This is a genomic window from Pseudomonas sp. BCA17, assembly GCF_004519405.1.
Lineage (GTDB): Bacteria > Pseudomonadota > Gammaproteobacteria > Pseudomonadales > Pseudomonadaceae > Aquipseudomonas.
The window spans coordinates 230,687-287,765 of the sequence record NZ_SGWI01000007.1; the positions used below are offsets into that span (position 1 = coordinate 230,687).

Annotated in this window: 49 protein-coding genes and 1 tRNA gene (1 of these 50 only partly in view); 32 read left to right on the forward strand and 18 right to left on the reverse strand. The window is 60.6% G+C overall.

The window, feature by feature from the left end:
• Positions 1–53 precede the first annotated feature (53 nt).
• Positions 54–974 carry an alpha/beta fold hydrolase gene (locus EXW71_RS23765; RefSeq protein ID WP_134660403.1) on the reverse strand — a complete coding sequence of 307 codons (921 nt, stop codon included), beginning with the start codon at positions 972–974 and terminating at the stop codon, positions 54–56.
• A gap of 173 nt (positions 975–1,147) precedes the next feature.
• Here EXW71_RS23765 and EXW71_RS23770 point away from each other — a divergent pair, with 173 nt between their 5' ends.
• Together EXW71_RS23770 and EXW71_RS23775 are read left to right on the forward strand one after the other, a co-directional pair.
• Positions 1,148–2,113, forward strand: coding sequence for an arsenic resistance protein (locus tag EXW71_RS23770; RefSeq protein WP_134660404.1), 966 nt, complete (start codon positions 1,148–1,150; stop codon positions 2,111–2,113).
• An 87-nt stretch (positions 2,114–2,200) separates the two neighbouring features.
• Positions 2,201–3,808 (forward strand): glycosyltransferase family 39 protein, encoded by a 1,608-nt coding sequence (locus tag EXW71_RS23775; RefSeq protein WP_134660405.1) that lies wholly within the window; start codon positions 2,201–2,203, stop codon positions 3,806–3,808.
• A gap of 19 nt (positions 3,809–3,827) precedes the next feature.
• Here EXW71_RS23775 and EXW71_RS23780 read toward each other — a convergent pair whose 3' ends face one another.
• The 5 genes from EXW71_RS23780 to EXW71_RS23800 form a co-directional block, all read right to left on the reverse strand.
• The gene (locus tag EXW71_RS23780) at positions 3,828–4,502 is read right to left on the reverse strand and encodes a hypothetical protein (RefSeq protein ID WP_134660406.1); all 675 of its coding nucleotides are present in this window, start codon (positions 4,500–4,502) and stop codon (positions 3,828–3,830) included.
• A gap of 218 nt (positions 4,503–4,720) precedes the next feature.
• Positions 4,721–4,796, reverse strand: a tRNA-Phe gene (locus EXW71_RS23785).
• Positions 4,797–4,899: 103 nt separating this feature from the next.
• On the reverse strand, positions 4,900–5,172 hold the full coding sequence (locus EXW71_RS23790) for an oxidative damage protection protein (protein ID WP_123716287.1): 273 nt from the start codon (positions 5,170–5,172) through the stop codon (positions 4,900–4,902).
• The gene (mutY, locus tag EXW71_RS23795) at positions 5,169–6,236 is read right to left on the reverse strand and encodes an A/G-specific adenine glycosylase (protein WP_134660407.1); all 1,068 of its coding nucleotides are present in this window, start codon (positions 6,234–6,236) and stop codon (positions 5,169–5,171) included. Before mutY ends, EXW71_RS23790 begins: the two co-directional genes overlap by 4 nt.
• The gene (locus EXW71_RS23800) at positions 6,233–8,449 is read right to left on the reverse strand and encodes an AsmA family protein (RefSeq protein ID WP_134660408.1); all 2,217 of its coding nucleotides are present in this window, start codon (positions 8,447–8,449) and stop codon (positions 6,233–6,235) included. The genes mutY and EXW71_RS23800 overlap by 4 nt, the downstream gene beginning before the upstream one ends.
• Positions 8,450–8,777: 328 nt before the next feature.
• Here EXW71_RS23800 and EXW71_RS23805 point away from each other — a divergent pair, with 328 nt between their 5' ends.
• From EXW71_RS23805 to EXW71_RS23835, 7 genes are all read left to right on the forward strand, one after another.
• Positions 8,778–10,439, forward strand: coding sequence for an OFA family MFS transporter (locus tag EXW71_RS23805; RefSeq protein WP_134660409.1), 1,662 nt, complete (start codon positions 8,778–8,780; stop codon positions 10,437–10,439).
• A gap of 169 nt (positions 10,440–10,608) precedes the next feature.
• Positions 10,609–11,202, forward strand: coding sequence for an imidazoleglycerol-phosphate dehydratase HisB (gene hisB, locus EXW71_RS23810; protein ID WP_017849940.1), 594 nt, complete (start codon positions 10,609–10,611; stop codon positions 11,200–11,202).
• Positions 11,202–11,840 carry an imidazole glycerol phosphate synthase subunit HisH gene (gene hisH, locus EXW71_RS23815; protein WP_134660410.1) on the forward strand — a complete coding sequence of 213 codons (639 nt, stop codon included), beginning with the start codon at positions 11,202–11,204 and terminating at the stop codon, positions 11,838–11,840. The genes hisB and hisH overlap by 1 nt, the downstream gene beginning before the upstream one ends.
• Complete coding sequence (locus tag EXW71_RS23820) at positions 11,841–12,101, forward strand: DUF2164 domain-containing protein (RefSeq protein ID WP_134660411.1); 261 nt, start codon at positions 11,841–11,843, stop codon at positions 12,099–12,101.
• A 90-nt stretch (positions 12,102–12,191) separates the two neighbouring features.
• The gene (hisA, locus tag EXW71_RS23825) at positions 12,192–12,941 is read left to right on the forward strand and encodes a 1-(5-phosphoribosyl)-5-[(5-phosphoribosylamino)methylideneamino]imidazole-4-carboxamide isomerase (protein WP_123716281.1); all 750 of its coding nucleotides are present in this window, start codon (positions 12,192–12,194) and stop codon (positions 12,939–12,941) included.
• A gap of 83 nt (positions 12,942–13,024) precedes the next feature.
• A complete protein-coding gene (gene hisF / locus EXW71_RS23830; protein WP_123716280.1) occupies positions 13,025–13,795 on the forward strand; it encodes an imidazole glycerol phosphate synthase subunit HisF in 771 nt (256 codons plus the stop codon).
• 66 nt (positions 13,796–13,861) lie between these two features.
• Positions 13,862–14,617, forward strand: a complete 756-nt coding sequence (locus EXW71_RS23835; protein ID WP_123716279.1) for an ABC transporter substrate-binding protein — start codon at positions 13,862–13,864, stop codon at positions 14,615–14,617.
• Here the strand turns inward: EXW71_RS23835 and EXW71_RS23840 are convergent.
• The 5 genes from EXW71_RS23840 to gpmI form a co-directional block, all read right to left on the reverse strand.
• The gene (locus EXW71_RS23840; RefSeq protein WP_134660412.1) at positions 14,570–15,904 is read right to left on the reverse strand and encodes a Vps62-related protein; all 1,335 of its coding nucleotides are present in this window, start codon (positions 15,902–15,904) and stop codon (positions 14,570–14,572) included. The genes EXW71_RS23835 and EXW71_RS23840 overlap by 48 nt on opposite strands.
• A gap of 64 nt (positions 15,905–15,968) precedes the next feature.
• Complete coding sequence (locus EXW71_RS23845) at positions 15,969–16,754, reverse strand: divergent polysaccharide deacetylase family protein (protein ID WP_123716277.1); 786 nt, start codon at positions 16,752–16,754, stop codon at positions 15,969–15,971.
• Between the two features lies 1 nt (position 16,755).
• A complete protein-coding gene (locus tag EXW71_RS23850) occupies positions 16,756–18,072 on the reverse strand; it encodes a S41 family peptidase (RefSeq protein WP_123716276.1) in 1,317 nt (438 codons plus the stop codon).
• A gap of 30 nt (positions 18,073–18,102) precedes the next feature.
• The gene (locus EXW71_RS23855; RefSeq protein WP_123716275.1) at positions 18,103–19,398 is read right to left on the reverse strand and encodes a murein hydrolase activator EnvC; all 1,296 of its coding nucleotides are present in this window, start codon (positions 19,396–19,398) and stop codon (positions 18,103–18,105) included.
• Positions 19,399–19,595: 197 nt separating this feature from the next.
• Positions 19,596–21,122: a 2,3-bisphosphoglycerate-independent phosphoglycerate mutase gene (gene gpmI / locus EXW71_RS23860; RefSeq protein ID WP_134660413.1), complete on the reverse strand. Its 1,527-nt coding sequence runs from the start codon at positions 21,120–21,122 to the stop codon at positions 19,596–19,598.
• A gap of 151 nt (positions 21,123–21,273) precedes the next feature.
• On the opposite strand from gpmI, the gene EXW71_RS23865 reads away from it, so the two are divergent.
• The 3 genes from EXW71_RS23865 to secB are packed head-to-tail and all read left to right on the forward strand — an operon-like array spanning position 21,274 to position 22,462.
• Positions 21,274–21,687: a rhodanese-like domain-containing protein gene (locus EXW71_RS23865; protein WP_123716273.1), complete on the forward strand. Its 414-nt coding sequence runs from the start codon at positions 21,274–21,276 to the stop codon at positions 21,685–21,687.
• A 1-nt stretch (position 21,688) separates the two neighbouring features.
• Complete coding sequence (gene grxC, locus EXW71_RS23870; RefSeq protein ID WP_134660414.1) at positions 21,689–21,940, forward strand: glutaredoxin 3; 252 nt, start codon at positions 21,689–21,691, stop codon at positions 21,938–21,940.
• A gap of 42 nt (positions 21,941–21,982) precedes the next feature.
• A complete protein-coding gene (gene secB, locus EXW71_RS23875; protein WP_123716271.1) occupies positions 21,983–22,462 on the forward strand; it encodes a protein-export chaperone SecB in 480 nt (159 codons plus the stop codon).
• A 114-nt stretch (positions 22,463–22,576) separates the two neighbouring features.
• Here the strand turns inward: secB and EXW71_RS23880 are convergent, their stop codons facing one another.
• Positions 22,577–23,032, reverse strand: a complete 456-nt coding sequence (locus EXW71_RS23880; protein ID WP_034095446.1) for a tRNA (cytidine(34)-2'-O)-methyltransferase — start codon at positions 23,030–23,032, stop codon at positions 22,577–22,579.
• Between EXW71_RS23880 and EXW71_RS23885 the strand changes: the two genes are divergently transcribed.
• Positions 23,031–23,471, forward strand: coding sequence for a hypothetical protein (locus tag EXW71_RS23885; RefSeq protein WP_123716270.1), 441 nt, complete (start codon positions 23,031–23,033; stop codon positions 23,469–23,471). The two genes, EXW71_RS23880 and EXW71_RS23885, sit on opposite strands and share 2 nt — an antisense overlap.
• A gap of 410 nt (positions 23,472–23,881) precedes the next feature.
• Here EXW71_RS23885 and ntrC read toward each other — a convergent pair whose 3' ends face one another.
• The 4 genes from ntrC to glnA all read right to left on the reverse strand — a co-directional run bounded on the left by ntrC (position 23,882) and on the right by glnA (position 28,871).
• Entirely contained in the window at positions 23,882–25,318 is a 1,437-nt protein-coding gene (gene ntrC / locus EXW71_RS23890) for a nitrogen regulation protein NR(I) (RefSeq protein WP_123716269.1), read from the reverse strand.
• Positions 25,315–26,400: a nitrogen regulation protein NR(II) gene (gene glnL, locus EXW71_RS23895; protein WP_024072896.1), complete on the reverse strand. Its 1,086-nt coding sequence runs from the start codon at positions 26,398–26,400 to the stop codon at positions 25,315–25,317. The genes ntrC and glnL overlap by 4 nt, the downstream gene beginning before the upstream one ends.
• A 310-nt stretch (positions 26,401–26,710) precedes the next feature.
• Entirely contained in the window at positions 26,711–27,247 is a 537-nt protein-coding gene (locus EXW71_RS23900; protein WP_134660415.1) for a chorismate mutase, read from the reverse strand.
• A gap of 217 nt (positions 27,248–27,464) precedes the next feature.
• Positions 27,465–28,871, reverse strand: coding sequence for a glutamate--ammonia ligase (gene glnA, locus EXW71_RS23905; protein ID WP_024072899.1), 1,407 nt, complete (start codon positions 28,869–28,871; stop codon positions 27,465–27,467).
• A gap of 333 nt (positions 28,872–29,204) precedes the next feature.
• On the opposite strand from glnA, the gene thiI reads away from it, so the two are divergent.
• Together thiI and typA are read left to right on the forward strand one after the other, a co-directional pair.
• Positions 29,205–30,659, forward strand: coding sequence for a tRNA uracil 4-sulfurtransferase ThiI (thiI, locus tag EXW71_RS23915; RefSeq protein ID WP_134660416.1), 1,455 nt, complete (start codon positions 29,205–29,207; stop codon positions 30,657–30,659).
• A 139-nt stretch (positions 30,660–30,798) separates the two neighbouring features.
• A complete protein-coding gene (typA, locus tag EXW71_RS23920) occupies positions 30,799–32,619 on the forward strand; it encodes a translational GTPase TypA (protein ID WP_034108771.1) in 1,821 nt (606 codons plus the stop codon).
• A 195-nt stretch (positions 32,620–32,814) separates the two neighbouring features.
• Here the strand turns inward: typA and EXW71_RS23925 are convergent, their stop codons facing one another.
• Entirely contained in the window at positions 32,815–33,249 is a 435-nt protein-coding gene (locus EXW71_RS23925; RefSeq protein WP_017529542.1) for a YkgJ family cysteine cluster protein, read from the reverse strand.
• A gap of 227 nt (positions 33,250–33,476) precedes the next feature.
• Between EXW71_RS23925 and EXW71_RS23930 the strand changes: the two genes are divergently transcribed.
• The 6 genes from EXW71_RS23930 (at position 33,477) to EXW71_RS23955 (ending at position 43,064) form a co-directional block, all read left to right on the forward strand.
• Positions 33,477–35,927 carry a glycogen/starch/alpha-glucan phosphorylase gene (locus tag EXW71_RS23930; RefSeq protein ID WP_134660417.1) on the forward strand — a complete coding sequence of 817 codons (2,451 nt, stop codon included), beginning with the start codon at positions 33,477–33,479 and terminating at the stop codon, positions 35,925–35,927.
• Positions 35,928–36,094: 167 nt separating this feature from the next.
• Positions 36,095–39,613 carry a DUF2339 domain-containing protein gene (locus EXW71_RS23935; RefSeq protein ID WP_134660418.1) on the forward strand — a complete coding sequence of 1,173 codons (3,519 nt, stop codon included), beginning with the start codon at positions 36,095–36,097 and terminating at the stop codon, positions 39,611–39,613.
• Entirely contained in the window at positions 39,613–40,962 is a 1,350-nt protein-coding gene (locus tag EXW71_RS23940; RefSeq protein WP_134660419.1) for a DUF3999 domain-containing protein, read from the forward strand. The genes EXW71_RS23935 and EXW71_RS23940 overlap by 1 nt, the downstream gene beginning before the upstream one ends.
• A gap of 96 nt (positions 40,963–41,058) precedes the next feature.
• Positions 41,059–42,069: a class 1 fructose-bisphosphatase gene (locus tag EXW71_RS23945; protein WP_065899834.1), complete on the forward strand. Its 1,011-nt coding sequence runs from the start codon at positions 41,059–41,061 to the stop codon at positions 42,067–42,069.
• Positions 42,070–42,209: 140 nt separating this feature from the next.
• Positions 42,210–42,464 (forward strand): hypothetical protein, encoded by a 255-nt coding sequence (locus tag EXW71_RS23950; RefSeq protein ID WP_060754591.1) that lies wholly within the window; start codon positions 42,210–42,212, stop codon positions 42,462–42,464.
• Positions 42,465–42,494: 30 nt separating this feature from the next.
• Positions 42,495–43,064 (forward strand): lipocalin family protein, encoded by a 570-nt coding sequence (locus tag EXW71_RS23955; protein ID WP_134660420.1) that lies wholly within the window; start codon positions 42,495–42,497, stop codon positions 43,062–43,064.
• Between the two features lie 113 nt (positions 43,065–43,177).
• Here the strand turns inward: EXW71_RS23955 and EXW71_RS23960 are convergent, their stop codons facing one another.
• Positions 43,178–44,542 (reverse strand): formimidoylglutamate deiminase, encoded by a 1,365-nt coding sequence (locus EXW71_RS23960; protein WP_134660421.1) that lies wholly within the window; start codon positions 44,540–44,542, stop codon positions 43,178–43,180.
• 146 nt (positions 44,543–44,688) lie between these two features.
• Here EXW71_RS23960 and hutC point away from each other — a divergent pair, with 146 nt between their 5' ends.
• From hutC to hutI, 11 genes are all read left to right on the forward strand, one after another.
• The gene (gene hutC / locus EXW71_RS23965; RefSeq protein ID WP_177421604.1) at positions 44,689–45,399 is read left to right on the forward strand and encodes a histidine utilization repressor; all 711 of its coding nucleotides are present in this window, start codon (positions 44,689–44,691) and stop codon (positions 45,397–45,399) included.
• Complete coding sequence (locus EXW71_RS23970) at positions 45,396–45,956, forward strand: HutD family protein (RefSeq protein ID WP_123716259.1); 561 nt, start codon at positions 45,396–45,398, stop codon at positions 45,954–45,956. The genes hutC and EXW71_RS23970 overlap by 4 nt, the downstream gene beginning before the upstream one ends.
• Positions 45,957–46,278: 322 nt before the next feature.
• Entirely contained in the window at positions 46,279–47,982 is a 1,704-nt protein-coding gene (hutU, locus tag EXW71_RS23975) for a urocanate hydratase (protein ID WP_123716258.1), read from the forward strand.
• 80 nt (positions 47,983–48,062) lie between these two features.
• Complete coding sequence (locus EXW71_RS23980) at positions 48,063–49,511, forward strand: cytosine permease (RefSeq protein ID WP_134660422.1); 1,449 nt, start codon at positions 48,063–48,065, stop codon at positions 49,509–49,511.
• Between the two features lie 69 nt (positions 49,512–49,580).
• The gene (locus EXW71_RS23985; RefSeq protein WP_123716256.1) at positions 49,581–50,546 is read left to right on the forward strand and encodes an ABC transporter substrate-binding protein; all 966 of its coding nucleotides are present in this window, start codon (positions 49,581–49,583) and stop codon (positions 50,544–50,546) included.
• A gap of 72 nt (positions 50,547–50,618) precedes the next feature.
• Positions 50,619–51,470: a proline/glycine betaine ABC transporter permease gene (locus tag EXW71_RS23990; RefSeq protein ID WP_123716255.1), complete on the forward strand. Its 852-nt coding sequence runs from the start codon at positions 50,619–50,621 to the stop codon at positions 51,468–51,470.
• Positions 51,467–52,291, forward strand: coding sequence for a glycine betaine/L-proline ABC transporter ATP-binding protein (locus EXW71_RS23995; RefSeq protein WP_123716254.1), 825 nt, complete (start codon positions 51,467–51,469; stop codon positions 52,289–52,291). Before EXW71_RS23990 ends, EXW71_RS23995 begins: the two co-directional genes overlap by 4 nt.
• 77 nt (positions 52,292–52,368) lie before the next feature.
• Positions 52,369–53,877, forward strand: coding sequence for a histidine ammonia-lyase (hutH, locus tag EXW71_RS24000; protein ID WP_134660423.1), 1,509 nt, complete (start codon positions 52,369–52,371; stop codon positions 53,875–53,877).
• 32 nt (positions 53,878–53,909) lie between these two features.
• Entirely contained in the window at positions 53,910–55,448 is a 1,539-nt protein-coding gene (gene hutH, locus EXW71_RS24005; protein ID WP_134660424.1) for a histidine ammonia-lyase, read from the forward strand.
• 163 nt (positions 55,449–55,611) lie between these two features.
• Positions 55,612–57,021 carry an amino acid permease gene (locus tag EXW71_RS24010; RefSeq protein WP_134660425.1) on the forward strand — a complete coding sequence of 470 codons (1,410 nt, stop codon included), beginning with the start codon at positions 55,612–55,614 and terminating at the stop codon, positions 57,019–57,021.
• 15 nt (positions 57,022–57,036) lie between these two features.
• Positions 57,037–57,079: the 5' portion of an imidazolonepropionase gene (gene hutI / locus EXW71_RS24015; RefSeq protein ID WP_134660426.1), read on the forward strand. The gene runs 1,163 nt beyond the window's last position; the window shows 43 of its 1,206 coding nt (coding positions 1–43); it begins with the start codon at positions 57,037–57,039; its stop codon lies off the right edge, out of view.

The window sequence follows — 57,079 nt, forward strand, 5'->3', positions numbered from 1 at the left end:
TCAGGATCTGGGCCGGGTATTGAAGCGCAGGTTGGGGGAAATCCCAAGGGAATCTACGTGCGTTCCGTCACTCGGTACCCGGGCGTGTCGTTTGCCAGCACGCCTTGCCGTAGCCACGCCAGCGCGATGGGCCACAGTCGGTGCTGATATTCACTGCGAAAGAACGCGAAATGCCCGACGGTTTTCTCGCCGATATCTTCGGGTGCGATACGCAAATGAGTGCGCTCGCTGCTGTCGAAATAACCCAGCAACCGCTCGATGGCCGCCACTGTGCCAAACGGGTCGTCAGTAATGCTGATGGCCAGTAGCTGAGCTTTCACGCGACGGAATGGCAACTCACCCAGGGTGCGTCCGCTGGGGCGCTGTTCGTACTTCGATGCCGGCGTGGCCCAGTCTCTCACCACGCCTTTGGGCGTGTCCTCCAGCCAGCCCAGCCGTTTGCCTGGGAAGTACCCACACAGGGCCGTTATCAATGGCATCGCCACATGCCATTTGGCAAGCATCCGCCAGCGTTCGCTCGCGTGATAATCGCGCCAGTAGGCGAACTGTGCGCCCACCGTGACGATCCGCCGAATCACCGCGCCCGATGCCCCCAGTCCGGCTGCGCAACCGCCAAAACTGTGGGCAACCACATCAATCGGTTGTCCGGGAAATTCTCGCTGAGCGCGCTGCAGCATCGCCTCGAAATCCAGCACGCCCCAATCTGACCAGGAGGCATTGAAGCCTCGCAAAGAGCCTTTTCTGGATTCGCCGATGCCGCGATAGTCATAAGTGATGACGTCGAAGCCATTGGCAAACAGATAGTCGGCGAAGCGTGAGTAATGGCGGCAACGCACAGAGGTGGCGGCGTTGATGATCACCACCGGGCGCGTGGTGTCGGTGCGGATATGGCGCCAGGTGAAGCCGCCGATAAGGTAGCCGTCGGCGGCAGGCTGTCGAAATGCTTCTGGGGCAGGTCGGGTCGGCAGGTTCATCGGTTGGTTCAATCCATGCGCTTGTTGGGTGGGCTCGGAGACACACGCGCTTTTTATAAGAAGCCGAAATTATCAAATTTAACCGGCCATGCGTGCAGAAAGTGCCGGTATGCTCGACGTATCGCATTGGCTGCCCAGGCTTGCGATCTTTTTTGATTGACCAGAGTTGGCCCATGACCCGCGACACCCTTGAACACCACCAGATCCCGATCTACTTCGCTGCTGTCATCCTGGCGACCTCTTTCGGCCTGCTTGCGCCCATGGCGGCCCAAGGATTTGGCACGTTGGTCATGCCCGCCATTGCGGTACTGATGTATGCGATGTTCCTGCAAATCCCGTTTCTGGACCTGCGCCAAGGCTTGATCAACAAGCGCTTCCTCGCGGCGTTGCTGCTGGCCAATTTTGTTCTGGTGCCGTTGCTGGTGTGGGCGTTGACCCGTGGCCTGGTGGGGCACCCGGCTTTGCTGGTGGGGGCGCTATTGGTGCTGCTCACGCCATGCATCGACTACGTGGTGGTGTTTACCCATATCGGCAAGGGCGATTCGCAGTCGATGCTGGCGGCGACGCCGCTGCTGTTGTTGCTGCAGTTGGTGTTTCTGCCGGTATACCTGAGTTTCATGTTGGGCGCGCAGTTCGAAGGGGTGGTGGCTGTGGGGCCGTTTGTCGAGGCGTTCCTGTGGTTGATCGTGGCACCGATGCTCCTCGCGGTCTTGACCATGCCCCTGGCGCGCCGCTCCAGCGTTGCACGCCTGTGGAGCAATGCCTGGGCCTGGCTGCCGGTGCCGGCGATGGCGCTGGTGCTGTTTGTGGTGATCGGCTCGCAGATCACCGCGGTGGTGCGCGATATCGGCCTGTTGATGCCGGTGATTCCGGTCTACTTGGGGTTCCTGCTGTTGGCGCCGCTGATGGGGGCGTTGGCATCCAAGCTGTTCGCGTTGCCTGCCATGACGGCGCGTGCGGTGACCTTCAGCGCATCGACGCGCAATTCGCTGGTGGTGCTGCCCCTGGCACTGGCTCTGCCCGAAGATGTGCGTGGCATTGCCGCAACGGCGGTCATTCTGCAAACACTGGTCGAGTTGGTGGGTGAGCTGATCTACGTTCGCCTGGTACCACTGTGGGTATGGCCCGCCAATCGGTAAAGCGTGAATGTTGGGGTTTGTTCAGGCGTTATTCAGGATGCGCTGCGGCACCATATAGCCGGCGCACCCTATCTGAAAGGACAACCAATGGATCACCGCAGTCGTTTTCGCCTGGAGTCCCTGGGCATTTTCCTGATCGCCCTGCTGCTATTCACCTTGGGCATCTGGGATCAGCAACCGCAAGGTTTTGACGGGCGTTGGGCGCTGTTCATGCAGGAAATGTTTCGCCATGGTGCGAGCCTTTTCCCCACTACCTACGGCCAGCCGTATGCGGATTACCCCGGCACTGCGACTTTCTTCAGTTTTGTCTTTGCCCGGTTGTTTGGTGCGCCGAATCACTTGGCCAATGTGCTGCCGACGGCGCTCGCCTCGGCAGGGGTGGTTGCCCTGATCTATCGCCTGCTGGCGCCTGCCAGTCGTCCTTGGGCGCTGCTCACGGTGTTGCTGACGCTGCTCACAACCCAGTTATTGGAAAAATCCCGCTCGGTGTGCCTGGACCAGATGGTGGCGTTGTTGTGTGTCGGCAGTTTCTATCTGCTGCACAGCGGCGAGCGCCTGGGGTCGCGGGTGCGGCAGTTGGCGGTTTTTCCGCTGTTCGTCCTGGGCTTCGCGATCCGCGGGCCGTTGGGGTTGATCGAGGTGTGTGGGGTGGTGTGCGTGTACTGGGCGCTGGGTCGGCCAGGTGAAAGGGTCAAGCGGGTGCTGGTCCACGGCGTTGTCGGGTTAGGGCTGCTTGCGGCGTGCTGGTGGGCGCTGATGAAGCTTGCGCGGGTCAGTGGTGGCGATGCCTTTGCCGATGAAGTGTTCAAGATGCAGGTTGGCGGCCGTCTCGATGAATCGGGCGAGCCGTTTTATTTCTACTTCCAGCTGAGCCTGTATCGCTACTTCCCTGTGGTGCCATTGGCGCTGGCGACCATGATTGCGCTGCGCCATCGTTGGGCTGAGCGGTGGGCGAATGAAGACGTGCAACTATTGGCGCGTCTCGGCGCTTGTGGCTTGATGATTCTGCTCGGCCTGTCGGTGCCACACTTCAAGCGTGCCTACTACATTCTGCCGATGGTGCCGATGTTTGCTGCTGTGGCCGCCTATGGGCTGCTTCACGCGCAAGGTTGGTTTGCGGGCGTGCGTCGCAGCTATGAAGGGCTTGTCGCAGCGCTACCGGCTTTGGGCGTGGTTGTACTCTTTGTTTGTCGGCATGCGTGGCAAAAGCACGGTTACTGGCCTGATGTTTCGTTACCGCTGCTGATCGGTGTGCTGGTCATTCTCCAAGCGGTGGCGTTGGTGGCCTGGCGGCGGGAGCTGAGGTTGGTGTGGCTCAGCGTCATCGCATTGGCGGCGCAATGGCTGCTGCTGGTGGTGGTGATCGAGCCCGCCAAGGACCTGCAATTCGACACGCGGCGGTTTGTCAGCCAGGTGGAAACGCTTCGGGTATCGCAGCCCGGCCCGCTGGTGTTTGTCAATCTGGCGCGCGACACCTGGGCGGTGCGCTACATGATGAACCTGGACCACGATGAGCAGCCGCTGTTTGTGGGGCGTAATGAGCTTGAGAAGTTGAACGCGTTGCCCCGCCCATCCTGGGTGATTGTCTCGCGCAAAGAGACTGCCCTGTTGAAAGGTACCCCGGTGGAGCAACTGGCACCCAGCTATGAAGGGCGTTTGAATGACAATCCGTTGATGGTGTTTTTGCTCAAGTAGATGGCTGATCCAGTGCAGGCTAATTGCACTGGTAACCCTCGGGCATCTTGACGGTGTAGTTGCGTTGCATGCGGTCCTGGAAGTTCAGGTTCTGCAGACCCTGTTCAACCAGGAACGCCTCGACTTTGGCGGCCTGGCAATCTTCGTTGTAGGACGTCGCCCGAAGTACATACACCGCGCGCCTGCTCGCTTCATCCCGGGCAGTAGCCGTGAACGTGGTAAGCGTGGTGTAGCCGGTTCGCTCCGAGGTACCCACTGGGCCATAGGTGGTGTTGGGTTTGCTGGTGCAGGTCAGTTGGTCGTCTTTTTTCTTGTTCTTCTTGCACTCGGTGGTGGTGCTGGTCGGTACCTGGCCGTACTCGGTGGCGGTATAGCGGTAAGTGACCTGCCGACTGTCGACATCGAGCGTGACGGTCATTCTGATCGGTGCATGGTTCTGAGGCAGGGTGGTGTCAGTGAACACCTCTCGAAAGCCCTGGTCCTTCAGAGCTCTGACCATGTCTCGAAGGTAGTAGCGGGCATTGAGCGTGTTCTGCGCATTGCCCCCGACGGACGTGGTTACCAGCACGGTTGCCTGTCGATCAAAGTGATAGTCCGGATCAGGTGTCGCGTTGATCGAGACATCCATTTGCGTGGCGCACCCACTGAGCAATGCAGTCAGCAGTAACAGCGCGCAGAACACATACCGGGTCATCAAATCACTACCTTGCAGCAAGAAATATAAAAGCTAAACGGTTGAGCCGCGCGATAAACAAGCTGCAGGCGGGGAGACGGTTCGGCGTGATCATTTGAATCAGGCTGTTCCGTTCTTTCTTGAGTAGAGCCAGGCCTTGAGCTTGCCCGGGCGCCGTTAAATCGCGGGCAATAAAAAACCCCAAGGAATTATCTTCGCTTGGGGTTTTTCGGTATTAGTGGTGCCCAGAGACGGAATCGAACCGCCGACACGGGGATTTTCAATCCCCTGCTCTACCGACTGAGCTATCTGGGCAACGGGGCGCATTAAACGGGTTTTTCAGGGGGTCGTCAAGCAAGTTTTCAAAAAATATTTAATTATTACCGTCGCTTACGTTCCGACCCCGATTTTTGATCAGTTATTGAGCAGGTGGCACGTAGCCGTCGGCCTTGGCGTAATCTTCGCCGGAAAAGAACTTGTCCATTTCGCCCTGCAAGTATTTGCGGTCTTCGGCGTTCATCATGTTCAGACGTTTTTCGTTGATCAGCAGGGTCTGGTGTTTCTGCCAGTCGGCCCATGCCTGGGCGGAGACGTGATCGAACACATCCTGGCCCTTGGCGCCCGGATAGGGAGGGCGCTCCAGGCCCGGCAGTTCTTCTTTGTACTTGCGGCACATTACGGTGCGGGTCATGACAACTCTCCTGCGTTCAATGCATCGGCCGCGCGCTTCAGCAGTTTTTTTACCGGGGCGGCAAGGCCCAGGCGCGGCGGGGTGGCGAGGTTATACCAGAGCCAGTCGGCCTCGGCCACGTGATGGGCGGTTTCCTCAACCTGCACCAGCCAGGGTTGGATGGCCAGCTGGAAGTGGCTGAAAGTGTGGATCAGTTCCGGCAGTGCCTGTTGCTTGCCCAGTGCGAGTGCGTGCTGGTTGGCGAGGTGGTCCAGGTCTTCCAGGTCATCCAGCTCGGGCAGGCTCCACAAACCGCCCCACAGGCCCGTGGAAGGGCGACGATAAAGCAGGATCGCGCCTTCAGCGTTGGCCAGCAGCGGCATCAGCGTGCGCTTTTGCGGGATGGTCTTGCGCGGCTTGGGCACCGGGTAACGCGTCTCCAGGCCGAGCAGGTGGGCTTCGCAGCCTTTTTTCAGCGGGCACAGCAGGCAGCTGGGTTTGCTGCGGGTGCAGAGCGTGGCGCCCATGTCCATCATTGCCTGGGTGTAGGCGTTGACCCGGTCATGGGGTGTAAAGCGCTCTGCGGTCGCCCACAGTTGCCTGGCGACCTTGGGTTCGCCTGGGTAGCCCTCCTGCGCGGTAAAACGCGCGAGCACGCGTTTGACGTTGCCGTCGAGGATCGGCGCACGCAGGCCCATGCTCAGGCTGGCGATCGCGCCGGCGGTGGACAGGCCGATACCGGGCAGCTCGGTGAGTTTTTCGACGTCACGGGGAAATTCGCCGCCGTATTCGGCGACGACAATCCTGGCGGTTTTCTGCAGGTTGCGGGCGCGGGTGTAGTAACCCAGGCCTGTCCACAGGTGCAGCACTTCGTCTTCCGGCGCGGCGGCCAGGGCCTCGACCGTTGGCAGCGAGGCCATGAAGCGATCGAAGTAGTTCAGCACCGTACTGACCTGGGTCTGCTGCAGCATGATCTCCGAGACCCATACCCGGTACGGCGTGATGCCCTGTTGCCAGGGCAGGTCATGGCGACCGTGGCGGTCGTACCAATCGAGCACCGCCTGTGAAAATTGCTCGTCTCTCATCGCTTGAACAGGCCTTTCAGGGCGTCTTTCAGTTGTGGGTTGACCTTGTCGAGCTTCTCTTCAAGCTTGTCGCTGAGCTTGTTGCCGGCCGCCTTGATCGCCACCTGGGTCAAGCCATCCTTGTCCAGTCGGCACGCCTTGGCGCCCAGCTCCAGCGGACCACGGCAGCGTAGCGGTACTTCGATGCCCTGGAAGTTGCTGCCGACCTGGCAGGCCGGGTCCGGAACGTCGCGCTTGTCGCCTTCGACGATGATGCCGACGCGGTAGTCCATGCCCAGTACGCGCAGGTCGACGTCGCCATTACCATTGACCGTCAGCCCCGGGATGCGCACTTTCAGGTCCGGGTTGCTGGCCACGCCGTTATGGAAGGTCAGGTTGCCGCGCAGTTCCTGGAATGGCGTGTCCTTGCCCTGTGGCGTGCTGCTCAAGGTCTTGCGGTTGAGCAGGGCAATGCCGGTGCACAGTTGCTGTTCAAGGTTGGCATTGAGCAGCACGCCGTTATTGATCACGAAGCTGGCAGTGCCGTTGAGGCTGTCGATCAGCGCTTTTTGGCTGTTACCGCGGCCTGTGAGGTTGCTGTCCAGGGTGACCTGGCCTTTGACCGGAGGGTTTTGCCCCTGGGCCTGCAGGATGCGTTCAACCGGCACTTGCCTGATATGGGTTTGCACCGCCACGACCGGGATGTCCTGGCGCACATCAAGCGTACCGTTGGCTTGGAATGTACCGTTGTAGAGACCGCCGCTCAGGCTGTCGAGCTTGAGCTGGCCGTCGAGGCCGGACGCTTTCAGCGCAGCATTCTGGATCGGCAGCTTGCTCAGGGTCAGTTGGCCGAAGGCCAGGTCGGCGTCCACGTCCAGGGTGCGCAGGCGGATCAGCGGCAGCAGCTTGTCGGTGCTCCAGGCGCCTTTGGTCGGGGCGTCCGGCAGCGGAGTGGTGCCGCCGGCAGCCATGGCGCCCATTTCGCTGTTCTGGACTTCGGCCTGGCGTGCGGCGGCTGCACCTTTGGCGGATTCGGATTTGGCCGGTAAGTAGTTGTCGGCGTTGAAGGTGTCGCCCTTGAGCTGAACGCGCAGGGATTGTTTGGCGAAGTCATCCACGGCGACGCGACCGGTGAAGGTGCTGCCATCAAGCTTCAGGTTCAGGTCTTCCAGGGCCACGCTGGTGGGCGTGCCTTTGAGGCGGCTGACCAGTTCGACCTTGCTCAGGCTGCCCTCGGCCATGGCTGGCAACGGGTGGCCGATGCTTTCGAGGAACTTGGCCAGGTCAAATTGGGCGACGGACAGGGCGCCATTGAGTTGCGGGGTTTTGTTCAGGTCGTTGACCTTCAGTTCACCCAACGCCCGCAACTGGTTGGCGGACAGCTTCAGGTTGGTCCATTCGGCGATATTGGCGGCGAGGTCCACCAGTACCTGGCCCTGGGTGGAGAAGGTCACGGTCTTGCCTTGCAGCGGCTCGCCGGTGGCTTCGCCGCTCAAGCGCATGTCTTCGAACTGATAGCGTTTGAGGGCGTTCTGGATGCGCAGGTTGCCGTTGAGCTCGGTCTTGACGCGCATCAGGGGTTGGTTGGTGCCCAGGAAGGCGGTGAGTTTCAGCGGGATGCTGGCGCCTTCGTGCACGGCACCGGCACTCAGTTGGATGCTCTCGGCGCTGAACTGCTTGCCGGTCTGCTCGTCGTTGTATTCAACGCGGGCGTTGTTGATGGTCAGGCTGTCGATATCCAGGCGGATCGGCTTTGACGGTTTCTCAGGTTCCGGTTGGGCAGGCTTTTCCACAGGCACGGCGGCTGGAGCTTCGGTGCCTGCCACCGGTACGTTCTTGCCGATGTCTTCCCAGTCACCATGGCCTTGCTTGTCGCGGTTCAGGCGAAGGTTGAGGCCCTCCACGCGCACGTCGCTCATCTGCACTTCGCGGCGCAGCAGCGGCAACACGCGTACCGACAGGCCGAGCATCTGCAGGTCGGCGAACGGTTTGGTCGGATTGGTCAGGGTGGCGACGCTGGCTTCGTGCAGTTCCAGGCCCAGCCAGGGGAACAGGCTCCAGCCGATGTCGCCATTGAGCGTCAGCTCGATGTGGGCCTTGTCGCGGGCAATCTGGCGAATCTCGTCTTTGTAGTCGTTGGGATCGAAGAGGTGGGTCAAGGCGAAGCCGAGGGCCACAATGATCAGCAACAGCCCGAGAAGTACCAGACCCAGGATTTTGCCGAACGCTTTCATGGGCGAGTCCTTGTATGTCGAATTCAAAAATTTAGCCGGAGAGTATAACGCCCGCAGGCCCCCGTCAGTTCACGGATGGTTACATTGTATCGAGCCCGTGTGAAACGGGATTTTGGCGCCAAAAAATACAGTTATCGCAAAAAAGGTGATGTCATTTTGGTTTTTCTGTCATTCGCAGGTGCTAATCTGCGCGGGTTCGTCTGCCTTCTGCGACACAGCGTCGCGCCCATAGGAGCTTCTACTCAACAAAAAACGGCCATCGCTTTGCGTGTAAGGCTGAGTGAGAGAGCGCCCGACGATCAAAAATCAATAACTGGGGGAAACATCAATGAGCACTAGCACTGCGGCGGGTAGTACTGCCGCGCAGCCTGCGTTCCTGTCCAAGGAACGCATCATCGCCAAGCCCGGGTTCAACCGCTGGCTGGTTCCGCCGGCCGCTCTGGCCATCCACTTGTGCATCGGCATGGCCTACGGTTTCTCCGTGTTCTGGCTGCCACTGTCCAAGGCGCTGGGGATCACTGCGCCCGTCGCTTGCGCGCCGGACATGAGCTTTATCGCCCAGGTCTTCTCGTCTCAATGCGACTGGCCCATCTCCATGCTGGGCTGGATCTACACCCTGTTCTTCATCTTCCTGGGCTGCTCGGCAGCGATCTGGGGTGGTTGGCTGGAACACGCCGGGCCACGTAAAGCGGGCGTTGTATCGGCGTTGTGCTGGTGCGGCGGGCTGTTGATCTCGGCGTTGGGTATCTACACCCACCAGATCTGGCTGATGTGGATCGGCTCCGGGGTCATTGGCGGTATCGGCCTGGGCCTGGGCTATATCTCGCCCGTATCGACCCTGATCAAGTGGTTCCCGGACAAACGCGGCATGGCGACCGGCATGGCAATCATGGGCTTCGGCGGCGGTGCGATGGTCGGTGCACCTCTGGCTGCGGCGCTGATGGGCCACTTCGCTTCGCCGACCAGCGTAGGCGTATGGCAGAGCTTCCTGGTGATGGCTGCGATTTACTTCGTGTTCATGATCGGTGGCGCCTTGTCGTACCGCGTCCCGCCGACCGGCTGGAAGCCCGAGGGCTGGACCGCTCCGGCGAAAAAAGCCAGCAACGCGATGATCACCCACCGCCACGTCCATGTGAACGTGGCCTGGAAAACCCCGCAGTTCCGTCTGGTATGGCTGGTGCTGTGCCTGAACGTTTCCGCCGGTATCGGCATCCTCGGCATGGCTTCTCCGCTGTTGCAGGAAGTGTTTGGCGGCAAGTTGCTGGGCGTTGACGTGCCGTTCGGTCAGCTGGATGCGGGTCAGTTGGCTTCCATTGCAGCGATCGCCGCCGGATTCACGGGTTTGTTGAGCCTGTTCAACATTGGTGGCCGGTTCTTCTGGGCGTCGTTCTCCGACTACCTGGGCCGTAAAAATACCTACTTCGTGTTCTTCGCCCTGGGCTTTGCCCTGTATGCGTTGATTCCGAACCTGGGGCATCTGGGTAACGTGGCACTGTTCGTGGCGGCGTTCTGCATCATCCTTTCAATGTACGGCGGTGGTTTTGCGACGGTTCCGGCTTACCTGGCCGACCTGTTCGGCACTCAGATGGTCGGTGCGATCCACGGTCGCCTGCTGACCGCGTGGGCTGCGGCGGGCGTGTTGGGTCCGGTGCTGGTGAACTACCTGCGTGAGTACCAGTTGAGCATCGGTGTCGAGCGAGCCGCTGCCTACGACATCACCCTGTACATCCTTGCCGGCCTGTTGGTTCTGGGCTTCATCTGCAACATGCTGGTACGCCCGGTGGCCGACAAGTACTTCATGACCGATGCCGAACTGGCCGCCGAACAGGCGCTGGGCCATGACAAAGGTGCAGATGCCTCCACTTCCCTGGAGTGGAAAGCCGCGTCCGGCAGCGTGCCGTTAGCCATCGCCGCATGGCTGGTGGTGGGCATTCCGTTGGCGTGGGGTGTGTGGGTGACCCTGCAGAAGACGGCGGTACTGTTCCGTTGAGTTGAATGCAGGCAGGCGCACCATCTTGGAGCGCCTGCTTGTATGCACATGTCTATCCTCGCCATACCTCGCTTCAACTCGTCAGTCTTATCCCCTCCGATGTTTCTGTTTGGCGCCCGCGCCCCTATAATGGCTGCCTTTTTCGCCCAATGATTTTGCGGAGCTGGTGATGGCCGAACGTAAGGCGTCCGTCGAGCGCGACACTCTGGAAACCCAGATCAAAGCCTCGATCAACCTGGATGGCACCGGAAAGGCCCGATTTGATATCGGTGTACCTTTTCTTGAGCACATGCTGGACCAGATCGCCCGTCACGGGCTGATCGACCTGGATATCGTCAGCAAGGGCGACCTGCATATCGACGACCACCACACAGTGGAAGATGTGGGCATCACCCTGGGCCAGGCGTTTGCCAAGGCCATCGGCGACAAAAAAGGCATCCGTCGCTACGGCCACGCCTATGTCCCGCTGGATGAAGCGCTGTCGCGCGTAGTCATCGACTTCTCCGGCCGCCCAGGCCTGCAGATGCACGTGCCCTACACCCGCGCCACCGTGGGCGGCTTTGACGTCGACCTGTTCCAGGAATTCTTCCAGGGCTTCGTCAACCACGCACTCGTCAGCCTGCACATCGACAACCTGCGCGGCACCAACACCCACCACCAGATCGAAACCGTGTTCAAGGCTTTTGGCCGCGCGCTGCGCATGGCCGTGGAGCTGGATGAGCGCATGGCCGGGCAAATGCCCTCGACCAAGGGCGTCCTGTAATGCAGACGGTCGCGGTTATCGATTACGGCATGGGTAACCTGCATTCGGTGGCCAAGGCCCTCGAACACGTGGGTGCCGGCAAGGTGCTGATCACCAGCGATGCCGACGTGATTCGCGAAGCCGACCGGGTGGTGTTTCCTGGTGTAGGCGCGATTCGCGATTGCATGGCCGAGATCCGCCGCCTGGGCTTTGACAGCCTGGTGCGCGAAGTCAGCCAGGACCGCCCGTTCCTCGGCATCTGCGTGGGCATGCAAGCCTTGCTCGACCGCAGTGAAGAGAACGACGGCGTCGACTGCATCGGCCTGTTCCCGGGTCAGGTGAAGTTCTTCGGCAAGGACCTGCACGAAGACGGCGAACACCTGAAAGTCCCGCACATGGGTTGGAATGAAGTCAGCCAGACCGTGGATCACCCGCTGTGGCATGACATCCCGGACCTGGCGCGTTTCTACTTCGTGCACAGCTACTACATTGCCGCCGGTAAACCCGGCCAGGTGGTGGGTGGCGGGCATTACGGCGTCGACTTCGCCGCCGCGCTGGCCGAGGGTTCGCGCTTTGCCGTGCAGTTCCACCCGGAGAAGAGCCATACCCATGGCCTGCAATTGCTGCAGAACTTCGCCGTTTGGGATGGCCGCTGGTAAATGGCCAGGAAGCCGAAACCGCCGATCTTGAACCTCACGCCCGAACAGGAGCGTGAGGCAAACCACAAGATCAAGGTCTTCATGGAAGACCGCTTCGAGCTCAAGCTGGGCTCGTTTGAGGTGGCCGAGATTCTTGAGCTGTTCACCACTGAAGTAGCGCCGCACTATTACAACCGGGCGATTTTCGACACGCAGACGCTCCTTAAAGAAAGGTTCGAAAGCATCGAAAGCGACCTGTGGTCGCTTGAAAAGAGCAGCTGAAAGCGTCAAGCCCCAAGCTGCAAGAATTGATACGCGTGCTTGCTTGCAGCTTACAGCTTGCAGCTTGCAGCTCTTTGACGAAGGAAAAGCATGCTAATTATCCCCGCTATCGATCTCAAGGACGGCGCCTGCGTACGTCTGCGCCAAGGCCGCATGGAAGATTCCACCGTGTTCTCCGATGACCCGGTGAGCATGGCCGCCAAATGGGTGGAAGGAGGTTGCCGTCGCCTGCATCTGGTGGACCTGAACGGCGCCTTCGAAGGCCAGCCGGTCAACGGCGAGGTGGTGACTGCAATTGCCAAGCGCTACCCGAACCTGCCGATCCAGATCGGCGGTGGCATCCGCTCCCTGGAAACCATCGAGCACTACGTCAAGGCTGGCGTGAGCTATGTGATCATCGGCACCAAGGCTGTGAAAGACCCGGCTTTCGTGGCCGAAGCCTGCCGCGCGTTTCCAGGCAAAGTGATCGTGGGCCTGGACGCCAAGGACGGTTTCGTCGCCACCGACGGCTGGGCTGAGATCAGCACCGTGCAGGTGATCGACCTGGCCAAGCAGTTCGAAGCCGACGGCGTGTCCGCCATTGTGTACACCGACATCGCCAAAGACGGCATGATGCAGGGCTGCAACGTGCCGTTCACCGCTGCGTTGGCCGCGGCCACGAAGATTCCGGTCATCGCATCCGGCGGCATTCACAACCTGGGCGACATCAAGTCGCTGCTGGACGCCAAGGCGCCTGGCATCATCGGCGCCATTACCGGCCGCGCGATCTATGAGGGCACGCTGGACGTGGCTGAAGCTCAAGCTTTTTGTGATGGCTACGCGGCCAGCTCCAAGTCGTAAGCTGCAAGCTGCAAGTAAAAGCAGATTGGCTTCTACTTGCAGCTTGTAGCTCAAAGCTTGCAACTCTTATCGGAGATAAGCCTATGGCTTTAGCCAGACGCATCATCCCTTGCCTGGACGTCGACAACGGCCGTGTGGTCAAGGGCGTCAAGTTCGAGAACATCCGTGATGCCGGCGACCCGGTGGAAATCGCCCGTCGCTACGATGAGCAAGGCGCCGACGAGATTACCTTTCTCGACATCACCGCCAGCGTCGACGGCCGCGACACCACGTTGCATACCGTGGAGCGCATGGCCAGCCAGGTATTCATCCCGCTGACCGTGGGCGGTGGCGTACGCACCGTGCAAGACATCCGCAACCTGCTCAACGCGGGTGCGGACAAGGTGTCTATCAACACCGCTGCCGTGTTCAACCCGGAGTTCGTCGGCGAAGCGGCGCAACACTTCGGTTCGCAGTGCATTGTCGTCGCCATTGACGCCAAGAAGGTTTCCGGCCCGGGCGAAACCCCGCGTTGGGAGATCTTCACCCACGGCGGCCGCAAGCCCACCGGCCTGGACGCGGTGGAGTGGGCGATGAAGATGGAAGGCCTGGGTGCCGGTGAAATCCTGCTGACCAGCATGGACCAGGACGGCATGAAAAATGGCTTCGACCTGGGTGTTACCCGTGCGATCAGTGATGCGCTGGGCATTCCGGTGATCGCCTCCGGCGGTGTCGGCAACCTGCAGCACCTGGCCGACGGCGTGCTCGAAGGCCACGCCAGCGCGGTACTGGCGGCGAGTATTTTCCACTTTGGTGAATACACTGTTCCCGAAGCCAAGGCGTACATGGCGGCGCGCGGTATCGTCGTTCGCTAAACGCCGCTGGACACCCTGGCAGGCGCGGGGCACTCTCTGCGCTTGCCACGGATTCCGGTAACCTTCATGTTCAAACATCTGCTGCTCGCCCTCGCCGGCTTGTCCGTCCTGCTGGCCGGCTCGGCGAATGCCGAGGCGCCGGCCGACGCCTCCCTGGTGCTGCTGACGGAAAACTTCCCGCCCTACAACATGGCGAAAAACGGCAAGAACTTCGCCAGGGACGAGAACATCGAAGGCATCGCCGTGGACATTGTGCGCGAGACTTTCAAGCGTGCCGGCATTTCCTACAATCTCACCCTGCGTTTCCCATGGGAGCGGATCTACAAACTCGCCCTGGAGAAACCCGGCTACGGCGTATTCGTGATGGCGCGTCTACCGGACCGTGAAGGCCTGTTCAAATGGGTCGGCCCCATCGGCCCGGACGACTGGGTGATGTTGGCCAAGGCTGACAGCAAGATCCAACTGCCTGACCTGGAGCATGCTCGCCATTACAAGATTGGCGCTTATAAGGGCGATGCGATTGCCGAGACCCTGGAAAAACAGGGGCTCAAGCCGTCAGTCGTACTGCGCGACCAGGACAACGCGCAAAAGCTGCTGGAGGGCCAGATCGACCTGTGGGCCACCGGCGATCCCGCCGGGCGCTACCTGGCGCGCCAGGTCGGTGTGACCGGACTCAAGACCGTGCTGCGCTTCAACAGCGCGCAACTGTACCTGGCGCTGAACAAGGATGTGCCGGATGAGGTGGTGACCAGGCTCCAGGCAGCATTGGATCAGTTACGGGGCGAGGGTTTCATTGACGAGGTCATGGCCCGCTACCTCTAGCACCGGTTCTACTTGTGCGGCGGCATTCTCAAGCTCCACCGCGGTCACGGGCTTGTCCTCGGCTGACGCATTTTCCGGGAGGCCGGCGGATATCGCCTGATCTTCGGGAAATTCACTCATGTAAATGTGATCGCCGTTGATGTAGTTGACGGTGGCGGCCACCTGGCTTCCGTCCTGGCGCAGCAGGCGGTATTCACTTCGGACCAGGTAAGCCGCGACGGCTTTTTGGGCTGGAATGTAGGTGATGATTTCCAGTGGCGATGAATAATTCCAGCCTTTGGCCGAACGCTGGGTATGAGTGAACGCCGGCTCCAGGTTTGCCGAGAAGCTCAACTCGAAAGGGCGAAGGCTCGCCGACCAATGCCGCCACATCGAAACGCGGGAGATTGCCGACAGCGCGAGTGAATAATCGCCGATCTCACCTTTGCTCGCTGTCCACATGAACGGCTGGCTGGTGGCGCTGGTGTTGTGCCCGAAACCCGCCAATTGGTGGTGGTCAGTGCGTTCCAGTCGGTAGGTCGGCGACGATAGCAGTTGCTCGCTTGCACTCAGCTCCGGGTCTTTCACGCAGAACCAGGGCAGTTCACATTCCTGGGGGGCCGGCGGTGTCTCTTCTGCGGTGGGCGGCTCGTAACCGGTAAGTGCGGGCGGGGTTAATGGCTCGCCCAGTTGCGCCGTTAAATTCAGGCGCAAGGCATAGGTCGGCAGATCAGGCTTGGCATAGCGTGCATTGCCGACAAAGGTGCCGGGCGCCAGGTAGATTTCTCCGGGCTCTGCGTCCGGAGGCGTGATCGACCAGGCGCTGAAATCCTTGGATGCGCCACTGCCGTAGTCATTCCAGATCAAATCGCCGGGTTTTGCATGGATGACTAAATCGGCGCGCACGCAGCGCACGGCATTGCGTGAAGGTTTCTCATAGCCGACGCCGCAGACCAGGCCCATGGCGACGTAACCTTCAGGTGCCAGCGGCCGCCATAGAGAAAAGTCGGTGCGTGCGCCTGAGTTCGTGTCTTTCCAGACCAATTGATAATTTTCCGGCGAGCGCAATGCAGTGCCGTCAACTTTGTTGGCGTCACTGACTACGGCCACGATCTTGCGCTGGTTGATATTGCGATAGCTGTCGGTGGCGATGTCACCCACGGGGAAAAACTGGCCCAGGGTGTCGGCAGAGGTGCTGGGGCGCCACATGCTGACCGCTTTGTGAGCGCCGGACCCCAGGTCATTCCATAGCGGCAGGAATTCGCTGGTGAAGCTGATGAGCAGGTCCTTGAATTGTAAATGTGGCATTCGAAAGCTCTCCTATGAGTGGGAGGCGTCACTATCGAAAAATGCCGGGTTGGCCGGGCAGTACTTATCTACGCGCGGGTAAATAAGCGCCGTTTTTTCCGTGGCCGGCCATCGCTTGATTGCTGCGCACGCTGATCATCAACTTGATATCGATCCACTCCACACCCTGGGCCTTGAGCTTGGGCAGTTCCCGCTCCAGTACTGCCAGGGTTTGCGGGTAGGGGTGGCCGATCATCACCACTGAACCCTGCTTGTGGGCCAGCTTGATCGCGGTTTGCAGTTGCGTGGTGATTGCGGCTTCGGTGCGCTCGTCATCGAGAAACACGTCTCGCGAGACACTGGCCAGGCCGATCTTCTGTGCCTCGGCGGCGGCGACGGTTTGCGCACTGGTGCGGCTGTCGACAAAGAACTTGTTGCGCCGTTGCAGTTCGGCCATCAACCAGGCCATTGCGGCCGGCTGCGCGGTCATGCGGCTACCCATGTGGTTGTTGATACCGGCGGTGTAAGGCACTGCCTGGAAGGCTGCGTCCAGGCGTTTGCCCAGTTCTTCGATGGGCAGGTCGGGGTGCCAGGCAAACGGGCCGGTGGCCGGGTCCATGGGCATATGCAGGATCACGATCTTGCCGGCCTTGTGGGCTTCGCGGGCGAATTCGGCGGCGTGGGGCGTGTCGGGCATGATCGCCGTGGTCACAGGTCCCGGCAGGGCCAGCACGCGACGATCCCGGGGCAGGTTTTGCCCCAGGTCGTCAATGATCAAGGTCAGGTAGGCTTTGTGTGGCTCGCCCGCAGGTGTCGCGTGGGCGACGCCTGCCAGGCTGCACAGTACAGCGATGATCAGAGCAAAACGCATATCAACGGCTGCGGGTGATGCTCAAGCCCTTGAGCAGGCTCAGCGCCTGGGCGAGTTGATAGTCGTCGTCCTGCGGCATCGGCTTGGCCTTCGCGCCACTGCCGGTAGGCTGGTCTGCGCCGCCGTTGCCATTGCCCAGGTGACCTTGCAGGTCGGCTTCCTTGTAGAACTCGCTGTCGGTCTCGTTCGTGATCTTGGCCCGACGCACCTCGATGTCCGGGACGATGCCCTGGGCCTGGATCGAGCGACCATTGGGCGTGTAGTACAGCGCCGTGGTGATCTTCAGTGCACGCTCGTTGTTCAGCGGCAATACGGTTTGCACCGAGCCTTTGCCGAAACTGGTGGTGCCCATCAGCACGCCGCGCTTCTGGTCCTGCAGGGCGCCGGCGACGATTTCCGAGGCCGAGGCGCTGCCGCCGTTGATCAACACCGCCAGCGGCACGCCCTCGCTCAGGTCATTGCCGGTGGCCGAGAAGCGCAGCTCGGAGTTGGCGATACGGCCTTTGGTGTAAACGATCAGACCCTTGGTGATGAAGTGGTCGACCACTTCCACTGCCGCCTGCAGCACGCCGCCCGGGTTGTTGCGCAGGTCGAGCACGATGCCGTTGAGCTTCTTGCCGTTGTCTTTGCGCAGCTTGGCCAGGGCCTTGGCTACTTCGTCGCCGGTCTTGACCTGGAACTGGGTGATACGGATGTAACCGTAGCCCGACTCCAGCAACTGGCTCTTCACGCTCTTGACCGTGATCGTCGCGCGGGCCAGGGTCACATCGAACGGAGCACCGCCGTCGCGTACCAGGGTCAGGGTGATTTTCTGGCCGAGCTTGCCGCGCATCTTATCGACGGCTTCGGTCATGGTCTGGCCACGGGTCGGCTGGCCATTGATCTTCACGATCAGGTCGCCGGCCTGGATCCCGGCCTTGGACGCCGGAGTATCGTCGATCGGCGACACCACTTTGATCTGGCCGTCTTCGGCACCCACTTCGATGCCCAGGCCGCCGAATTCGCCGCTGGTGCTTTCCTGCAGCTCAGCGAAATCTTCGGGGCCGAGGTAGGCGGAGTGCGGGTCGAGGTTGCTGAGCATGCCCTTGATGGCATTCTCCAGCAGGGTCTTGTCGTCTACGGGCTCGACATAGGCTGCCTTGATCCGGTCCATGACCTCTGCAAACGTACGCAGCTCGTCCAGCGGCAGCGGCGCCTTGGTGGTCGCAGCCGTGGCGGCAGGTGCAGCCGGTGCGGCCTGGTCGGCAAAAGCCAGAGGCGCGCCGATCACCAGGGCGATCGTCAGGGCCAGCGAAGTGAGGCGGGACAAATGCAGCATGTCGAACGAACTCCTAATGTAGATGCGGCCCTATCCTTGGGAACGGCACCATTGTGCAGGATCGCTTGGGCGGCCCTGCTGACGAATAGCGAAGTACAGCGCCGGGGTGTCCTGGCCACCACTGTTACCGACAGTGGAGATGGATTCACCGGCTTTTACAACATCACCTGCCGACTTGAGTAAAGTCTGATTGTGGCCATAAAGGCTCAAATAGCCATTACCGTGGTCAAGAATCACCAGCAAACCGGCACCGCGCAGCCAATCGGCGAACACCACGCGGCCACCGTGGACGGCGTGCACCTGGCTGCCGGCAGAGGCGCTGATCATCACGCCATCCCACTTGGCGCGGGTGTCATCGCCACGGGTTTCCCCAAAGCGTGCCAACAATCGACCATCAACAGGCCATGGAAGTTTGCCGCGGGCTGAAGCAAAAGGGCCGCCGAACGATTCGCCCGCGCTGGACACCAGTGGGCCAGGTGCTGAATGCGCGGGTTTGCGGGGCGCCGGTGCGTCCGTCGTGGCAGCCAGTTCGGCCTCACGCTGGCGCTTTTTTTCCGCTTCCTGCTGGGCGATCAGCGCTTTTTGCCGCGCCTCTTCTGCCTCGCGTGCCTGGCGTGCCAGGGTTTCTTCGATGGTTTTGAGCACTTTGGCCAGGTCGGCCTGGTCTTGCTCGCGTGCCTGGAGCTTGGCGTCGCGGGCTTTGACATCGTCATTGAGCTTGGCCAGGGCCAGTTGGCGCTCCTTGCGGACCTTGTCCAACTGGTCGCGCTGGGTGTCGAGGGCGCTTTTCTGGTCGAGCAACTGTGACTGTTGGTCGGCGATTTCCTGTTCCACATTGGCCAATTGGCGCAGGGTTTCGTTAAAACCCTTCAATTGTTCCAGGCGTGCCTTGCTCAGGTAGTCGTAATAGGTGAGGGTGCGCGCGAATTTCTCGGGGTTCTGCTGGTTGAGCAGCAGCTTGAGATACTCCTGGCGGCCGCTCTGGTAGGCGGCGCGGGCCTGGATCGCGATCAGGCGCTGTTGCTCAACCCGGGCGCTCTGGAGTTTTTTTTTCTCAGCGTCGAGTCGCTCCAGTTCCGACTCGCTCTTCTTTAGTTCTTTTTGCAGCTCCTGGACCTGCTTCTCCAGCTTGCCCATCTCGGTTTCCGTACCGCGCAGGTCTTTCTGCACGCCGGATTTTTCTTCCTGGAGCTTGCCGAGCAGTTTTTTCAGCTCGGCAATGTCCTGACGCGTAGCGTCCAACTGTTGTTGGGTTTGTGCGCGCTCATCGGCAAACGCCGGTTGGAGCAGGCAGACAAGAGCAAGGGTAATCAAGGCGCGAAGCATAGAGGCGGGCGACACCAGGGAAATGGACGGCCTAGTATGCCCGCCAAGCGCTGCAAAAAAAACGCCCAATTCGGGCTGGAAGGCAAGATAGGTGCCGAGTGGCGGGCATATGGCAAAAAGACATCTATAAAAACGCCGCAAACCAGTGTGGGAGCGAGTAAGCCCGCTCCCACACTGGTTTTGTGATGACGCCTAGATCAGACCAGAATTGACGTCCCGGTCATCTCTTTAGGCTTCTCCAGCCCCATCAGCTTGAGCATGGTCGGTGCCACGTCCGCCAGCACGCCGCCTTCGCGTACTTTCAGGTCGCGCTTGCCGACATAGATGAACGGTACCGGTTCGGTGGTGTGTGCCGTGTGGGCCTGGCCGGTCGATTCGTCGGACATCTGCTCGCAGTTGCCATGGTCGGCAGTAATCAGCGCTTCACCACCGACTTTTTCCAGGGCGTCGACGATACGGCCGACACAGGTGTCCAGGCATTCAACGGCTTTGATCGCTGCTTCCAGGTTGCCGCTGTGGCCAACCATGTCGCCGTTGGCGTAGTTGACCACGATCACGTCATAACGCTGGTGGTCGATGGCATCAACGATCTTGTCGGTCACTTCCGGCGCGCTCATTTGCGGCTGCAGGTCGTAGGTGGCGACTTTCGGTGACGGGATCAGGATGCGTTCTTCGCCTGGGAACGGCTCTTCGCGGCCACCGGAGAAGAAGAAGGTCACGTGGGCATATTTCTCGGTTTCGGCGATGCGCAGCTGGGTCTTGCCGTTTTTCGCGAGATAGTCGCCCAGCACGTTTTCCAGGCTGCCCGGCGCAAATGCCGAGGGGGCCGGGATATTGGCGGCGTATTGGGTCAGCATCACGAACTCGACGTTGGGCTGGCGCGAGCGCTCGAAGTCCTTGAAACCTTTGTCGACGAACACGTGGCTCAGCTCGCGGGCACGGTCGGCCCGGAAGTTCATGAACACCACGGCATCGCCGTCTTCCACTTTCACCGGCTCACCGATGGTGGTGGCTTTGACGAACTCATCGCTCTCGCCACGCTCGTATGCAGCTTGCAGACCTTCCTGTGCGGTGGCTGCGTTGAATTCGGCCTGGCCATTGACGATCAGGTTGTAAGCCTGGGACACGCGGTCCCAACGGTTGTCGCGGTCCATGGCGAAGTAACGGCCCACCAGGCTGGCGATGCGGCCCTTGCCAAGGGCGGCGAAGGTGGCGTCCAGCAGTTCGATGGACGATTGCGCGCTTTTCGGCGGGGTGTCGCGGCCGTCGAGGAAGGCATGCAGGTAAATCTTGTCGGCGCCGCGCTTGAAGGCCAGTTCGGCCATGGCGACCAGGTGATCCTGGTGGCTGTGAACGCCACCGTCGGAGAGCAGGCCCATGAAGTGCACGGCCTTGCCGGCCGCGACTGCTTTATCCACCGCCGCGCAGATGGTCGGGTTCTCGAAGAACTCGCCATCGCGGATCGCTTTGGTCACACGTGTGAAGTCTTGGTATACCACTCGTCCGGCGCCGAGGTTCATGTGGCCGACTTCCGAGTTGCCCATCTGACCGTCCGGCAGGCCCACGTCCATGCCGGAGCCGGAGATCAGGCCATTGGGCACAGTAGCGGTCAGGCGGTCCAGCACGGGCTTGTTGGCCGAATACACGGCGTTGTCGTGGTGGCTTTCGCTGTGTCCGAAGCCATCGAGAATTATCAGGACCAAAGGTTTAGGCGTAGTAGTCATAGATCCTCTCGTGGCGCTAATAAAGGAAGACAATTGAAAAGGGAGTGGCAGTTTAAAGCGAAGTTCCCACCACGTCACCGCTTTACGGGGGTTGGCCCCCCCTGGCGGCTGTGTATACTTACCGCCATTTTAACGCCCTGGAACCTCCTTGATGGTTGATCACCTGATTGCATTTGCCACTGCCCACTACCTGCTCGCGGGTGCCTTTGTCATCCTGCTGGCGCTGCTGATCGCTCATGAAATGAGCCGCGGTGGCCGCAGCCTGAGCACGTCGGAGCTGACCGCGCTGGTCAACAAGGATGAAGCCGTTGTCGTGGATATTCGCCCGGCCAAGGATTTTGCCGGCGGCCACATCGTTGGCGCCCTGAACATTCCGCAGGACAAGCTGATCGCACGCCTGGCCGAGTTGGAAAAATACAAAGCCAAGACCATCATTCTGGTCGACGCCCAAGGCCAGCACGCCGGCACCCACGCCCGCGAAATGCTCAAGGCCGGTTTCACCGCCGCCAAACTGTCCGGCGGTATCGGCAGCTGGAAGGCCGATAACCTGCCGCTGGTGAAGTGATATGAGCCAGGTTGTCGTGTATTCCAGCGATTGGTGCCCTTACTGCATGCGGGCCAAGGCCCTGCTTGAGAAGAAGGGCGTTGCCTTCGAAGAGATCAAGGTCGACGGCAAACCTCAGGTGCGTGCCGAAATGGCCCAGAAAGCGGGGCGCACGTCCGTGCCGCAGATCTGGATCGGCGCCAGGCACATCGGTGGTTGCGATGACCTGTTCGCTCTGGAGCGCGCCGGTAAGCTCGATGCGCTGCTCGGCTGACTCCCAAACCCTAAAAGACCCCAAGATTAAGAAGGATCTGCGATGACTGACCAACAGAACACCGAAGCGGCAGAAGCCCAAGGCCCACAATTCTCGCTGCAGCGCATTTACGTGCGTGACCTGTCGTTCGAAGCGCCGAAAAGCCCGGCCATCTTCCGTCAGGAATGGACCCCAAGCGTTGCGCTGGACCTGAACACCCGCCAGAAAGCCCTGGAAGCCGACTTCCACGAAGTCGTGCTGACCCTGTCGGTAACCGTCAAGAACGGCGACGAAGTGGCCTTCATCGCTGAAGTGCAACAGGCCGGTATCTTCCTGATCCAGGGCCTGGACGAAGCGTCAATGAGCCACACCCTGGGTGCTTTCTGCCCGAACATTCTGTTCCCGTATGCCCGTGAGACCCTGGACAGCCTGGTTACCCGTGGCTCGTTCCCGGCGCTGATGCTGGCTCCGGTGAACTTCGATGCCCTGTACGCTCAAGAGCTGCAGCGCATGCAACAGGAAGGTTCGTCGACGGTTCAGTAATTTCGAACCCAAAGTGGGAGGGGGCTTGCTCCCGATAGCGGTGGACCAGTCACATAGGTGTCGACTGGCACTCCGTCATCGGGGGCAAGCCCCCTCCCACATTTGTTTTGTGTATTACTTGAAACCGAGTTGCCGCCAGCCTTCATAGACAGCCACGGCTACGGTATTCGACAGGTTCAGGCTGCGGCAGCCCTCACGCATCGGCAAGCGCAGACGATGGCCGTCGGGCAGGGCGTCGAGTACATCGGCCGGCAGGCCACGGCTTTCCGGGCCGAACAGGAAGGCGTCGCCTTCGGCAAAGCTGGCATCATGAAATGGCCGCGAGCCTTTGGTGGTGAACGCGAACAGGCGCGGGTGGCCCAGGCTTTCCAGGCAGCTGGCGAGGTCAGCATGACGCTTGAGGGTGGCGTACTCGTGGTAGTCCAACCCGGCGCGGCGCAGACGCTTGTCGTCCATGTCGAAGCCCAGTGGTTCGATCAAATGCAGGTGGCAGCCACTGTTGGCGCACAGCCTGATAACGTTGCCGGTATTCGGCGGAATTTCTGGTTGAAAAAGGATGACGTGAAACATGCACGGCTCCGAAGGCAAAGATGCGCTGCATTCTACCCCTGAAGACGACCCAAGGCCGAAGCTATTGCCGCGGGTCATGGGCTCTTTGGCGATTGTCGGACTGATGATTGGCTTGATGATCGGCCGCCTGACCACGTCCGATCCCGTCGAGTTGCAGCAGGTAGAGGCACAGGCGGACGGCTTGGTGGTGTGGTTCAACAGCGAACCCAAGTTGCACGGCGAGCATATCGACGGCACCGTGGCGTTGCTGTTCGACGCCCAGGGCAAGGCCGCCGCGGGGCAACTCAAGGTCAACGACAAGGATGTGAACTGGCGCGTGCGCAAGACCGATGGCGGCTTGCTGCTGAACCTGGTGGCCGCTCGGCCCTTACGCGGGGAGTGGAAAGGGGATGAGGCCGATGGCCGCTGGCGATTGGAGATCCATCTCCAGGAGCAATAAAAGAGGGAATCCCCGGCCTGCCTGTACCAAGGTCCCCAAAACGGGCGGCTGCTGCGGGCGCTGTGCCGCATAAGCCTCGGGTGTAAAGAAGGGAGTTCCCGGCCTGCCTGTACCAGGGCTCCCAAAACTGAGTGAAGCCACGAAGGCTTCGGTGTTAAAGAGGGGATTCTCGGCCTGCCTGTACCAAGGTCCCCGAAACTGGGTAGTACCAGGGGTATTGCAGGGCGCGTGCCAGAACTGGAAATCTGTACCGAAAAAATCTTCCAGAAAGCGCAAAGCCCCGGAATACGGGGCTTTGGTTTTTTCGAGTGTCTCAAAACACAAGTAGAGCCAGGCTTACGGGCTTTCGAATCGTGCGCGATGCCGGTTCATGGTGCATTGAAGCGGTGCACGCAATGTGGGGCTGAGATTCAGGCGTCATCGCCCTCGTCATCGTCACCACCGTCGACTTTCATCCCCAGCTCTTTGATCTTCCGAGTCAGGGTATTGCGGCCCCAGCCCAGCAGCACAGCGGCGTCGCGGCGGCGGCCGGCGGTGTGCTTCAGGGCGGTTTCGATCATGATCCGTTCGAAGGCCGGCACGGCGCTGTCCAGCAAGTTCGACTGGCCACGTGCCAAGGCCTGATCGGCCCATTGGCGCAGCGCCTGTTCCCAGTTGGTCACGGGGGCCGAATCCTGCGGCAGGCTCAACAGTTCCGGCGGCAGGTCGCTGATATGCACTTCACGGCCGGACGCCATCACCGTGATCCAGCGGCAAGTGTTCTCCAACTGGCGCACGTTGCCGGGCCACGGCAGGTTCTTCAGGTATTCCTCGGTCTCGCTTTTAAGCAGCTTCGGTTCGACGGCCAGCTCCTGGGCTGCGCGGCTGAGGAAGTGGCGGGCGAGCGTCGGGATGTCTTCACGGCGATCCGACATACGCGGGATGTGGATGCGGATTACGTTCAGACGGTGGAACAAGTCTTCACGGAATTTGCCCGCATGCACCAGGGTTTCCAGGTTCTGATGGGTCGCGGCGATGATGCGCACGTCCACTTTGACCGGTGTATGCCCGCCGACACGGTAGAACTCACCGTCCGCCAAAACGCGCAGCAAGCGGGTTTGGGTGTCGGCCGGCATGTCGCCGATTTCGTCGAGGAACAGCGTGCCGCCATCGGCCTGTTCAAAGCGGCCGCGACGCAGGTTGGCGGCACCGGTAAATGCGCCTTTCTCATGGCCGAACAGCTCGGACTCCATCAAGTCCTTTGGAATCGCCGCCATGTTCAGTGCGATGAACGGCGAGGCCGCCCGTGGGCTGTGACGGTGCAGGGCATGGGCCACCAGTTCTTTGCCGGTGCCCGATTCGCCGTTGATCAACACGGTGATGTTGGAGTGGCTCAAACGCCCGATGGCACGAAAAACTTCCTGCATCGCCGGCGCTTCGCCGATGATTTCCGGGGTGCGGGTCAGGGTGGGCGGGGCTTCCTGGTTTTGCTGTTCCTGGGCGTGCTGGTTCGCACGCTTGACCAGTGCCACCGCTTCGTCCACGTCGAACGGTTTGGGCAGGTATTCGAAGGCGCCGCCCTGATAGGACGCGACAGCGCTGTCCAGGTCGGAGTGCGCAGTCATGATAATCACCGGCAGGCGCGGGTGCTGCTCACGGATGCGCGCCAGCAAGTCCAGGCCACTGGCACCGGGCATGCGGATATCGGAGATGATCACGTCCGGCTGCTGGCGGGCCAGGCGGCTCATCACCCCGTCGGCGCTGTCGAAGCTCTGGGTGGCCATGCCTTCCTGTTGCAAGGCTTTCTCGAGGACCCAGCGGATAGAACGGTCGTCATCGACGATCCACACAGTTTCACTACGGCTCATGTCGATGGGGCTCCTTGTTCCAGGGGTAGAAAGATCGAGAAGGTGGTGTGGCCGGGATGGCTCTCACATTCGATCAGGCCCTGGTGCTGGCTGATGATGTTCTGGGTAATGGCCAGGCCCAGCCCGGTACCGTCCGGGCGGCCGCTGACCATGGGAAAGAAGATGGTTTCCTGAAGTTCCGCGGGAATGCCCGGGCCGTTGTCGATGATCTCGACCTTGGTCACCAGGCGATGGCGCACGTGGCCGATGGTGAACTGGCGCAGGGCGCGTGTGCGCAGGCTGATGCGGCCCAGGCGCAGCTCGTTCTGGCTGCTGATGGCTTGCATGGCGTTGCGCACGATATTGAGCACCGCCTGGATCATCTGCTCGCGGTCGATCAATACGTCGGGAATGCTCGGGTCGTAGTCGCGTACCAGGGTGATACAGCCTTGGCTTTCGGCTTCTACAAGCTGGCAGACACGTTCCAGTACCTCATGCACGTTGGTCATCGCCAGGGACGGCAGCTTGTTGGAGCCGAGCATGCGGTCTACGAGGTTACGCAGGCGGTCGGCTTCTTCGATGATGACGTTGGTGTAGTCCTTGAGGTGCTCGTCCGGCAGCTCGCGGGCCAGCAATTGCGCCGCGCCGCGAATACCGCCCAGGGGGTTCTTGATCTCGTGGGCCAGGCCGCGCACCAGCATTTTGCTGGTTTCCTGCTTGGACAACTGGGCTTCTTCCTTGGTGATGCGCAGCAGTCGGTCGCGGGGGTGCACTTCCAGCAGCAGCAAGGTGGCGCCGTTGCTCAGGATCGGGGTCACGGCATAGTCGACGGTCAGCGTCTGGCCGGTGAGGGCGGTGAGCATCGCTTCGCGCTTGGTGAACGGGTGTGCCTGCTCCACTGCCTGGCGCAACGAGCTCAGGGCCTCGGCCGACTCGGTGAACAATTCGCTGATGAACTGCCCATGGCTGCGCTGGCCGCTGATCGCCAGGAGCATCTCCGCCGCCGGGTTCATGTACTCAAGGCGCAGGTCGTCGTTGAGCAGGATGGTCGCGGTGGTCAGGTTATCGAGTAGCAAACGGTGCAGTGCATCGCTGATGGTCATCAGGACCTCTTTTGGAGCAAGGCGCGGGCTTGAGGCTCACGCTGATACCGAGAAAATGCAAAAACCAAACCAAGGCTCCGAAAAGAAGCGCGAAACCTCTGGAATGGGGGGTTAAGGCGCGAAACTGTGGCGTTCTGCCAGCTCGATCGTGAAGTTTCGAACCAAAATGGGCTGGACAGAGGGGAAGAGTGCAGCCATGCGCACCAATATAGTGCGGTTTTGCGCGTCTTGTTCAGCAAGTGGCGAATTCATCCAAATCAAATGTGGAAAGGAGCAAGCCCTCCCACATTCCTGGAGCGGGTTTACAGCCTTAGCCTTTGTAGATGCACAGCTCGGCCGTAGCGCGAATCATCGCCAGTTGCCGCATCGGGTCGTTCTGCGGTTCATGGACGGCCTGTGCCAGCCATTGCGGGCACTGCGGGTCGGTGCGTTGTGGGGCGAAGTCCGCCAGTTGCCGGAGCAGGCGTTTTTGCAGTTCGTCCAGTTGCGGGCGGATCTGCTTCACCAGATCCGGGCGCGGGTCGTCGGGTGCCTTGCCCTGGAACTGCCAGTCGGACAGCAGGGTGTATTGCACCAGCTTGTTGGCTTCGATCTGCGCCGAGAAAAATTGCTCGGCGGCGGCGCTGTCCAGTTTGTAGCCGGGGGCTTGGGCGACCACGCTGGCGATCACCTCTTGTTCGCGCTTCTTGTCTTCTACCGGCTTGTGGCTGTCCCATTTGCTCAGGGCGACCTGGTCGGCGATGGCCAGGCGCTCGGCGATGCTATTGAGCAGTGGTTCAAGCGTGGGCGGCGCGGCCGATGCGGCGGCACTGACAAACATCAAGGCAAACACGAATCGAAATTTCAAAGGAGATCCCCTGTAGGAGCGAGCTGGCTCGCGAAGGTCGCTAACGATAACGCGTAAATGTTGAAGAAATGCGGGGGCCTGGCGTTTTTCGCGAGCAAGCTCGCGCCTACAGTGAACGTGTAGGGCATCAGGTGTCCGCTCAGCTGAATCCTACGCAAAAAAAAGACCTCCCGAAGGAGGTCTTTTTCGTCACGCTACATCAAGCAGCGCTACCGGATCAGCAGCTGTAGTACAGCTCGTATTCCAGTGGGTGTACGAAGGTGCGTACTTTGATTTCTTCTTCGCTTTTCAGCTCGATGTAAGCGTCGATGAAGTCGTCGCTGAATACACCGCCTTTGGTCAGGAACGCACGGCCTTTGTCCAGCTCTTCCAGGGCTTCCTTCAGGCTGCCACACACTTGCGGGATCTCTTTGGCCTCTTCAGGCGGCAGGTCGTACAAGTTTTTGTCGGCGGCGTCGCCAGGGTGGATCTTGTTCTGGATACCGTCCAGGCCGGCCATTACCAGGGCGGCGAAGGCCAGGTACGGGTTGGCTGCCGGGTCCGGGAAGCGGGCTTCGATACGACGCGCGCGCGGGCTGGATACGTAAGGAATACGGATCGAAGCGGAACGGTTACGTGCCGAGTAGGCCAACATGACCGGAGCTTCGAAGCCTGGGACCAGACGCTTGTAGGAGTTGGTCGACGGGTTGGTGAAGCCGTTCAGGGCCTTACCGTGCTTGATGATACCGCCGATGAAGTACAGGGCGGTGTCGGACAGGCCGGCATAGCCTTCGCCGGCGAAGGTGTTCTTGCCTTCTTTGGCGATGGACAGGTGAACGTGCATACCCGAACCGTTATCGCCGTACAGCGGCTTAGGCATGAAGGTTGCGGTACGGCCGTAGGCGTCAGCCACGTTGTGTACGCAGTATTTCAGGGTCTGAACTTCGTCAGCCTTGGCAACCAGGGTGTTGAACTTCACGCCGATTTCGTTCTGGCCGGCAGTCGCCACTTCGTGGTGGTGAACTTCGATGACCAGGCCCATTTCTTCCATGGCGTTGCACATGGAGGTACGGATTTCGTGGTCGTGGTCGAACGGCGGAACTGGGAAGTAGCCACCTTTGATACCTGGACGGTGGCCTTTGTTGCCGCCTTCCACGTCCTGATCGGACATCCACGAACCTTGTTCGGAGAAGATTTTGAACATGGAGCCGGAGATGTCGGACTTGAACTTGACCGAATCAAAGATGAAGAATTCTGGCTCCGGGCCTACGAATACGGTGTCACCAATACCTGTGGACTTCAGGTATTCCTCGGCACGCTTGGCGATCGCACGTGGGTCGCGGTCGTAGCCCTGCATGGTCGAAGGCTCGATCACGTCGCAGACGATGATCAGGGTTGGGTCTTCGGTGAACGGGTCGAGAACGGCAGTGCTGTCGTCCGGCATCAGGATCATGTCGGAGGCTTCGATGCCTTTCCAGCCGGCGATGGAGGAACCGTCGAACATTTTGCCTTCTTCGAAGAAAGCATCATCCAGCGCATCGCGCGCCGGCATGGTCACGTGGTGCTGAGTACCTTTGGTGTCCGTGAAGCGCAGATCAATCCATTTAACGTCATGATCTTTGATGAGTTGAACCGACTTCGACATAGTGTCCTCCGGGTGGCTTCGGGCTGGGTAGTGGAGTTAGCCCTTAGAATGTGGGTGATGCCGGCGCGGATAGTCCGCCATGGCAACCTGCCTCACAAGAGAGCAAATTGCATGCCAGTGCGCCAACATGGCCTTTTTGCCTCAAAATGGCCCCTATAACGGTGCAATTCGCTCAAATGCAATAAATCTCGCACTGCAATGTGGCGCTATCTCAAGAAAATGACCTGTTTTGGTGCGTCGAAAGTGCAGTGCATATTAACTGGTTAAACCTTGAGCGATTTCCGCTATAATTCGCGCCCCCCTTTTTCAGCAGGCCCGGCGCGCGCTGTTTCCATGAAATTAATCGTTAAAGTCTTCCCCGAGATCACCATTAAAAGCCGACCGGTACGGACGCGTTTCATCCGTCAATTGGCCAAGAACATCCGTGCCGTGCTCCGTGACCTGGACCCGGCTGTGGTGGTGAACGGCGTGTGGGACAATCTCGAGCTGGAAACCCGTGTGACCGATGCCAAGGCCTTGAAGGACATGACCGAGCGCCTGAGCTGCATGCCAGGCATCGCGCATTTCCTGCAGGTGGATGAGTACCCGCTGGGCGACTTCGACGACATCACCGAAAAGTGCAAGCAGCACTTCGGCCACTCGCTTGAAGGCAAGATATTTTCCGTGCGCTGCAAGCGTGCCGGCAAACATCCGTTCAGCTCCATGGACGTTGAGAAATACGTCGGCAGCAAACTGCGTCGTGAGTGCGGCGCGGCCGGAATTTCGCTGAAATCGCCGGAAATCGAAGTGCGTATCGAAATTCGCGACCAACGGTTGTTCGTGATCCATAGCCAGCACAACAGCATCGGCGGCTACCCGCTGGGCGCCCTGGAACAGACCCTGGTATTGATGTCCGGCGGTTTCGATTCCACGGTGGCGGCCTACCAGATCATGCGTCGCGGCCTGATGAGCCACTTCTGCTTCTTTAATCTGGGCGGGCGCGCCCACGAATTGGGCGTGATGGAAGTTGCGCACTTTATCTGGAAGAAGTACGGCAGCTCCCAACGCGTGCTATTTGTGAGCGTACCCTTCGAGGAAGTGTTGGGCGAAATTCTCGGCAAAGTCGATAACAGTCATATGGGCGTGGTATTGAAGCGTATGATGTTGCGGGCCGCGTCGAGCATTGCCGACCGCCTGCATATCGACGCGCTGGTGACCGGCGAGGCGATCTCCCAGGTGTCGAGCCAGACGCTGCCGAACCTGTCGCTGATCGATTGCGTGACCGACAAGCTGGTGTTGCGCCCGCTGATCGCCAGCCACAAGCAGGACATCATCGACCTGGCGGAAGAAATCGGCACCGCCGACTTCGCCAAGCACATGCCCGAGTACTGCGGGGTCATTTCGGTGAACCCCAAGACCCACGCCAAGCGTCACCGCGTGGAGCATGAAGAGAAAGAATTCGACATGGCGGTTCTGGAGCGTGCGCTCGAGAATGCCAAGCTGGTGCCGATCGATCGCGTGATCGATGAATTGGGCCAGGATGTACAGATCGAAGAAGTCAGCGAGGCTCTGGCCGGTCAGATCGTCATCGATATCCGTCATCCGGATTCCGCTGAGGACGAGCCGCTGGAAATTGCCGGCATCGACGTGCAAACGCTGCCGTTCTACGCACTGAACGCGCGTTTCAAGGAACTGGATAACAGCCGTCAGTACCTGCTGTATTGCGACAAAGGCGTGATGAGTCGCCTGCATGCCCACCATTTGCTCAGTGAGGGGTATGCCAATGTGCGCGTTTATCGACCGAGCTAAGAGCCCGGGGCTGTTTGCCTGTGGCCTGCGTCACCGGCCCCCCGACTCTGCCGTCAAGCTGTAACGGCAAGGCCTGACTCTATTGTTAATCGCTGCCACGACCTGTCAGCACACCGAATCCTCTGATCGAGATACACAAGTGATCGAAAATCTACGTAACATCGCCATCATTGCTCACGTTGACCATGGTAAAACCACCCTGGTAGACAAACTCCTGCGTCAATCCGGCACCCTGGAGCGCAACGAGCTCAACGACGAGCGCGTGATGGACTCCAACGACCAGGAAAAAGAGCGCGGTATTACCATCCTGGCAAAAAACACCGCCATCAACTGGAACGGCTACCACATCAACATCGTGGATACCCCGGGCCACGCCGACTTCGGCGGCGAAGTAGAACGCGTAATGTCGATGGTTGACTCCGTTCTGCTGCTGGTTGACGCTCAAGACGGCCCTATGCCGCAAACCCGTTTCGTGACCAAGAAGGCTTTCGAAGCCGGCCTGCGTCCGATCGTGTGCATCAACAAGGTTGACCGTCCAGGCGCACGTCCGGACTGGGTTCTGGACCAGATCTTCGACCTGTTCGACAACCTGGGTGCCACCGAAGAACAGCTGGACTTCAAAGTCGTCTACGCCTCGGCCCTGAACGGTATTGCCGGTCTGGACCACACCGACATGGCTGAAGACATGACCCCGCTGTACCAGTCGATCGTCGACAACGTACCAGCGCCGGCGGTTGACCGTGACGGTCCGTTCCAGATGCAGATCTCCGCACTGGACTACAACAGCTTCCTGGGTGTTATCGGTGTTGGCCGTATCGCTCGTGGTCGCGTCAAGCCGAACACTCCAGTCGTGGCTATCGGTGCTGACGGCAAGAAGCGCAACGGTCGTATCCTGAAGCTGATGGGTCACCACGGTCTGCACCGTGTAGACGTTGAAGAAGCAGCGGCCGGCGACATCGTGTGCATCAGCGGTATGGACTCGCTGTTCATCTCCGACACCCTGTGCCACCCGGACGCGGTAGAAGCGATGAAGCCTCTGACCGTTGACGAGCCAACCGTTTCCATGACCTTCCAGGTGAACGACTCGCCTTTCTGCGGTAAAGAAGGCAAGTTCGTGACCTCCCGTAACATCAAGGAGCGTCTGGACAAAGAGCTGCTGTACAACGTTGCACTGCGCGTTGAAGAAGGCGACTCGGCTGACAAGTTCAAGGTTTCCGGCCGTGGTGAGCTGCACCTCTCGGTACTGATCGAAACCATGCGTCGCGAAGGCTTCGAAATGGGTGTTGGTCGTCCGGAAGTGATCATCCGTCAGGTTGACGGCGTGAAGCAGGAACCGTTCGAAAACGTCACCATCGACACCCCTGAAGAATCCCAGGGCAAGGTCATGGAAGAGATGGGCCTGCGTAAGGGCGACCTGACCAACATGGTGCCGGATGGCAAAGGCCGTGTGCGTCTGGAATACAACATCCCTGCTCGTGGTCTGATCGGTTTCCGTAACCAGTTCCTGACCCTGACCAACGGTGCTGGCATCCTGACCTCGATCTTCGATCGCTACGACACAATGAAGTCCGGCGACATGTCCGGCCGTCAGAACGGTGTTCTGGTATCGGTAGAAACCGGTAAGGCGCTGACCTACTCCCTGGAAACCCTCCAGGCGCGTGGCAAGCTGTTCGTTGAACACGGTCAAGAGATCTACAACGGCCAGATCGTTGGTCTGAACAGCCGTGACAACGACATGGGCGTCAACCCAACCAAAGGCAAGAAGCTCGACAACATGCGTGCTTCGGGTAAAGACGAAACCATCGCTCTGGTTCCACCTGTTCGCTTCACCCTGGAACAGGCTCTGGAATTCATCCAGGACGACGAGCTGTGCGAAGTCACGCCTAAGTCGATTCGCCTGCGTAAGAAGATCCTGGACGAAGGCGAGCGTACCCGCGCTGCCAAGAAAGCCAAGAACTGAGTTAGCTCAGGCTGAATGAAAAACGCCCCCGGTCGAAAGGCCGGGGGCGTTTTTTATGCCTGCAATATGGGGTGAATGTACCGGCCTTATCGCGAGCCAGGCCCGCTCCTGCATTCGACCGCGTTCTTCAGGATGAATACGGCCAGGAGCGGGCTTGCTCGCAAAAACAGTCGTTCAAACAATGCAAGGCTTGGATCAGAACTTGTCGAGGGTCTTGAACTTGGTTTCGCGGACGACTTCCTTGGGCTTATACGCGCAATACCCCGGCCGCGGCCCGATCTTCGGGTGGTTGCGGCAGGTATCCGGGCGCTTGTCATAAATAGTGCAGAAGCGCGTCTTACGATCCAGGTACAGGCAATCGTTGTTGCTCATGCGCTGCAGGGTAAAAATCTCGGACTTGGAATTGAAGCGCTCGACGATGCCTTCCTTCTGCAAGCGCTTGGCGATGTTCTTCGGCGGGTCGCCGCGCTCGAACTCATCGACGATGCCAATACGGATCAGGTCCTTGATCTTCACTTCGACCGGCAGCGTGCAGCAGCTGGACACGCAGCCGCCGCACATGTGGGCGGAATATTTCTGCCAGGTCTCGAGACGGTCGAGTTCCGCGGCGGCGATCAGTTGAGGCTTCATCGGGTTTCCAAAAGGTGGGGCTGTGTCCGGGCGCGCGATCATACCGGGATTGGTGGTTTTTTGAACAATATTTTGCGGGTTTCAGCTCAAAGGCTGATCGGGCACGACCCCTGCATCAAATTCGCACAAAGGTGAATGAGTAAAAAAACTGCCGAACCTGCACGTCTACCGTCTGTCAGACCGACTAGGCTCTAGCAACTCCTTCTATCTCGCCCGAGGTCGCACCGATGTCTCAGGAACCGCTTGCACGAGAAGCAGAGGTAGCCGCATTTCGCGAGGCTGTCTTGACCAAACTCACCTACGCGGTGGGTAAAGATCCCGACCATGCCTTCGACCATGACTGGTTCGAAGCCATTGCCCTGGCCGCCCGCGACCAGATGGTCGACCACTGGATGGACCACACCCGGCGCATTTATCGCAAAGGCCAGAAGCGGGTGTACTACCTCTCACTGGAATTTCTCATCGGCCGCTTGCTCTACGACAGCCTGAGCAACCTAGGCATCCTGGAAATCGCCCGTGAGGCGCTGTCCGAGCTCGGTGTGGACCTTGAACGCATCCGCCTGCTCGAGCCCGACGCGGCGCTCGGTAACGGTGGCCTGGGCCGTCTGGCGGCGTGTTTCATGGAAAGCATGTCGACCCTGGGCGTTGCCGGCCATGGTTATGGCATTCGTTACGAGCACGGCTTGTTCCGCCAGGCGATAGTCGATGGCTGGCAGCAGGAGCAGACCGAGCGCTGGCTGGATTTCGGTAACCCGTGGGAGTTCGAGCGGGCCGAAGTGATTTACCCGATCGGCTTTGGCGGCAGCGTCGAAACCCTGGCTGACCCTTCTGGAAAGATGATCCAGGTGTGGACGCCCAACGAAACCGTGCGCGCGGTTGCCTACGACACGCCGGTGGTCGGCTGGCGTGGCGCGAGCGTCAACACCTTGCGCCTCTGGCGCGCGCGAGCGGTGGAAGACCTGCATCTGGAGCGCTTCAACGCCGGTGACCACCTGGGCGCCGTGGCCGAGGTCGCCCGTGCGGAAAGTATCTCGCGCGTGCTTTACCCGGCCGACAGCACCGAAGCGGGGCAGGAGTTGCGCCTGCGCCAGGAATATTTCTTTGTCGCGGCCTCGTTGCAGGACCTGCTGCGCCGGCATAAAAACATGCACGGCTCGGTGTTGAGCCTGGGCGAACACGCCGCCATCCAACTCAACGACACCCACCCGTCCATCGCCGTGGCTGAATTGATGCGCCAACTGGTCGATCTGCACGACATCCCGTGGGAAGCGGCGTGGGACGTCACCGTGGAAACGCTGTCGTACACCAACCACACCTTGCTGCCCGAGGCCCTGGAAACCTGGCCGGTCGGCCTGATGGAGCGCATGCTGCCCCGGCACATGCAGATCATCTACCTGATCAACGCCCAGCATATCGACTCGCTGCGCGCCAAAGGCATCCACGACTTCGATGTGCTGCGTGCGGTGTCGCTGATCGAAGAAGACAACGGCCGCCGCGTGCGCATGGGCAACCTGGCATTCCTTGGCTCCCATAGCGTCAACGGCGTGTCCGGCCTGCACACCCAATTGATGCGCAGCACGGTGTTTTCCGAACTGCACAAGCTGTACCCGGAGCGCATCAACAACAAAACCAACGGCATCACTTTCCGCCGCTGGTTGTACCAGGCCAACCCCAAGCTCACCGCGATGCTGGTGGAAGCACTGGGCCCCGATATCCTCGACAAGCCCGAAGAGCGCCTGGTCGAACTGGAGCCGTTTGCCGAGAAGCAAACCTTCCGCAAAGCCTTCGCCGAGCAACGCCTGCACAGCAAGCGCGCACTGGCCGAGATCATTCACGAGCGGCTGGGTATTGCGGTCAACCCGGCGGCGATGTTCGACGTGCAGGTCAAGCGCATCCACGAATACAAGCGCCAACTGCTCAACCTGTTGCACACCGTGGCGTTGTACCAGGCGATCCGCGCCGAGCCGGAAACTGACTGGGTGCCACGGGTAAAAATCTTCTCGGGCAAAGCGGCGGCCAGTTACCACCAGGCCAAGCTGATCATCAAGCTGACGAACGACATCGCCCGTACCGTCAACAACGACCCGACCGTGCGTGGTTTGCTCAAAGTGGTGTTCCTGCCCAACTACAACGTCAGCCTGGCGGAAAGCATCATTCCGGCGGCGGACTTGTCCGAGCAGATTTCCACCGCCGGCTTCGAAGCCTCGGGCACCAGCAACATGAAGTTCGGTCTCAACGGCGCGTTGACCATCGGCACCATGGACGGCGCCAACGTGGAGATGCACGAGCGCGTCGGCGCCGAGCACATGTTCATCTTCGGCCTCAGCGCGCAGCAGGTGGAGGCGCGCAAGCATGCCGGTGAGTTCCATGCAGGCGCCGATATTGCCGGGTCGCACCGCCTCAATGATGTGCTGCAGGCGATTCGTGGCGGGGTGTTTTCGCCGGATGACCCGGGGCGCTATGTGGGGTTGATCGACGGGCTGATCAATTACGACCGCTTCCTGGTGTGTGCCGACTTCGATTCCTACTGGGATGCCCAGGCGCGGGTCGAGGCGCATTGGCATGACTCCAAGGAATGGTGGCGTTCGGCGGTGCTGAATACGGCGCGGATGGGCTGGTTCTCCTCGGATCGCACCATCAGGGAGTACGCCACCGAGATCTGGAAAGCACTGGATTAAATACTGCTGTTAACAATGTGAGGGGGCTTGCTCCCGATAGCGGCTTGCCCGTTGACTGATATGTCGACCGGTGCACGGTTATCGGCAGCAAGCCCTCTCCCACATTGGCCGCGCGTCGATATACTAGGCCCGGTTTGCCCGCCTCGGGCTGCTTAGGGATATCGACCATGCAATGGATTTTCATGCTGATTGGCCTGGTGCTCGGCTGGACACTCGATGAGTCGTTCAGTGATGCGGGTATCGGTGCGCTGCTGGGCTTGGGCATTGGCCAGGCGATTCGCCTGTCGCAGCTTGCGGCCCAGGCGCAACAGCAGGCGAGTCAGTTGGAAACCACGCAAAAGGCGCTGATCGCATTGGGTGAGCGCCTGCGGCAACTGGAAGTCCCGGTGCCGACGAACACTGTCATCGTAGAAGCGCCTGCCCCTGAGCCTGCACCGGCTACCAAGGCGCCCGAGCTTGTCTGGGAACTGCCTGCCGAAATCACCCCCATCACCCTGGCCGTCGAAGCGAGCCAGCCGCTGCCGGACGACGTCTGGGCCCCTGCGCCAGCGCCTCGCCCTGAAGAGCCTGCCATTCCCCGCGGCCCTAACCTGATCGAACGCGCCATCAGCGGCGCGCGCACCTGGCTGTTCGGCGGTAATACCGTATTGCGCGTCGGCGTGGTGCTGCTGTTTCTCGGCCTGGCGTTCCTGCTTCGTTATGCCACCGAAGGCATGGTGGTGCCGATCGAGTTGCGTTATGCCGGTGTTGCCGCTGCCGCTATCGGCCTGCTGGGCCTGGGCTGGTGGCTGCGACTGCGCAATGGCAACTACGGTTTGATGCTGCAAGGCACCGGCATTGCGGTGCTGTACCTGACCGTGTTCGCCGCGATGCGCCTGCACCCGCTGATTGATCCGGGCGCGGCCTTGGGCCTGCTCGTGGCGGTTACGGTGTTCTCGGCGATTCTGGCGATTACCCAGGACGCTCTTGGTTTGGCTTGCGCGGCGGCGCTGGGTGGTTTTGCCGCGCCGATCCTTACGTCTACCGGCGCCGGTAACCATGTGGCGCTGTTCAGCTATTTCGCATTGCTCAACGCCGGCATCCTCGCCATCGCCTGGTTCAAGGCTTGGCGCTTGCTTAATCTGATCGGGTTTGTCGGCACCTTCGGTATCGGTTTTGCCTGGGGCATGCGCTCGTATACGCCGGAACTGCTGTGGAGCACCGAGCCGTTCCTGATCCTGTTTTTCCTGATGTACCTGGTGATCGGCCTGTTGTTCGCCCGCCGCAAATTGCTGGAGATGAGCGACGCCCCCGAAGACGACAGCCGTGGCGCGTTGTTGCGCTGGTCGGCGGCCAAGGGCGATTACGTTGATGGCAGTATGCTGTTTGGCCCGCCGCTGGTGGGTTTCGGCCTGCAGTTCGCGCTGGTGCAGCATCTGGAATTTGCCGCTGCCTTCAGCGCATTGGGCCTGGGCATCATCTACATGGGCCTGGCCCGATGGCTCAGTGGCGGCCGCGCCTTGCTGCTGACGGAAACCTGCCTGGCGCTGGGGGTGATCTTCGCCAGCCTGGCGATTCCCTTGGGCCTGGATGCGCGCTGGACAGCCGCAGCCTGGGCGGTGGAAGGCGCAGGGATCTTCTGGCTGGGCCTGCGTCAGCAGCGGCCGCTGGCGCGGGCATTCGGCCTGTTGCTGCAGTTGGGGGCGGCGCTGGCGTTCCTCAGCGAGCTACGGGTGGGCGAGCTGACCTTGCTTGACGGTGCACCGCTGGGGGCATTGCTGTTGGGCGCCGCTCTGTTGTTCAGCTTCGACCAATTGCGCAAGGCGTCGGCCGAACAGGCGGCGGGTTGGGAGCGCCAAGGCTTGCCGATATTGGCGAGCCTGGGCTTGAGTTTCTTGTATTTGCTCGCACCGTTGTTTTTGCTGACCCAGGGCACGGCCATCAGTTGGGCAATCGCCGGTCTGGTCACGCTGTTGATTGGCCTGCGCATCGGCTCGCGGACCTTTCTGTTTACCGCCTTTGCCGTGCAGTTGCTGGGCGGCGCGTTGTTCCTGTTGCGCTTGCAGGGCGGTGACGGGGCGGCGGTGTTCAATGCGGGTTGGACTGGCCTGTTGACGGCTTCGCTGATCGGCCTGGCCTTGGTGGGCGGCATGTTGCTGGCTGCGCGCGATGACATGGTGCGCAGCGACGTGCGGCTGTTGCGCGGGCTGTCGGTGGTATTGCTGGCCGGCCTGGTGCTGATCAACCTGGCGGTGCTGTTCGTACTGCCATGGGAAAGCGCCAGCGGTGTGTGGGCGGCCAGTGGCTTGTTGATCATCTGGTTGAGCCTGTACCTGCAACAGCGCGTCAGCTTCGTGTTTGGCTTGCTGTTGCAACTGGTCGGTGGCGCTTCATTCCTGCTGGCGGTGCCGGAACTGCTCGGGCCATTGACCCGCGACGGCTTGCGCCCTCTGGCCCACAGCGGCTTCTGGACCCCCATGGTCTTGGGCCTTGCCGCCCTGGTCGGCGCGTGGCGCTTGCAGCGTGAACCCCATGCGCCGGTGTTTAGCGTGTTGAAACTGCAACGTCTCTCCGACCTGTTGCTGGTGTGGGGTGCAGCCTGGTGGGCCCTGGCGTTGATCGGCGAAGTGCTGCGGTTTGTTCCTGATGAAATACAAGGCTCGTTCCTGCTGGCGATTGCGGCGGTGAGCGTGGCGATCTGGGCGCTGTTGGCCGAACGCTTGCGCTGGGCCTCGTTGGGTGTGCTGTGCACCTTGCTGATGCCGGCGGCGGGCGTGGTATTGCTGGTGTCCGCCCATGCCTATTACCACCCCGCAGCCCACTACGGCTGGCTGGCCTGGCTGGCGGTGTTCGGGGTGCACTTCATTGCGCTGCGTCGTTTGGCTGCGGTGGTTCCTGGCAAGGTGTTGAGCATCGCTCACGTGCTTGGCTGCTGGATGTTGATCGGTGTGCTGGCCCTGGAGTTACGTTACGGCCTGTTGTTGCTGTCGAGCGAGTACAACGCCTGGCGCTGGCTGGGTTGGGCCGTGCTGCCAAGCCTGTATCTGGTGTTGGCGGCCGCGCCACGCCGTTGGCCATGGCCGGTAGCGGCTTATCCGCGTGAGTACCGCGTGCTGGCGGCATTGCCATTGGCGGTGTTGATGCTCGGCTGGTTCTGGCTGGCGAATATCTTCAGCGACGGCTCGGCCAGGCCGCTGCCCTATGTGCCGCTGCTCAACCCGCTGGATCTGGGGTTGTTGTTCGCGCTGTTGGGGGTGTACTTGTGGTCGCGCAGTGTGGCGCCGCAACGCGGGCCGCGGGCCGAACTGATCGCCCAGGGTGTCGCGGGGGGCTCGCTGTTTGCGTTCTTTACGGCCTTGGTGATGCGCACTGCCCACCATTGGGGCGGCGTGCCGTTTCACCTGGATGCGCTGCTGGAGTCGATGCTGGTGCAGGCCGGACTGTCGATCGTCTGGACCTTGATCGCCCTCGGTCTGATGATCGGCGGTCACCTGCGCCATCGTCGCGAAGTGTGGCTGATCGGCGCGGCGCTGATTGCCGTGGTAGTGGCCAAGCTGTTCTTTGTTGAACTGAGTAACCGTGGCGGTCTGGCGCGGATCGTATCGTTTATCGGCGTAGGCGGGCTGTTGCTGGTGGTGGGCTATTTTGCACCGCTGCCGCCCAGGCGCGCGGAACCTGTGATTCAAACCGAGGGAGCGTCTTCTTAATGGGCAAGCTGAGTCTGGGTGGATTGTTGGCAGGGATGCTGTGTTCGGTGGTTTACGCGCAGGAAGGGCCGGCTGACTTCACCACGCACGTGCCGCTGGCCGTGAGCGGCAATGGCCCCTGGTATCGCCTGGAGCTGCCGCTGGCGGTGCAACTGAGCGCGCGGCAGGCGGATCTCAGTGATGTGCGGGTATTCAACGCCGCCGGGGAGCCACAGGCTTATGCGTTGTCGCGCCAATCTGCGCAGCGTACTGAAAACCGCGAGGTTGCCGACGTGAAGTGGTTTCCGCTGTACGCCGCCGATGCGCAGCAGGCGTTGCCCGGCGTAGTGATGAAATCCACGACCGAGGGCACCTTGCTTGAGGTTCGTCCGGCCATCAAGACTGAAAAACAGGTGCTGCGCGGTTGGGTGCTGGACGCCAGTGCGATCAAGGCGCCGTTGCAGCAACTGAGCCTTGACTGGAGCCGCGAGCAGGATGGCTTCCAGCGTTTCAGCATTGAAGCCAGTGATGACCTGCAGCACTGGCAGTCCTGGGGTGACGGCCAAGTGGCACGCTTGTCGTTTGCCGACGAGCGGGTCGAGCAGCATGACGTGAGTTTGCCGGGGCAGTCGGCGCGCTATCTGCGTTTGGTGTGGCTGGGCCAGACGGCGCCGCAGTTGACCTCGGCCAAGCTGGTCAGCGCGACCAGCAGCAGCCTGCCGATGCCGTTGGTGTGGTCGCAGCCGTTGTCGGGCTCGCGCCTCAAGGCCGGCGAATACAGCTGGCAGCTGCCGACGGGGCTGCATGTCGAGCGCTTGCGTCTGGAGTTGAAGCAGCCCAACACGTTGGCCCCGGTGACCTTGTCGGGGCGTCGTGAGGTCAGTCAAGCCTGGCAGCCGTTGAGCAATGGGTTGTTGTATCGCCTGACCCGCAATGGCCAGGATGTGGTGCAGGATGAGCTGCAGTTGCCGGGTGTGGCCGTTGCCGAGCTCAAGTTGCAGGTGGACGAGCGGGGCGGTGGGCTGGGTGTCGAAGCGCCGGCCCTGCGCTTTGCCGTGCGTGCCACGCAATTGGTATTCCTGGCGCGGGGCGAGCCGCCGTTTACCCTGGCGCTCGGCAATACTTCGGTGAAGGCGGCGAATTTGCCGTTATCCACACTGATTCCCGACTACAGCGCCGAGCGTCTCAAGGCATTGGGCCAGGCTATGGTCACGGGAGAGGTTGTGGTCAAAACCCCCGCCGTAGCCGTTTCACCTGAGGTGGGCAGCGACTGGAAGAAGTTCGGTCTGTGGGCTGTGCTCCTGTTGGGCGTGGCGGCACTGGGGGCCATGGCCTACAGTTTGTTGCGCAAGCCTCAGGGTAACCCCTGAACTCTGTTGGGTTTAAATCCTCTGATTAGAGGAAATAAGCCTCGACTCGCGTTAAACTGCGCGGGTTTTTAAGCCCCCCATTCTTCGGAGCCTTCCATGTCCCGCGTTACCTTGAGTCGCTATTTGATCGAGCAGACCCGCAGCAACAACACGCCTGCCGATCTGCGCTTCCTTATCGAAGTGGTGGCGCGTGCTTGCAAGGAAATCAGCCACGCCGTGTCCAAAGGCGCGCTGGGTGGTGTCCTGGGCAGCATGGGCACTGAAAACGTCCAAGGCGAAGTGCAGAAGAAACTCGACGTGCTGTCCAACGAGATCCTGCTCGAAGCCAACGAATGGGGCGGTCACCTGGCCGGCATGGCGTCCGAAGAAATGGACAATGCCTACCAGATCCCGGGCAAATACCCGAAAGGCGCCTACCTGTTGGTGTTCGACCCACTGGACGGTTCGTCCAACATCGACATCAACGCTCCGGTCGGCACCATCTTCTCGGTATTGCGCTGCCCGAATGAATACCTGAGTCAGAACGAAGCCCTGAACGAAAAGGCTTTCCTGCAGCCAGGCACCGAGCAGGTCGCCGCCGGCTATGCAATCTACGGCCCGCAGACCATGCTGGTACTGACCCTGGGCGACGGCGTCAAGGGTTTCACCCTGGATCGCGAAATGGGCAGCTTCGTGCTGACCCACGAAGACATCTCCATCCCGGCTTCCACCCAGGAATTTGCCATCAACATGTCCAACCAGCGCCACTGGGAAGCTCCGGTGCAGCGTTACGTGAACGAGTTGATGGAAGGCGAAGAAGGCCCGTTGAAGAAGAACTTCAACATGCGCTGGGTCGCTGCGATGGTGGCCGATGTGCACCGCATCCTGACCCGTGGTGGTCTGTTCATGTACCCACGTGACAGCCGCGAGCCGTCCAAGCCGGGCAAACTGCGCCTGATGTACGAGGCCAACCCGATGTCCTTCCTGGTTGAACAGGCGGGCGGTGCATCCACCGACGGCCACCAGCGTATCCTCGACATCCAGCCTGAAGGCCTGCATCAGCGCGTGGCGGTGTTCCTGGGTTCGAAGGAAGAAGTCGAGCGTGTGACGGCTTATCACAAGGCGTAACACCTGACGGTAAAAAGCCCCGAAACGTTTCAGCGTTTTCGGGGCTTTTTTGTTTTTGCCTGTTGGGAACCAGACACCTCTTTTCCCTTCTAAGCTTCTGGCAGATACCCCAGCTGCTTTGTCTCTCCAGGAGCTTTTCCATGTCTCTACGCCGTCTCGCCTTGTTGGCTTTTTGCGTGCTGTTAGCCGCTTGCAGCAAGGTCACTCAAGAAAACTACGCGAAGCTGTCGGCCGGCATGGCCAAGGCCGAGGTTGAGTCGTTGCTGGGCAAGCCGACCGATTGTTCCGGTGCACTGGGTATGTCCAGTTGTACGTGGGGCGATAAAAACAGCTTTATCAGCGTGCAATACGCCGGTGACAAAGTTCTGATGTTTTCCGGGCAAGGCCTGAAGTAAACCGGGGCGCGAGCCTGCGGGAGAAGAAGAATGATGCGTTTTGTTTTATACCTTTGTGCCAGCCTGTTTTTGGCGGGCTGCGCCAGTCATTCTGGCGATGATCTGCAACCCAAGACCGCGAGCAACGTCAACCTCAAGCGTTACCAGGGCACCTGGTATGAGTTGGCCCGATTGCCGATGTACTTCCAGCGCAACTGCGCACAGTCCGAAGCCCGCTACACGTTGCTCCCGGATGGCGACATGTCGGTGTTCAACCGCTGCCTGACGACCGAGTGGAAATGGGAAGAAGCCAAGGGCACCGCCACGCCGCAGGTGCCGGGCAAGACCGACAAGCTCTGGGTGGAATTCAATAACTGGTTCACGTCGCTGCTACCGGGCGTGGCCAAGGGCGATTACTGGGTGCTGTACGTCAGCGATGACTACAAGACTGCCATCGTCGGCAGCCCGAGCCGGCGCTATATGTGGCTCTTGTCGCGTACGCCGACGGTGAGTGCCGATACCCGCGAAGACTTGCTGAGCAGGGCGCGGCAGCAGGGGTATGACACCACTCGGTTGATCTGGCGTACGTCGGACAAGCAGATGGCGAAGACTTCGCAGTAACCTGAGCGCACGCTCGATAAACGATGGAGGGGGCTTGCTCCCGATAGCGGTGGATCAGTCAAACATCTGTTGACTGACACCCTGCTATCGGGAACAAGCCCCCTCTCGCATTTCTAACCGAGCAGGTCTCTCAGTACTTGCGTGAACGCCCGGTTGCTTTCTTCCTCACCTGCATGGCGCCCGTCACGCACCACCCACTGGCCGTTAACGAGCACATCGCGCACCTGCCGGTCACCGCCAGCAAACAGCCAACGGTTGAGAATGCCGTCCTCGGACGCCGTCGCCAGGTAGGGGTCGTTACCATCGAGTACCAGCCAATCCGCACGCTTGCCCACTTCCAATCGACCAATGGGCTGGCCCAGTGCCTGGGCGCCACCGTCCAGCGCGGCATCGAACAGGGTGCGCCCCACCATCGGCTGATCGCTGCGATACAGGCGGTTACGCCGCTGATCACGCAGCCGTTGGCCATATTCCAGCCAGCGCAGTTCTTCCACCACGCTCAATGACACATGGCTGTCGGAGCCGATGCCCATGCGTCCGCCCTGGGCCAGGAAATCCACCGCCGGGAAGATCCCGTCACCCAGGTTGGCTTCCGTCGTCAGGCACAACCCTGCAATAGCGCGGCTCCTGGCCATGCGCGCGACTTCTTCGCGGTCGGCATGGGTGGCGTGCACCAGGCACCAGCGTTCATCCACCGCGACATTGTCGTACAGCCATTGCAGAGGGCGTTTTCCGCTCCAGGCCAGGCAGTCATCGACTTCTTTTTGCTGCTCGGCGATGTGGATATGCACCGGGCATGCTTTGTCGCTGGCGGCCAGGACGTCACTGATCTGCTGTGGCGTGACGGCACGCAGGGAGTGAAAGCACAGGCCAATCTCCTGCGCCGGTTGCGCGGCGAGGAGCGGCTTGAGTCGCGCTTGCAGGTCGAGATAATTTTCGGTGCTGTTGATAAAGCGGCGTTGGCCGTCATTCGGCGCCTGGCCGCCAAAGCCTGCGTGGGTGTACAGCACCGGCAGCAATGTCAGGCCGATGCCGCTGCTTGCCGCCGCCTGGCTGATCTGCCGCGACAATTCCGTACGGTCGGCGTACGGCTGGCCGCTGACGTCGTGGTGCACATAATGAAACTCAGCCACCGAGGTATAGCCGGCCTTGAGCATTTCGATGTACAGCTGGCGCGCGATGATGTGCAGTTGGTCAGGGTTGATCTTGCCGACCATGCGGTACATCAAGTCACGCCAGGTCCAGAAACTGTCATTCGGATTGCCCGCCACCTCCGCCAGGCCTGCCATCGCACGCTGAAACGCATGGGAATGCAGATTCGGCATGCCCGCCAAAACCGGGCCTCTCAGCCGTTCGGCAGCGTCTGCACTGGCATTGGCCTCAACCTTTGTCAGTAGCCCATCGGCGCTGACTTCAAGACGTACATCGTTGGCCCATCCATTAGGCAGCAGCGCGCGTTCGGCAAAGAAAGCGGACATGATCAAGGCACCCCGGTCGTGTGTTTATTTGTATATACATATACAGACGTTTGCCTGCTCGGTAAACTCCGGCAATCTATGCATCTTTTCCCCTGCAAGGATTCCCCGTGCCGACTCCGCCCGCCAACTCTTCGCTGGCTGCCCACATGGACGAAAGTCCGGCGCCCTTGTATGCCCGCGTCAAACAGATGATCAGCCAGCAAATCCTCAACGGCAACTGGCCGCCTCATTACCGCGTGCCGTCGGAGAGCGAGTTGGTCAGCGAGCTGGGGTTCAGCCGCATGACCATCAACCGCGCCCTGCGCGAGCTCACCGCCGAAGGTTTGCTGGTGCGTATGCAAGGCGTCGGTACCTTCGTCGCCGAGCCCAAGAGCCAGTCGGCGCTGTTTGAAGTGCACAACATTGCCGATGAGATCGCCTCCCGCGGTCATCGACACACGTGCAAGGTTATCCACCTGGGCGAAGAAGCTGCCGGCTCCGAGCGCGCCGTCGCCCTGGAAATGCGCGAAGGCGGACGGGTATTCCACTCGCTGATCGTGCATTTCGAAAACGACATCCCCGTGCAAATCGAAGACCGATTCGTCAATGCCCTGGTCGCACCGGAATACCTGCAACAGGATTTCACCCAGCAGACGCCTTACGCTTATTTGAACCAGGTCGCGCCGCTCACCGAAGGCGAGCATGTGGTCGAAGCGATCCTCGCCGATGCCGAAGAATGCAAGCTGCTGCAGATCGAGCCAAGCGAGCCGTGCCTGTTGATCCGCAGGCGCACCTGGTCCGGCCGCCAACCGGTGACTGCGGCGCGTTTGATCCACCCCGGTTCCCGTCATAGCCTTGAAGGACGTTTCAGTAAATGAGTGCAGTGAAAGTCTGGCGCGCCACCGATTACGTGCGCATGCCGTGGAAAAACGGTGGCGGCAGCACCGAAGAAATCACCCGCGACTCGGGCATTGGCCTGGATGGTTTTGGTTGGCGCTTGTCGATTGCCGATATTGGCGAGTCCGGTGGCTTTTCCACCTTCGCCGGCTACCAGCGCGTGATCACGGTGATCAAAGGTGCAGGCATGGTGCTGACTGTCGATGGTGAAGAGCAGCGCGGGTTGTTGCCGTTGCAGCCGTTCGCGTTCAAGGGTGAAAGCGAAGTGTCATGCCGTCTGATTACCGGGCCGATCCGCGATTTCAACCTGATCTACTCGCCCCAGCGTTACCACGCGCGGTTGCAGTGGGTAGATGGTGTGCAGCGTTTTTTCAGCACGGCGCAGACGGTGTTGGTGTTCAGCGTGGCCGATGAGGTAAAGGTGCTGGACCAGACGCTGGGCCATCACGATTGCCTGCAAATCGACGGTAACACCGGCCTGTTGGATATCGCTGTAACAGGCCGCTGCTGCCTGATTGAACTGACTCCACTCGGTTAAGCGTCAGTCGCCATCTGTAGGAGCGAGCAAGCTCGCTCCTACAAAAAAGTCTTAATCTGTTTCCAACCCGCGCACCAGTTTGTTACCGAACGCCCCAGCGTGGCGCAAAGCCCCGCCATCGTGACAAAACACCTTCCCCGTAAAACGTCCTCGTAAGAAATTTTGCCATGCCTCGAAGTCTTGATTTTCAAGGCTTGCGCATGCCTTCAAAAAAATCTGCAGTGCCCCTTCATAAAGTTGGCCGCTTGATTGCATATGCTTGTATGTACAAGTAAAGATGTGTGCGTAAGACTCTCCTTCGCACCATCCATGTTCGCGCATAATGCCGAGGAGTCCAGTCGTGACCGATTTTTCTAAAGCCAAGCCTACAAAATACCGTGACGTTGAAATCCGCGCGGCCCGCGGTAACAAGCTCACCGCCAAAAGCTGGCTGACTGAAGCGCCACTGCGCATGCTGATGAACAACCTCGACCCGCAAGTGGCCGAAAATCCGAAAGAATTGGTGGTGTACGGTGGTATTGGCCGTGCGGCACGTAACTGGGAGTGCTACGACCAGATCGTCGAGAGCCTCACTAACCTGAATGACGACGAAACCCTGCTGGTGCAATCCGGCAAGCCGGTCGGCGTATTCAAGACCCACAGCAACGCCCCACGCGTGCTGATTGCCAACTCCAACCTGGTACCGCACTGGGCCAGTTGGGAACACTTCAACGAACTGGATGCCAAGGGCCTGGCCATGTATGGCCAGATGACCGCCGGCAGCTGGATCTACATCGGCAGCCAAGGCATCGTCCAGGGCACCTACGAAACCTTCGTGGAGGCCGGTCGCCAGCACTACAACAGTGACCTCACCGGCCGCTGGGTCCTCACCGCCGGCCTCGGCGGCATGGGCGGCGCTCAGCCATTGGCTGCCACCTTGGCCGGTGCCTGCTCGCTGAACATTGAATGCCAGCAGGTCAGCATCGACTTCCGCTTGAACAGCCGTTATGTCGACGAGCAAGCCACCGACCTCGACGACGCCCTGGCACGCATCGCCAAATACACCAAGGAAGGCAAGGCCATCTCCATCGCCTTGCTGGGTAACGCCGCGGAAATCCTGCCGGAACTGATCAAGCGTGGCGTGCGCCCGGATATGGTCACCGACCAGACCAGCGCCCACGACCCACTCAACGGCTACCTGCCGGCCGGCTGGACCTGGGACGAATACCGCGCCCGCGCCAAGACCGAGCCGGCTGCCGTGATCAAGGCCGCCAAGCAGTCGATGGCCGCGCACGTCAGAGCCATGCTGGAATTCCAGAAGCAGGGCATCCCGACCTTCGACTACGGCAACAATATCCGCCAGATGGCCCAGGAAGAAGGCGTGGAAGACGCCTTTGCCTTCCCAGGCTTCGTACCGGCCTACATCCGCCCACTGTTCTGCCGTGGCATCGGCCCGTTCCGTTGGGCGGCGCTGTCCGGCGACCCGCAAGACATCTACAAGACCGACGCCAAAGTCAAAGAACTGATCCCGGACGACGCCCACCTGCACAACTGGCTGGACATGGCGCGCGAGCGCATCAGCTTCCAGGGCCTGCCGGCGCGTATCTGCTGGGTTGGCCTGGGCCAGCGCGCCAAGCTGGGCCTGGCGTTCAACGAAATGGTCCGCCGCGGCGAGCTGTCGGCACCCGTGGTGATCGGCCGTGACCACCTGGATTCCGGCTCGGTATCCAGCCCGAACCGCGAAACCGAATCGATGCAGGACGGTTCCGACGCCGTCTCCGACTGGCCGCTGCTCAACGCCCTGCTCAACACCGCCAGCGGTGCAACCTGGGTTTCGCTGCACCACGGCGGCGGTGTGGGCATGGGCTTCTCCCAGCACTCCGGCATGGTGATCGTCTGCGACGGTACCGATGAAGCGGCCGAGCGAATTGCCCGCGTGCTGCACAACGACCCGGCCACCGGCGTGATGCGCCACGCAGACGCCGGTTACCAGATCGCGATCGATTGCGCCAAGGAACAGGGCCTCAATCTGCCGATGATCAAGTAACCCAATGTGGGAGGGGCAAACCCTCTCCCACATCTTGATCGGCGGTGAACCCAAGACAATCCATCAGAGGTTGAACACACATGGCTGTAAACGACACCACCCCGTTGATCGAAAGGCGTTCGATCGACTACATCCCGGAAGCGGAAAGACATGGTCGTCTATTTAGCCAGTTCACCCTATGGATGGGTGCCAACCTGCAAATCACCGCGATTGTCACCGGGGCCTTGGCCGTGGTGCTGGGCGGTGATGTGTTCTGGTCGTTGATCGGTCTGTTGATCGGTCAACTGATCGGCGGCGGCGTCATGGCGTTGCATGCGGCGCAAGGGCCCAAGCTGGGTCTGCCGCAGATGATTTCCAGTCGGGTGCAGTTCGGCGTGTATGGCGCGGCTATCCCGATCGTACTGGTCTGTTTGATGTACCTCGGTTTCACGGCCACCGGGACTGTGCTGTCCGGTCAGGCGCTGGGCCAGTTGTTTGGGGTCAGCGACAGTGTCGGCATCCTGATGTTCGCCAGTGTCATCGTGCTGGTCACGGTACTGGGTTACCGGGTGATCCACTTCATCGGTCGTGTCGCCAGCGTCATTGGGGTGATCGCCTTTGTCTACCTGTTCAGTCGCCTGATGAGCCAGACCGACATCGGCGCCCTCCTGCAAATCCGCCACTTCAGCTGGAGCAGTTTCCTGCTGGCGGTGTCGCTCGCGGCCTCCTGGCAGATCGCTTTCGGCCCTTACGTGGCGGACTACTCGCGTTACCTGCCGAGCAAGACGTCGTCGGTGAAAACCTTTTTCGCCGCCGGCGCGGGTTCGGTCGTTGGCGCGCAGGTGGCGATGATCCTCGGCGTGTTTGCCGCAGCCATGTCCAACGGGCAGTTCGCCGGTCACGAAGTGGCCTACATCGTTGGCTTGAGCGGTACGGGGGCCACTGCTGCGCTGCTGTACTTCAGCATCGCGTTCGGCAAGGTCACCATCTCGACGTTGAACTCCTACGGCAGCTTCATGTGCATTGCGACCATCATCAGCGGCTTCCGTGGTCGCCTGGAGGTCACGCGCCTGCAGCGCCTGGTGTTCGTACTGGTGATCGTCGGCACGGCAACCCTGATCGCGTTGCTCGGCCAGCACTCGTTCCTCGGTGCGTTCAAGTCTTTCATCCTGTTCCTGCTGGCGTTCTTTACGCCCTGGAGTGCGATCAACCTGGTGGACTACTACTGCATCACCCGCGAGCGCTATGACGTGCCGGCATTGGCCGACCCGAACGGTCGCTACGGCCGCTGGAACCTGCTCGGTATCAGCGTCTATGTCTTCGGCGTGCTGGTGCAGTTGCCGTTCATCTCCACCAAGTTCTACACCGGCCCCCTGGTGGCCGCGCTGGGCGATGTGGACATTTCCTGGATTATCGGTCTGGTGCTGCCGGCAGCCCTGTATTACGTGTGTGCAAAAAAATGGCACGGCACGGTACCCGACCACCTGATCCTGCCGGTAGAGCAGGGCGCTATACCAACAACGACAAACGGGCTGGCTGCACAGGCCTGATGGGACGTGGACGGGGCAGGATGCCTACTGACTGCCGTAATCCATTTCAAGATTGGGAGCGTCACAACAATGAAAATGAATAAGACTTTGCTGGCCTCGTTGTTCTCCGCCGGCCTGCTCGCAAGCGCGGGTGCCCAGGCAGCCGGTTGGTGCGAATCCGGAAAACCGGTGAAGTTCGCCGGCCTGAACTGGGAAAGCGGCATGTTGCTCACCGACATTCTGCAAACCGTGCTGGAAAAAGGTTACGGCTGCAAAACCGACAGCCTGCCAGGTAACTCCATCACCATGGAAAACGCCCTGAGCAGCAATGACATCCAAGTGTTTGCCGAAGAGTGGGTCGGCCGCAGCGAAGTCTGGAACAAAGCCGAGAAGGCCGGCAAGGTCGTCGGCGTCGGTGCGCCTATTGTCGGTGCTATCGAAGGCTGGTACGTGCCGCGCTACGTGATCGAAGGCGACGCCAAGCGCAAGCTCGAGCCCAAGGCGCCGGGCCTGAAAAATATCGCCGACCTGGCTAAATACGCCTCGGTATTCAAGGACCAGGAAGAGCCGTCCAAGGGCCGTTTCTATAACTGCCCCGCCGGTTGGACCTGTGAGCTGGACAACACCGAAATGCTCAAAAGCTACGGCCTTGAAAGCACCTACACCAACTTCCGCCCAGGCACCGGCCCGGCGCTGGATGCGGCGGTGCTGTCGAGCTACAAGCGTGGCGAACCGATCCTGTTCTACTACTGGTCTCCGACGCCGCTGATGGGCCAGGTCGACCTGGTCAAGCTGGAAGAGAAACCCGGTGTGGATAAAAGTGTGAGCATCAAGGTCGGCTTGTCCAAGACCTTCCACGAGCAGGCGCCGGAACTGGTGGCTGTGCTGGAGAAGGTCAACCTGCCGATCGACTTGCTGAACCAGAACCTGGGGCGCATGGCTAAAGAGCGAATTGAATCGCCAAAACTGGCGAAAGTTTTCCTCAAGGAACATCCTGAAGTCTGGCACGCATGGGTGAGCGACGACGCAGCCAAGAAAATCGACGCGGCCTTGTAGGTCAAGCGTGCCCGGCTACCCTGAGGGGCGAGCCGGGCGCCTGGCCACAACCCACTGGATCGAGAGCACGATATGTTTCCTGAGAGTTTTACGTTTTCCATTGCCGACTGGGTCAACGGTTGGGTGGACTCACTGGTCACCAACTATGGCGATGTGTTCCGGCACATTTCTGACACCCTGCTATGGGCCATCGTCAACCTGGAAGGCTTGCTGCGCGCAGCGCCCTGGTGGCTGATGCTGGTCATCGTCGGCGGTGTCGCCTGGCACGCCACCCGCAAAGTGGTAACCACGGTGGTGATCGTCGGTCTGCTGTTCCTGGTGGGCGCCGTTGGCCTGTGGGACAAACTGATGCAAACCCTGGCGCTGATGATGGTCGCCACGGTGATTTCGGTGCTGATCGGCATTCCATTGGGCATCCTGTCGGCGCGCAGCAACCGCTTGCGTTCGGTGTTGATGCCGTTGCTCGACATCATGCAGACCATGCCCAGCTTCGTGTACCTGATTCCGGTGCTGATGTTGTTCGGCCTGGGCAAGGTGCCGGCGATTTTCGCCACGGTGATCTACGCCGCGCCGCCGCTGATTCGCCTCACCGACCTGGGCATTCGCCAAGTCGACGGCGAAGTCATGGAGGCCATCAACGCGTTTGGTGCCAATCGCTGGCAACAACTGTTCGGCGTGCAGTTGCCGCTGGCCCTGCCGAGCATCATGGCCGGGATCAACCAGACCACCATGATGGCGTTGTCCATGGTGGTGATCGCTTCGATGATCGGCGCCCGTGGCTTGGGTGAGGATGTGCTGGTCGGCATCCAGACCCTCAACGTCGGCCGTGGCCTTGAAGCGGGGCTGGCAATCGTGATTCTTGCAGTGGTCATTGACCGCATTACCCAGGCCTATGGTCGTCCACGGCATGAGGCGAGCAAATGACTACCGTCAGCAAAATAGAAGTTAAAAACGTCTTCAAGATTTTCGGCAACCGCTCCCAGGAAGCCCTGGCGCTGGTGGGCCAGGGCAAGACCAAGGACCAGGTGCTGGCCGAAACCGGTTGTGTGGTCGGCGTGAACGATTTGTCCCTGAGCATCGGCACCGGCGAGATCTTCGTGATCATGGGCCTGTCCGGCTCCGGCAAGTCCACGCTGGTGCGCCACTTCAACCGCCTGATCGACCCCACCAGTGGCGCGATCCTGGTGGACGGCGAAGATATCCTGCAACTGGACATGGAGGCCCTGCGCCAATTCCGTCGACACAAGATCAGCATGGTCTTCCAGAGCTTCGGCCTGCTGCCCCACAAAAGTGTGCTCGACAACGTCGCCTATGGCCTGAAAGTGCGCGGCGAAACCAAGCAGGTCTGTGCCGAACGTGCCCAGCACTGGGTCGAAACCGTGGGCCTCAAAGGCTACGAAAAAAAGTACCCGCACCAGCTCTCCGGCGGCATGCGCCAGCGCGTCGGCCTGGCCCGGGCGTTGGCGGCCGACACCGATATCATCCTGATGGACGAGGCCTTCAGCGCCCTCGACCCATTGATCCGTGCCGAGATGCAGGACCAACTGCTGGAACTGCAGAAGACGCTGCACAAAACCATCGTGTTCATCACCCATGACCTCGACGAGGCCGTGCGCATCGGCAACCGCATTGCGATCCTCAAGGACGGCAAGCTGATCCAGGTCGGCACGCCCCGGGAGATCCTGCATTCGCCGGCGGATGAGTACGTGGACCGGTTTGTCCAGCGGCGGGCGGCGGTGGTCTGAGCCTCGATCATCTGTAGGAGCTGGCTTGCCGGCGACGAGGCCGGCAAGGCTGCACAAGCATTCAAGAAGGTATGAAGATGTCCCAGGCAACAAAAATCACCATCGCCGATACGCCATTGCGCTGGCAGGACGTCGTCGCTGTCGCCCGCCACGGTGCGGTACTCGAACTGTCGGGGCAGGCCTGGGCGCGGATCGACAATGCCCAGGCCATCGTGCAGCGCATCGTCACCAGCGGTGAACGCGCCTACGGCGTGAACACCGGGCTGGGCGCGCTGTGCAATGTGTCGCTCAAGGGCGAGCAGCTCAGCCAGCTGTCACGCAATACCCTGCTGAGTCATGCCTGCGGTGTCGGCCCGATGCTGAGTGACGAGCAGACCCGCGCGATCATTTGCGCCGCCGTCATCAATTACAGCCATGGTAAGTCCGGCCTGCACCCGCAGGTGGTGCATTCGCTGCTGGCGCTGCTCAACCACGGCATCACGCCGCAAGTACCGTCCCAGGGTTCGGTGGGTTACCTGACCCATATGGCCCATGTCGGTGTGGCCTTGCTGGGGGTTGGCAATGTGAGCTATCGCGGGCAGATCGTTGCGGCGCAACAGGCCCTGAGCGCGGAAGGTTTACAGCCTGTGGTACTGGGCGCCAAGGACGGCTTGTGTCTGGTCAACGGCACACCTTGCATGACCGGCCTGAGCTGCCTGGCCCTGGCCGACGCGCATCATTTGCTGCAATGGGCCGATTTGATTGGTGCCATGAGTTTCGAGGCCCAGCGCGGCCAGATCGATGCCTTCGACGAAGAAATCATCGCCCTCAAGCCGCACCCCGGCATGCAGCAGGTCGGCATCAACCTGCGCGCCTTGCTCGATGGCAGCGAGGTGATCGCCAGCAGCAAAGGCATCCGCACCCAGGACGCGTTGAGTATCCGTTCGATCCCGCAGATCCACGGTGCGGCGCGTGATCAAGTGGATCATGCCGCCCGCCAGATCGAGACCGAACTCAACAGCGCCACTGACAACCCGTTGGTGCTCGGCACACCGGACAACTACCGCGTGGTGTCCCAGGCCAACCCTCATGGCCAGTCCGTCGCGTTAGCGGCCGACATGCTGGCGATTGCCATGGCCGAAATCGGCTCGGTGGCCGAACGTCGCCTGGACCGCCTGATCAACCCTCATGTCAGCGGGTTGCCAGCATTCCTGGTCAGCAACCCCGGCGTCAACTCCGGGATGATGATCGTGCAGTACGTTGCCGCCTCGCTGTGTGCGCAGAACCGTCAACTGGCGCAACCGGCGGTGCTCGATAACTTCGTCACCTCGGGCCTGCAGGAAGATCACCTGAGCATGGGCACCAACGCTGCGCTCAAGCTGCATCAGCTGTTGGCCAATGTCACCCAGATCCTGGCCATTGAGTACCTGCTGGCGGCCCAGGCATTTGAGTTCCTGAAAGACCAGCGCTTTGGCGCTGGCACCGACAGTGCCTGGCGCTTGCTGCGTGAAGTGGTCCCCGCGTACGAGCAGGACCGCTGGCTGGCGCCGGATATCGCCGCCGCCGCCAAGTTGCTCAAGGACACTGCGTTACCGAATTTGCACTGAACACTTATTCAAAAGAACAATTCACAAGGAGTATGAATGTGACTGCGCTAAATCTGATTCCAGGCCAACTGAGTCTTGCCCAGCTGCGGGCCATCTACCAACAGCCGGTAAGCCTCAGCCTGGATGACAGCGCCACGGCGCAGATCGAAGCCAGCGTCGCCTGCGTGGAGCAGATTCTCGCCGAGAACCGCACCGCTTACGGTATCAACACTGGTTTCGGCTTGCTGGCCTCCACCCGCATCGCCAGCGAAGACCTGGAAAACCTCCAGCGTTCCCTGGTGCTGTCCCACGCCGCCGGCGTCGGTGAGCCGATCAGCGACGCACTGGTGCGCCTGATCATGGTGCTCAAGGTCAACAGCCTGAGCCGTGGGTTCTCCGGGATTCGCCGCCAGGTGATCGACGCGCTCATCGCGCTGATCAACGCCGAGGTGTACCCGCACATTCCACTCAAGGGCTCGGTGGGGGCGTCCGGTGACTTGGCGCCATTGGCCCACATGTCGCTGGTGTTGCTCGGCGAAGGCAAGGCGCGTTACAAGGGCGAGTGGCTGGAAGCCACTGAGGCGCTGAAAGTCGCCGGCCTGACGCCGCTGACCCTGGCCGCCAAAGAAGGCCTGGCGCTGCTCAACGGCACCCAGGTGTCCACGGCTTATGCCCTGCGTGGCCTGTTCGAAGGCGAAGACCTGTTCGCCGGCGCCCTGGCGTGCGGTGGCCTTACCGTGGAAGCCGTACTCGGCTCGCGCTCGCCGTTCGATGCGCGCATCCACGCCGCTCGCGGCCAGCGCGGGCAGATCGATTCGGCTGCGGCCTATCGCGACCTGCTGGGCGACAGCAGTGAAGTGTCCAAGTCGCACCAGAACTGCGACAAGGTACAAGACCCGTACTCCCTGCGCTGCCAGCCGCAAGTCATGGGCGCCTGCCTGACCCAGTTCCGCCAGGCTGCCGAAGTGCTGGTGGTGGAAGCCAATGCCGTGTCGGATAACCCACTGGTATTTGCTGCGGAAGGTGATGTGATCTCCGGCGGTAATTTCCACGCCGAACCGGTGGCCATGGCGGCCGACAATATGGCACTGGCCATCGCCGAAATCGGCTCCCTGAGCGAGCGTCGTATCTCGTTGATGATGGACAAGCACATGTCGCAACTGCCGCCGTTCCTGGTGGGCAATGGCGGAGTGAACTCCGGCTTCATGATCGCCCAGGTGACTGCGGCGGCACTTGCCAGTGAGAACAAGGCATTGGCCCATCCCCATAGTGTCGACAGCCTGCCGACGTCCGCCAACCAGGAAGACCATGTGTCGATGGCCCCGGCTGCCGGCAAACGTCTGTGGGAAATGGCTGAAAACACCCGTGGCATTCTGGCGGTGGAATGGCTGGCCGCGTGCCAGGGCTTGGATTTGCGCGATGGCCTGAAAACCTCGCCGAAACTGGAAAAGGCCCGCGGCCTCCTGCGCGACAAAGTGGCGTTCTACGACAAGGACCGCTTCTTCGCTCCGGACATCAACGCCGCCAGCGAACTGCTCGCCAGCCGCTGCCTGAATGAGCTGGTGCCGGCCAAACTGCTGCCAAGCCTCTAACGCAGCGCCGACTTTACTGTAGGAGCGAGCTTGCTCGCGAAAGTCGCCAACGATGACACGGGAAACCTGTCTCCCCTCGGCGCTCACAGGTTTTTCGCGAGCAAGCTCGCTCCTGCAGTAGAGGTCGCGTTTTTCTCGGGATAAAAATAATTAGGGAAGAGAAATGCACCAGCAAGAAAAGGGTTTGAAACGCGGGCTTTCAGCTCGACATATTCGCTTCATGGCACTCGGTTCCGCGATCGGCACCGGGCTGTTCTACGGCTCCGCCTCAGCCATCCAGATGGCCGGGCCCGCTGTACTGCTGGCCTACCTGATCGGCGGCGCAGCCGTGTTCATGGTGATGCGCGCCCTCGGAGAGATGGCCGTGCACAACCCGGTGGCCGGGTCTTTCGGCCATTACGCCAGTACCTATCTGGGCCCCATGGCCGGCTTCATTCTCGGTTGGACCTACGCGTTTGAAATGATCATCGTCTGCCTCGCAGACGTCACCGCGTTCGGCATCTACATGGGCTTCTGGTTTCCCGAAGTAGCACGCTGGGTCTGGGTGCTCGGCATCGTGTTTCTGATCGGCGGCCTGAACCTGTGCAACGTCAAAGTGTTTGGCGAGATGGAGTTCTGGCTGTCGCTGCTCAAGGTCGGCGCCATTGTCGCCATGATCCTCGGCGGTTTGGGCATCATGCTGTTCGGCATTCACTCGGCCGGTGAAACCCAGGCCAGTGGCCTGAGCAACCTCTGGGCCCATGGCGGCTTTATGCCTAATGGCGTCGGTGGCTTGATCGCCTCGTTTGCGGTAGTGATGTTCGCCTTCGGTGGCATAGAGATCATCGGCATCACCGCCGGTGAGGCCAAGGACCCGCAACGCGTGATCCCCAAGGCGATCAATGCGGTGCCGTTACGTATCCTGCTGTTCTACGTGCTGACCCTGTTTGTGCTGATGGCTATCTACCCATGGCCGCAGATCGGCAGCCAGGGCAGTCCGTTCGTACAGATATTCAGCAACCTCGGCATCGGCTCGGCCGCGACCATCCTCAATATTGTGGTGATTTCGGCGGCGGTGTCGGCCATCAACAGTGACATCTTCGGCGCCGGCCGCATGATGTATGGGCTGGCCCAACAAGGGCAGGCCCCCAAGGGCTTTGCCCGGTTGTCCAGACATGGCGTGCCGTGGATGACCGTGGTGGTAATGGGCGCGGCGCTGCTGGGCGGCGTTGTGCTCAACTACCTGATCCCGGAAAACGTCTTCCTGCTGATCGCTTCGATTGCCACCTTCGCCACCGTGTGGGTGTGGCTGATGATCCTGTTCACCCAGGTCGCCATGCGCCGTTCCATGACCCGGGAGCAAGTGGCCGAACTGAAATTCCCCGTGCCGTTCTGGCCCTATGCGCCGGCTGCGGCCATTGTGTTCATGCTGTTCGTGTTTGGTGTGTTGGGTTACTTCCCGGACACCCAGGCCGCTTTGCTGGTCGGTGCCGTATGGATCGTGTTGCTGGTGGTTGCTTACCTGCTGTGGGTCAAGCCTGCTGCCGGGCAAGCGGCCAAGGTCCATTACGACCCGGTTTTGTCTCATCGTTAACTTAGGGAGGCGTTGATGAAAACGCTTTGGCAACACTGCCACGTCGCAACCATGGCTC

What these genes read in the sequence shown, in the direction of transcription:
- EXW71_RS23865 (WP_123716273.1), top strand. Translation starts at nt 21,274, where the DNA reads ATGGTTGATCACCTGATTGCATTTGCCACTGCCCACTACCTGCTCGCG.
- hisA (WP_123716281.1), top strand. Translation starts at nt 12,192, where the DNA reads ATGCTAATTATCCCCGCTATCGATCTCAAGGACGGCGCCTGCGTACGT.
- EXW71_RS23820 (WP_134660411.1), top strand. Translation starts at nt 11,841, where the DNA reads ATGGCCAGGAAGCCGAAACCGCCGATCTTGAACCTCACGCCCGAACAG.
- hutC (WP_177421604.1), top strand. Translation starts at nt 44,689, where the DNA reads ATGGACGAAAGTCCGGCGCCCTTGTATGCCCGCGTCAAACAGATGATC.
- EXW71_RS23970 (WP_123716259.1), top strand. Translation starts at nt 45,396, where the DNA reads ATGAGTGCAGTGAAAGTCTGGCGCGCCACCGATTACGTGCGCATGCCG.
- EXW71_RS23950 (WP_060754591.1), top strand. Translation starts at nt 42,210, where the DNA reads ATGTCTCTACGCCGTCTCGCCTTGTTGGCTTTTTGCGTGCTGTTAGCC.
- EXW71_RS23945 (WP_065899834.1), top strand. Translation starts at nt 41,059, where the DNA reads ATGTCCCGCGTTACCTTGAGTCGCTATTTGATCGAGCAGACCCGCAGC.
- EXW71_RS23935 (WP_134660418.1), top strand. Translation starts at nt 36,095, where the DNA reads ATGCAATGGATTTTCATGCTGATTGGCCTGGTGCTCGGCTGGACACTC.
- EXW71_RS23930 (WP_134660417.1), top strand. Translation starts at nt 33,477, where the DNA reads ATGTCTCAGGAACCGCTTGCACGAGAAGCAGAGGTAGCCGCATTTCGC.
- EXW71_RS23790 (WP_123716287.1), bottom strand. Translation starts at nt 5,172, where the DNA reads ATGACCCGCACCGTAATGTGCCGCAAGTACAAAGAAGAACTGCCGGGC.
- EXW71_RS23990 (WP_123716255.1), top strand. Translation starts at nt 50,619, where the DNA reads ATGTTTCCTGAGAGTTTTACGTTTTCCATTGCCGACTGGGTCAACGGT.
- secB (WP_123716271.1), top strand. Translation starts at nt 21,983, where the DNA reads ATGACTGACCAACAGAACACCGAAGCGGCAGAAGCCCAAGGCCCACAA.
- gpmI (WP_134660413.1), bottom strand. Translation starts at nt 21,122, where the DNA reads ATGACTACTACGCCTAAACCTTTGGTCCTGATAATTCTCGATGGCTTC.
- hutU (WP_123716258.1), top strand. Translation starts at nt 46,279, where the DNA reads ATGCCGAGGAGTCCAGTCGTGACCGATTTTTCTAAAGCCAAGCCTACA.
- EXW71_RS23980 (WP_134660422.1), top strand. Translation starts at nt 48,063, where the DNA reads ATGGCTGTAAACGACACCACCCCGTTGATCGAAAGGCGTTCGATCGAC.
- thiI (WP_134660416.1), top strand. Translation starts at nt 29,205, where the DNA reads ATGAAATTAATCGTTAAAGTCTTCCCCGAGATCACCATTAAAAGCCGA.
- EXW71_RS23940 (WP_134660419.1), top strand. Translation starts at nt 39,613, where the DNA reads ATGGGCAAGCTGAGTCTGGGTGGATTGTTGGCAGGGATGCTGTGTTCG.
- EXW71_RS23880 (WP_034095446.1), bottom strand. Translation starts at nt 23,032, where the DNA reads ATGTTTCACGTCATCCTTTTTCAACCAGAAATTCCGCCGAATACCGGC.
- glnA (WP_024072899.1), bottom strand. Translation starts at nt 28,871, where the DNA reads ATGTCGAAGTCGGTTCAACTCATCAAAGATCATGACGTTAAATGGATT.
- EXW71_RS23780 (WP_134660406.1), bottom strand. Translation starts at nt 4,502, where the DNA reads ATGACCCGGTATGTGTTCTGCGCGCTGTTACTGCTGACTGCATTGCTC.
- mutY (WP_134660407.1), bottom strand. Translation starts at nt 6,236, where the DNA reads ATGAGAGACGAGCAATTTTCACAGGCGGTGCTCGATTGGTACGACCGC.
- EXW71_RS23955 (WP_134660420.1), top strand. Translation starts at nt 42,495, where the DNA reads ATGATGCGTTTTGTTTTATACCTTTGTGCCAGCCTGTTTTTGGCGGGC.
- hutH (WP_134660424.1), top strand. Translation starts at nt 53,910, where the DNA reads ATGAATGTGACTGCGCTAAATCTGATTCCAGGCCAACTGAGTCTTGCC.
- EXW71_RS23800 (WP_134660408.1), bottom strand. Translation starts at nt 8,449, where the DNA reads ATGAAAGCGTTCGGCAAAATCCTGGGTCTGGTACTTCTCGGGCTGTTG.
- EXW71_RS23855 (WP_123716275.1), bottom strand. Translation starts at nt 19,398, where the DNA reads ATGCTTCGCGCCTTGATTACCCTTGCTCTTGTCTGCCTGCTCCAACCG.
- EXW71_RS23835 (WP_123716279.1), top strand. Translation starts at nt 13,862, where the DNA reads ATGTTCAAACATCTGCTGCTCGCCCTCGCCGGCTTGTCCGTCCTGCTG.
- EXW71_RS23885 (WP_123716270.1), top strand. Translation starts at nt 23,031, where the DNA reads ATGCACGGCTCCGAAGGCAAAGATGCGCTGCATTCTACCCCTGAAGAC.
- EXW71_RS24010 (WP_134660425.1), top strand. Translation starts at nt 55,612, where the DNA reads ATGCACCAGCAAGAAAAGGGTTTGAAACGCGGGCTTTCAGCTCGACAT.
- EXW71_RS23995 (WP_123716254.1), top strand. Translation starts at nt 51,467, where the DNA reads ATGACTACCGTCAGCAAAATAGAAGTTAAAAACGTCTTCAAGATTTTC.
- hisH (WP_134660410.1), top strand. Translation starts at nt 11,202, where the DNA reads ATGCAGACGGTCGCGGTTATCGATTACGGCATGGGTAACCTGCATTCG.
- EXW71_RS23985 (WP_123716256.1), top strand. Translation starts at nt 49,581, where the DNA reads ATGAAAATGAATAAGACTTTGCTGGCCTCGTTGTTCTCCGCCGGCCTG.
- EXW71_RS23850 (WP_123716276.1), bottom strand. Translation starts at nt 18,072, where the DNA reads ATGCTGCATTTGTCCCGCCTCACTTCGCTGGCCCTGACGATCGCCCTG.
- EXW71_RS23765 (WP_134660403.1), bottom strand. Translation starts at nt 974, where the DNA reads ATGAACCTGCCGACCCGACCTGCCCCAGAAGCATTTCGACAGCCTGCC.
- EXW71_RS23770 (WP_134660404.1), top strand. Translation starts at nt 1,148, where the DNA reads ATGACCCGCGACACCCTTGAACACCACCAGATCCCGATCTACTTCGCT.
- EXW71_RS23845 (WP_123716277.1), bottom strand. Translation starts at nt 16,754, where the DNA reads ATGCGTTTTGCTCTGATCATCGCTGTACTGTGCAGCCTGGCAGGCGTC.
- ntrC (WP_123716269.1), bottom strand. Translation starts at nt 25,318, where the DNA reads ATGAGCCGTAGTGAAACTGTGTGGATCGTCGATGACGACCGTTCTATC.
- EXW71_RS23840 (WP_134660412.1), bottom strand. Translation starts at nt 15,904, where the DNA reads ATGCCACATTTACAATTCAAGGACCTGCTCATCAGCTTCACCAGCGAA.
- hisB (WP_017849940.1), top strand. Translation starts at nt 10,609, where the DNA reads ATGGCCGAACGTAAGGCGTCCGTCGAGCGCGACACTCTGGAAACCCAG.
- EXW71_RS23775 (WP_134660405.1), top strand. Translation starts at nt 2,201, where the DNA reads ATGGATCACCGCAGTCGTTTTCGCCTGGAGTCCCTGGGCATTTTCCTG.
- EXW71_RS23805 (WP_134660409.1), top strand. Translation starts at nt 8,778, where the DNA reads ATGAGCACTAGCACTGCGGCGGGTAGTACTGCCGCGCAGCCTGCGTTC.
- hisF (WP_123716280.1), top strand. Translation starts at nt 13,025, where the DNA reads ATGGCTTTAGCCAGACGCATCATCCCTTGCCTGGACGTCGACAACGGC.
- EXW71_RS23960 (WP_134660421.1), bottom strand. Translation starts at nt 44,542, where the DNA reads ATGTCCGCTTTCTTTGCCGAACGCGCGCTGCTGCCTAATGGATGGGCC.
- glnL (WP_024072896.1), bottom strand. Translation starts at nt 26,400, where the DNA reads ATGACCATCAGCGATGCACTGCACCGTTTGCTACTCGATAACCTGACC.
- EXW71_RS23925 (WP_017529542.1), bottom strand. Translation starts at nt 33,249, where the DNA reads ATGAAGCCTCAACTGATCGCCGCCGCGGAACTCGACCGTCTCGAGACC.
- grxC (WP_134660414.1), top strand. Translation starts at nt 21,689, where the DNA reads ATGAGCCAGGTTGTCGTGTATTCCAGCGATTGGTGCCCTTACTGCATG.
- hutH (WP_134660423.1), top strand. Translation starts at nt 52,369, where the DNA reads ATGTCCCAGGCAACAAAAATCACCATCGCCGATACGCCATTGCGCTGG.